Below are 55,580 nucleotides of genomic sequence, written 5' to 3'. Positions count from 1 at the left end.
GGTCGTCCTTGTCCGGTTTCCCGGTGTAGCTTTCGTAGTCCACCTGGGCCAGTTCGACGTCGTCGCCCTGCCACGGCCGGTGCTGCCACTCGACCGTGCACCGCGACGAGCTCGTGGTGCCCTGCTTCTGGTACGCGGTGACGCCGTTGCCGAGGTCCACCTTGGAGTAACCGTCCCCGACGAGCGGGGGCAGGCCCGGCAGGAACTCGACGGTGACCGTCGGGTCCGTGCCGTTGCTCTTCCAGGCGCAGGAGTGCAGGCCCGCCGGCGCGGACTTCGCCGACGGCACGGCCGAGGTCACCACGGAGGTGTCGGCCATCGCGCACGCGTCCGCGGTCAGCACGGTGCCCGGCGGCGTCGAGTACTTCTCCGGCGAGTTGTGCACCTTCTGGACGACGGCCTCCATCAGCGTCTGCCCGGGACGGCAGGGGTCGCTGGCGTAGGTCACCGACAGCGTGATCGCCAGGTCCGGGTTCAGCGCCGTCATCGCCGCGACCGTGCAGTCGGTGTCGTCGGTCTTGGACACGCGCAGCGGCAGCCCGCCGACCTGCCCGGTCGTCTTGTCGGCCCGCGGCAGCAGGGTGTTGCCGATCTCGAGCTCGAACCGGAGCTCCTTGCCGCCGGGGTCCTTCACCTTGTTGCTGCAGTTGTCGAAGGCGATCGACGACGGCGTCGGGTCCTCTTCGACCGTGCCGAAGCCGAGCCCGCCGAGCGCGTCCTTGGTCAGGAACTGGCACGGCTGGATCGTGCGCAGCACGTTCGCCGCCACGGCGGCGTCCGTGATCGGGCCGTCGGTGACCTGCCCGGTGCCGGCCGCGGCGGGCACCGTCGTCCGCGCGAAGTTGGACCGGCCGAGGTCCTGCCCGCACGCGGTCAGCGGCAGCGCGAGGGCGGTGACCAGCAGGAACAGCTTCGGGAAACGGCGGCGTCGAACGTCAAGGAGCACGCGATGCACGGTAGCGGCAACCTCGCGCCCCTGTCCGGACAACCCGGCTATTCCCCCGCGGGCTCGGGCTCGGCGGTCTCGGGTTCGGCGGGCACGACGAGCGGCCGGACCACGGCCCAGAGGACGAACAGCGCGGACACCACCAGCATGCCGAGGCCGGCCCACAGGTTGATGTTCACGTCGGCGGCCTTCGCGATCTCCTCGTCGGAGGTGAACGCGGCGCCCATGACCGTCAGGATGATGCCGTAGACGCCGATCAGCAGGGCGATGATCAGCCGGATGTCGAAGGCGCCCGCCTTGTGCGCACGCGGCTCGGACTCGGTAGCCATTCCGACCTCCTAGAAGATGGCGTTGAGGGCGATGGTCAGGATGAGCACGATGCCCGCGAGCAGGCCCGGCTTGCGGTACCAGCCCGCGTTCTCGCCGGAGGAGTCGTGCTGCCGCGTTTCCTTCGGCGTCAGCGAGTAGACGAGCCCGACGAGCTCCTCGTCCGGCTTCGGCTTGGTCGCCAGCGACACGACGACGCTCACCACGATGTCGACGACGAACGCGGTCCCGGCGGCGACGAAGCTGATGCCCTGGCCCGTCAGGCCGAGCACCCCGGCCTGCGACAGGCCCCAGACGGTGACCGCGGACGCCGTGCCGAGCACGAGCCCGCTCCAGCCGGCGTGCGGGGTCATCCGCTTCCAGAACATGCCGAGGATGAACGTGGCGAACAGCGGCGCGTTGAAGAACGAGAACAGGTCCTGCAGGTAGTTCAGGATGTTCCCGGAGTTCGACGCGATGAACGCGGTGCCGATCGCGAGGATCGTGCCGGCCGAGGTCACCACGCGGCCCAGGTTCAGGTAGTAGTGGTCCGGCTTGTCCTTCTTCACGTACGTCTGCCAGATGTCGTACGTGAAGACCGTGTTGAACGAGCTCAGGTTCGCCGCCATGCCGGCCATGAACGAAGCCAGCAGGCCGGCGATGGCGATGCCGAGCATGCCGTTCGGCAGCAGGTCGCGCATGAGCAGCAGGAGCGCGTTGTTGAACGTCACCCCGCTGGGCGCCGTGCCGCCGTCGAGGAGGATCTGCTTGTCCTTGACGTACTCGGAGACCGTGACCGCGGCGATCATGCCGGGGATGATCACGATGAACGGGACCAGCATCTTCGGGAACGCGCCGATGATCGGCGTGCGCCGCGCGGCGGACATGCTCTTCGACGCCATCGCGCGCTGGACCTCGACGAAGTTCGTCGTCCAGTAGCCGAACGAGAGCACGAACCCGAGACCGAACACGATGCCGAGGATCGACAGGATGTTGTTGCCGAAGCCGGTGAGGTTGTCACCGGGCCACGAGTGCAGCTGCGCCGTGCCGCCCGGGCTGTTGGTCACCTTGTCGACCAGGCCCTGCCAGCCGCCGACCTTGACCAGGCCGATGATGGTCAGCGGGACCAGCGCGATGACGATCACGAAGAACTGCAGGACCTCGTTGTAGATCGCCGCGGAGAGGCCGCCGAGCGCGGTGTAGGAGAGCACGATCGCGGCGGCGACGATGATCGACACCCACAGCGGCCAGCCGAGCAGCAGGTTCACGACGCTCGCCAGCAGGAACAGGTTCGCGCCCGCGATCAGGATCTGCGCGGTGGCGAAGCTGATGCCGTTGACCAGGTGGGCCGGCTTGCCGAAGCGCCGCCGCATGAACTCGGGGACGCTGCGGACCTTGGAGCCGTAGTAGAAGGGCATCATCACGATGCCGAGGAACAGCATCGCCGGGATGGCGCCGATCCAGAAGTAGTGCACGGTCGGCAGGCCGTACTGGGCGCCGTTGGCCGACATGCCCATGACCTCGACCGCGCCGAGGTTCGCCGAGATGAACGCCAGGCCGGTGACCCAGGCGGGCAGCGAACGGCCGGACAGGAAGAAGTCGAGACTGCTCGACACCTGACGCCGTGCCAGGTACCCGATGCCGAGTACGAGGACGAAGTAGAACGCCAACTCGATGTAGTCGATCGCGCTCGCGTCGAGTCGCAGGTTCGCATCGGCTAGGACGAGCACCCGACCCACCTCCGGCAGTACCTCTTCAAATTGGACAATATCCGACAGGAATCACCACCACCCTGTCGGATCGGGACAGTACTGCATGGATTCAGGGTCGGCACGCTGACGTGTCCAAAATGGCCGGAGGGCGCGCTCCCCCGGCCTTGACCAGGAGGAACGCGCCCTCGTTGCGCGCCGCGGGAGCGGCTGGGGATCACCGGTCGGTCGGGACCGCGATCTCCCCTTCTTCGTCGATCAGCCGGGCGAGCACCTCGTCGGGCAGGTACGTCCGGTGCGGGTAGCCCGGGCCCCACGAGTTGAGCAGCGGCACGGCGCCCAGTTCGTCGGCGCGCGCGTTGCCGAGCACGGCGTGCACGTCGTCGACGGACTTCGCCCAGCGGAACGCCTTGATGCCCTGCTTGGCTTCGGCGGCGTACTTCTCCCGGGCGTGCCAGTCGTCGTCGGCGTAGGAGTCGGCCCACAGCACGTGCCCGGCCTCCTTGAGCACCTCGGCGGCGGCGCGGACCGACGTGCCGTTGTCGTCGCCGGGGTTGGTCTCGGGCCACTCGTCGCGCTTCTTGGCCGAGTCCCACAGCCAGCGGGCCGCGTACTCGGTGCCGTTGAAGATCGACATGCAGCGCGACCAGCCGAACCCGACGCAGGCGCCTTCCCGGCCCTGGTCGTAGAACGCGTACCAGGCGTCGGTGTCCGGGGTGCCACCCGGCTCGAGGCACACGCAGTGCCCGCCGCGGACCCGGCCGAGCTTCGCGGCACCGGCCTTCGCGATGAAGAACTCACCGGAGGTCTCGTCCTGCTCCGGCTCGTCGAACGCCGAGTACCAGTTGACGCCGATCACGACCGGCGCGCAGGTGGGGCGGTCTTCTTCGGCCAGCGCGGTCAGCGGATACCGTTCGACGTGCTGCCAGTCGTCCGGAATGAACCGGCCGAGGCGCGGGTCGACCGGATCGGAACCGAGTGGGCGATAACGCATGACATCCTCCTTCGGACAAGCGAAAAATCGCGCGCACACCGGCCGGATGGCACACGCGCACGAGCTCGAAGGCGGACTGAAACGTTGGCACGACGAAGAAAGACGGCCGAGCGCACCACCCTCCGGCCACGCCGGACGCGCCGGCGGAACCCCTCGAATCGAGTGTCGCACGAGTTCGGCGAACCGTATCCCGAACTCACCCGAACAGCGCAGAAAGGCGAGACGGAAAGGAGCAGATCACTCCGCCGTCACCTATCACGTTAACGATTTCCTGGCGGAGTAATCAGCGCGGAATCAGATACGCCAATTCGGCATCGATTCGGTATCGGCGGCAAGAACGCCTCTTCGGGCAGCCGGGCGGCCGATTTTTCAACGGTACCGTCAGTCCGCCCGGCGCCGGAACCGCGGCACCGGCCCGCCGGGGGTCTCGACGGTCTCGGTGAACATCGCCACCGGGCGGACCCACAGCCCCATTTCGCCGTAGAGCGCGCGGTACACCACGAGTTCCTCTTCGGTCTCGCTGTGCCGGGCCACGCCGAGCACTTCGTACTCGTTGCCCTTGTGGTGCACGTACCGCCCGGGTTCGACCGTCACCTCAGAACAGCCGGAACTCGTCGGACTCGATGCCGCGCAGCTCGTCGTAGTCCAGCGTCAGGCAGCGGATCCCGCGGTCCTCGGCGAGGGTGCGGGCCTGCGGCTTGATGATCTGGGCCGCGAACACGCCCTGGACCGGCGCCAGCAGCGGGTCGCGGTTGAGCAGCTCCAGGTAGCGCGTGAGCTGCTCGACGCCGTCGATCTCGCCGCGGCGCTTGATCTCGACGGCCACCGACCGGCCGTCGGCGTCGCGGGCCATGATGTCGACCGGGCCGATCGCCGTCGGGAATTCGCGGCGGACCAGCGTGTAGCCGTCGCCGAGGGTCTTGATGTGCTCGGCCAGCAGTTCCTGCAGGTGCGCTTCGACGCCGTCCTTCTGCAGGCCCGGTTCCGCGCCCAGCGCCTGGGCGTAGTCGTGGAAGATCTCGTCGATCGAGATCACCAGTTTCTCGCCCTGCTTGTTTTCGACGATCCAGAGCTTGCCGTCCTCGATCAGCCAGCAGGGCGGGCTCATCCAGTTCAACGGCTTGTACGCACGGTCGTCGGAATGCACCGACACCGAGCCGTCGGACTTGACGAGCAACAGCCGGGTGGCCATCGGCAAATGGGCGGTCAGCCGGCCGGCGTAGTCGACCTGGCACCGCGCGATCACGAGACGCACCCGAGGAGGGTAGGACAGAGTCGGAGATACTGAGCGCGTGGACCCCATTCAGCGTGTCGCGTCCCGCGAGGTGTACCGGAACAACTGGATGACCGTGCGGGAGGACGAGATCCGCCGCGCCGACGGCTCGGCCGGCGTCTACGGCGTGATCGACAAGCCGGCGTACGCGCTCGTCATCGCCCAGGACGGCGACCGGTTCCGGCTGGTCGAGCAGTTCCGCTACCCGCTGGGCGAGCGGCGCTGGGAGTTCCCGCAGGGCACCGCGCCGGGCCGGGCCGACGTGCCGCCCGCCGAGCTCGCCGTGCGCGAGCTGCGCGAGGAGACCGGCCTGCGCGCCGGCTCGATGGTCCCGCTCGGCATGCTCGACGTCGCCGCCGGCATGAGCAGCCAGCGCGGCTGGGTGTTCCTCGCCACGGACCTCACCGAGGGCGAGCCGGAGCGCGAACACGAAGAACAGGACATGCGCAGCGCCTGGTTCGCCCGCGAAGACGTCGAGAAGATGATCCTCGCCGGGGAGATCACCGACGCGCAGTCGATCGCCGCGTGGGCCCGGCTCATGCTGTCCGAGCGGCACCGGCCCGGAGCATCCCGCGGATGATCAGGTGGTGGAACGGCTTGATCAGCGCGAAGTAGGCCGGGCCGACCCGGTTGTGGAAGTGCACGATCGTGCCGAGCCGGAACCCGCGGGGCGCCGCTTCGACCGTCATGTACCCGGTCAGGTGACTGTCGTCCGCGCCGACGACGAGGTAGCGCGCCGGGTCGCCCGACTTCACGGTGAAGAACGCCACCTGGTCGCCGGGTTCGAAGCCGACGTCCTCCGGCCGGAGCCGCTCGCGGCGCGGGATGCCGGCGGTGTCCAGCCGCAGCGCCTTGGCGACCAGGTACCGGACGCCGAAGAGGGCCTTCACCCACACAGGTGACCAGCCGAACACGCCGGCCACGAACTCGCGCAGGCTGTTCTCGCTTTCGACCTCCTTGAACTCGACGTAGTCGGCGCCGTCCAGGAACGGCTTCAGTTCGGTCATTTCCTTCTCCCCAGAACGAGTTCCAACGCACTCTTGAGCGCCCGGCCGGTCAGCGGCGGCACGACCTGCCCGGCGCCGACGACGACCAGGTACAGCGCCTGCGCGAGGTCGGCGTCGCCGCAGATCTCGGTCAGGTAGGCCACGCGGGTCCGGTCGACGCGTTCCTGGACCGCCCGCACTTCGGCGTCCTGCAGCGCCCACGCCCGGACGGCGATCTCCAGCTCCGGCCCGGGTCCCGGCGCGAGCACGAGCTTCAGCAGCGTGCCCAGCCGGTCTTCCTCCGCCGCCTCGGTCCGCTCCACGAACCGCGTGGTGCGCTCGGTCTCGAAGTGCTCCAGCAGGGCCGTGCGGAACCCGCTCATGCCCTTGAAGTGGTGGTAGAACGAGCCCTTCGACAGGCCGAGCCGCTCGGCCAGCCGCTCGATGGTCACCGACGGCGCGCCCTGCTCCGCCAGCAGCACCAACCCCGCGTCCAGCCAATCACGCTTGCTCGCCATGACCATACCGTACCGTATGGTACGGCTCGCGGCCACGACGAAAACCGGCCGGAACTCCGACCGGCTCAGTCGGGCCAGGAGGGCTTGCGCTTCTCCAGGAACGCGGCCATGCCTTCGCGGGCGCCGGGCAGCTGGGACGCCGAGGCCATCACCTCCAGCGCGATCGCGTACGCGTCGGCCTCGGGCCGGTCGAGCTGGGCGTACAGCGTCACCTTGCCCATCGCCTTGCTGGCCCGGCTGCCGCGCGTCGCCCGCGCCAGCAGGTCCGCGACGGCGTCGTCCAGCTCGTCGTCGGGGACGACCCGGTTGACCAGGCCCCAGTCGAGCGCCGTCGGCGCGTCGACGACGTCACCGGTCAGCGCCAGCTCCATCAGCCGCTTGCGGCCGATCGAGCGCGCCACCGGCACCGCCGGGGTGTGGCAGAACCAGCCGCCCTTGCCGCCCGGCAGGGCGAAGCCCGCCGACTCGGCCGCCACCGCGAGGTCGCACGACGCCACCAGCTGGCAGCCCGCCGCCGTCGCCAGGCCGTGCACCCGCGCGACGACGACCTGCGGCACCGACTGCATCGTGCGCATGAGGTCGGTGCACAGGGTCAGCAGCTCGCGCACGCCCATCAGGTCGCGCGCGGAGACGTCGCCGAAGTCGTGCCCGGCGGAGAACACCGGCCCGGCGCCGGCCAGCACGATGCCGGTCGCGTCGGACGTCCCCGCCTCGTGGAACGCGGCGAGCAGCTCCGCGAGGTGGTCCGCGGACAGCGAGTTGCGCCGCGCCGCGCGGTTCATGGTGATCGTGACGGTGTCGCCGTCCCGCTTGACCAGGATGTGCTCGTACTCGGTCATGCCCCGACGGTAGCCCCTCGGAATGTGCGCCGGTAGCTGTCCGGGCCGACGCCGACCTCGGCCCGCATCCGCCGCCGCAGGTTCGCCGCCGTCCCCAGCCCGGACCGCTGCGCGACCCGCTCGACCGGCAGCTCGGTCGTCTCCAGCAGCCGCTGCGCGTACCGGACGCGCTGCACGCGCAGCCAGCGTCCCGGCGTCACGCCGGCGGCCGCGGCGAACTCCCGGTGGAACGTCCGCTCGCTCATCCGGGCGTGCCCGGCGAGGTCCTCGACGCCGATTTCCTCCCCCAGCCGGGCGAGCGCCCAGTCCATCGTGGACGCCAGACCGGGCTGCGAGCCGGTCCCCGGCAACGGGCTGTCGACGTACTGCCGCTGGCCGCCCTCACGCGCCGGGGGCATCACCAGGCGGCGGGCGAGGGTGGCGGCGACGTCCGCGCCGTGGTCGCGCCGGACCAGGTGCAGGCAGAGGTCGAGGCCGCCGACGACGCCCGCCGACGTCAGCACGCCGCCGTCGTCGGTGTAGAGCACATCGCGCTGGAGGCCGGCCCGCGGCGCGACGCGGGCCAGGGCGTCGAAGTCACGCCAGTGCGTGGTCGCCGGACGGCCGTCGAGCAGGCCGGCGGCGGCCAGCGTGAACGCGCCGGAGCACAACGCGGCCACGGTCGTCCCGGCCCGGTGCGCCCGGCGCAGCGCCGCGACGGCGGCCGCCGGCACCGCCGCGAGCGGATCGTCGCGGCCGGGTGCCAGCACGAGGTCGCACCCCTCGAGCCCGGCGCGCCCGTGCGTCGCCGGGACGTCGCCGAACGGCGACACGGCGGTGCGCACCCGGCCCTGGCTGCACAGCCGGACCGTGAAGGGCCCGATCCCGCTGTCGGTCCGGTCCTGGCCCCAGACCTCGCCGATCACCGCGAGGTCGAACATCCGGGTGCCGGGCAGCAGCAGAACGCCGATCGTGCGCATGGCAGAAAAGTACCGCATCGCGCGTCTTCTGCCACTCCCGGCGGCGGCGTGGGACGGTGAGACTCGACGGCATGACCGAAACGGCACTCATCCTGATCGACGTCCAGCGCGGGTTCGACGAAGCGGGCTTCTGGGGTCCGCGCAACAACCCGGGCGCCGAAGCGAACCTGACGGCTCTGCTCGACGCGTGGCAGGCGCGGCGCTGGCCGGTGGTGCTCGTGCACCACGACTCCGTGAAGCCGGGCTCGCCGCTGCGGCCCGGCCAGCCGGGCAACGACTTCAAGCCCGAGCTCGACGGCGCCCGGCCCGACCTCGTGTTCGGCAAGCAGGTCAACTCGGCGTTCCTCGGCGACGTCGACCTCGACGCGTGGCTGCGCAAGCGCGGCATCACGAGCTTCGTGCTCGGCGGGATCCAGACGAACTTCTGCTGCGAAACCACCGCGCGGATGGGCGGGAACCTCGGCTACGACGTGACTTTCGCGCTCGACGCGACGTTCACCTTCGACCTCGAAGGCCCGGACGGCGCCGTGCTCACCGCCGACGAGCTGAGCCGCGCGACCGCGACCAACCTGCACGGCGGCGGGTTCGCGACCGTCAAGCCCACGAAGGAAATCCTGGCGGACCTCTAGCGGCGCTCGATCACCGCGCGGAGGAACTCCTTCGTCCGTTCGTGTTCCGGTGCGGTGAACAGCTTCTCCGGCGGCGCCTCCTCCAGGACGCGGCCGTGGTCGAACATCATCACCCGGTCCGAGACGTCCCGCGCGAACTGCATCTCGTGCGTCACGCACAGGATGGTGATGTCCGTGCGCGCCGCGATGTCCCGCAGCACCCGCAGGACGTCCGCGACGAGCTCGGGGTCCAGCGCGGACGTCACCTCGTCGAGCAGCAGCACGTCGGGCCGCATGGCGAGCGCCCGCGCGATCGCGACCCGCTGCTGCTGCCCGCCGGACAGGCGGGTGGGGTGCGCGTCGGCCTTGTCCTCGAGCCCGACCAGGCCGAGCAGCTCGCGGGCGCGCTGCTCGGCTTCGGCGGGCGGGACGCCGAGCGACCGGACCGGCGCCTCGGTGATGTTGCGCAGCACGTTCATGTTCGGGAACAGGTTGAACTGCTGGAACACCATGCCGATCCGCCGTCGCATCGCTCGCAGGTGCTTCTCGCCGGCCGGGACCAGGCGCTCGCCCCGGCGCTCGTGGCTGAGGTACTCGCCGCCGACCTCGATGGTGCCGCCGTCGACCTTCTCCAGGGTCATCAGCAGCCGCAGGATCGTCGTCTTGCCGGAGCCGCTCGGGCCGATCAGCGAGACGAACTCCCCCGGCGCCACGGTGAAGCCGAGCTCGTCGAGCACGACGTGGCCGCCGAACTTCTTGACCACGCCCGAAAACCGGATCATCGCGGTGTCAGACTCGTTCGGCACGGCGTTCCAATCGTCGGACCAGCAGCGACGCGGGCAGGCTCACCAGCAGGAACAGCACCCCGGCGAGGGTGTAGGGCTCGACGACGCGGAAGGTCTCCGCGCCGACCTCCTTGGCGCGGTTGAGCACGTCGAGCACCCCGATCGCCAGCAGCAGCGGGGTTTCCTTGAACATCGAAATCGTGTAGTTGCCGAGGGCGGGCAGCACCCGCGGGACCGCCTGGGGCAGCACGACCGCCGTCCACACCCGCGACCGCGGCAGGTTCAGCGCCACCGCGGCCTCCCACTGTCCTTTCGGGACGGCTTCGATGCCGGCCCGGTACACCTCGGCGGTGTAGGTCGCGTAGTGCACGCCGAGCGCCACGACCCCGGTGACGAACGCCGACATCTTGAACCCGGTGACCGGCGGCACCAGCCAGTAGAGCACGAAGACCTGGATCAGCAGCGGAGTGCTTCGGACGAACTCGATGAACAGCCACACCGCCTGCGAAAGCACCGGGATCCCGGACCGGCGCAGCAGCGCCAGCACCAGTCCCAGGACGTACGCGACGGCGGAGCCGAGCAGCGTGAGCTCGACGGTGACCAGCAACCCCTCCAGCAGCAGCGGGACCGCGTCGGCGGCGGCCTGCCAGTCCCAGTTCACCCGGCACCTCCCGCCTGCGTGAGGACCCGGGCGGGCCGCGCCGACGGCGTCCGGCCGAGCCGCCGCGCCGCCCACCGCTCCAGCGCCCGCATGCCCGTCGTGATCACCACGGCGAGCAGCAGGTACAGCACCAGCTCGGTGCCGTAGATCCAGCCGATGTCGGCGCCGAAGACCGGCCGCAGCAGCTCACCGCGTTCGGCGATCTCGCCCGCGGAGATGAACGACAGCAGCGCGGTGCTCTTCAGCAGCTGGATGAACAGGTTGTTGAACGGCGGCAGCAGCTCGACGAACGCCTGCGGCAGGATCACCCGCGTCATCCGCTGCGCCGGCGACAGGTTCAGCGCGACAGCACCTTCGTGCTGCTCCTTCGGCACCGACCGCACGGCGCCGCGGACGACCTCCGCGCCGTACGCCCCGTGGTTGAGGCCCAGCACCAGGATGCCGGCGAACATCGGGACCAGCTGGAACCCGACGAGCAGCGGCAGCACGAAGAACAGCCAGAACAGCTGGACGACCTCCGACGTCCCGCGGAAGACCTCGACGTACACCCGGGCGACCGCGCGGACCGGCCACCGCGGCGAGAGCAGCGCGAGGCCGGCGACCAGCGAAAGCACCACGGTCACGGCGATCCCGCCGAGCGCGGCCTCCGCCGTCGCGACCAGGCCGTCCAGGATGGAGGAAACGATGTGCGACACGTTCGACACGACGCACGTCCCGTTACGCGGCGCAGAGTTTCTCGGTCGTCACGTCCGGCTTCGGCAGGTTCGCCTGCGTGAAGCCGAAGGGCGTGACGATCTTCGTCCATTCCCCGCTGTCGTGCAGTTTCTTGAGTTCGGCGTTGAAGGCGTCCAGCAACGGCTTGTCCCCGCTGCGGAAGACGAACCCGCCCGCCGAAATCACCGGCTTGCCGTCCTTGACCGGGTCGAACCCGGGCGTCACCTCGGCGGCCGCACCGGGGTTCTTCTTCAGCACGTCCTTCAGCGAGATGTCGGTGAGCGCCGCGCAGTAGACGCGGCCGTCGGCGACGGCGCGGAGCATGTTGTCCTGCGAGTCCAGCGTCTCGATCTGGTCCTCGGGCACGCCGGCGTCGGTCGCGTAGCCCTTTTCCACCGCCGCGGACAGGACCGCGACCTTGACCTTCTTCGCCGCGATGTCCTCGAACTTCAGCACCTGCTGCGGATTGCCCTTCGGCACCAGCAACGCCGTGAGCGCGGAGTAGTCCGGGATCGAAAAAGCGGCCTGGCCACAGCGTTTCGCCGTGATGTTCATGCCCGCCGCCACGACGTCGTACTGCTTCGCGTTGAGCGCCGGGATCAGCTGGTCGAAGGCGACGGCGCTGGCTTCGACGTTGTCGATCCCCAGGTTCTTGAAGACCGCGCGCGCCACTTCCGGCGCTTCGCCGGTGACTTTCCCGCTCTGGTCGGTGAAGCCGTACGGGGATTCGTTCGCGATCCCGATCTTGATCTTCTTGCTGTCCTTGGCCGCCTGCAGGGCGTCACCGGAAGACGTCGACGTACACGCGGAAAGCAGCACCGGCCCGCCCAGCACGGCCGCGCCCAGCAGGGCGGAACGCCGGAAAAGCTGCCGCCGCGACCACTCGTCGTGCTTCATCACAGCACCTCGTTTCGATCACCATCCGTGGATCGAACGTAGGTGGGTCACCGGAAACGGGCACGCCGAGAGGATTGTTCACCGACGGCCGTTACCGGAACTTGACCGGGGCGAACGGTCCGTGTCCGGGCGCGTTCAGTCCGTGGCAAGCCCGTGGCGTTCGCGGATCAGGTCGACGATCCCGGCCATGATCCCGGTGAGTTCGTAGTCCTTCGGCGTGAACACGCGCGCGATGCCGCGCTCGGTCAGCAGCGCCGCGTCGTCCGGCGGGATGATGCCGCCGACGATCACCGGCACGTCACCCGCACCCGCGGCGCGCAGGCCGTCGACGACGTGCGGGACGACCTCCAGGTGCGAGCCGGAGAGCACCGAAAGCCCCACGACGTGCACGCCTTCCTGCACCGCGGCCGCGACGATCTGCTCGGGCGTCAGCCGGATGCCCTGGTAGACGACCTCGAAGCCGACGTCGCGCGCCCGGACGGCGACCTGTTCGGCTCCGTTGGAGTGCCCGTCCAGGCCCGGCTTGCCGACCAGGATCCGCAGCCGCTCACCCAGCTCGGCTTCGGTGGCGCGGACGCGCTCCCGGACGCGTTCGATCTCCGGGTCGCCCCCGCCGCCCGCCGCGGCCGCGGAAACACCGGTGGGCGCCCGGTACTCGCCGAACACCTCGCGCAGCGCGCCGGACCACTCGCCGGTGGTCACGCCCGCCCGCGCACAGTCCACAGTGGCCTCGAAGAGGTTTTCCGAGGTCCGCGCGAGTTCCTTCAACGCCGTCAGCGACCGCTCGACGGCGTCGTTGTCGCGCTGGGTGCGCCACTCCTCGATCGCGGTGACGGCCGCCTTTTCGACGGCGGGATCGATCGTTTCGATCGCCTTCGCGCCCTCGGCCTGCAGCGGTGACGGCTCGGTCGTCGCGAACTTGTTGACGCCGACCAGGACCCGCTCGCCGTTCTCCATCCCCCGGCGGTACTCGGCCAGGGAGGCGACCAGCTGCGACTTCATGTAGCCGCTCTCGACCGCGGCGACCGCGCCGCCGAGGTCCTGCACGCGGGCGATCTCCTCGCGCGCGCCGGCCATGATCTCGTCGACCTTGGCCTGGATGACGTGCGAGCCGTCGAAGATGTCCTCGTACTCCAGCAGATCCGTCTCGAACGCGAGCACCTGCTGCATCCGCAGCGCCCACTGCTGGTCCCACGGCCGGGGCAGGCCGAGTGCCTCGTTCCAGGCGGGCAGCTGGATCGCGCGGGCGCGGGCGCCGCGGGACAGCGACACCGCGAGCATCTCCAGCACGATCCGCTGGACGTTGTTCTCCGGCTGGGCCTCGGTGAGGCCGAGCGAGTTGACCTGGACGCCGTAGCGCAGCCGGCGCGCCTTCGGATCCGTTACGCCGTAACGCTCCCGCGTGAGCTCGTCCCAGAGCGCGGTGAACGCGCGCATCTTGGACATCTCCTCGACGAACCGGACGCCGGCGTTGACGAAGAACGAGATCCGCGCGACAACCTTGGCCATGTCGGCCTCGTCCACCTGCCCGGAGTCCCGGACGGCGTCGAGCACGGCGATCGCGGTGCACAGCGCGTACGCGACCTCCTGCGTCGGCGTCGCGCCGGCCTCTTGCAGGTGGTAGCTGCAGATGTTGATCGGGTTCCACTTCGGCACGTGGTGCACGGTCCACGCGATCATGTCGGTGATCAGCCGCAGGCTCGGCCCCGGCGGGAAGATGTAGGTCCCGCGGGACAGGTACTCCTTGATGATGTCGTTCTGCGTGGTGCCGGTGAGCTTCGCGAGCACCTCGTCGACGTCCCGGCCCTCGGCTTCGGCCTGCTCGCGCGCCACGGAGACGTACAGCGCGAGCAGCCACATGGCCGGCGCGTTGATCGTCATCGACGTGTTGGCTTCGGCGAGCGGGATGCCGTCGAAGAGCCGCCGCATGTCACCGATGTGCGACACCGGCACGCCGACCTTGCCGACCTCGCCGCGGGAGAGCTGGTGGTCCGGGTCGTAGCCGGTCTGGGTGGGCAGGTCGAAGGCGACCGAAAGGCCGGTCTGCCCCTTCGCGAGGTTCCGCCGGTAGAGCTCGTTCGACGCGGCCGCGGAGGAGTGTCCCGCGTAGGTCCGCATCACCCACGGTCGGTCTCGCTCGCGGTCCGTTGGGTACGGCACAGGGCACCTCCGGCGATGGATGTTTCGTCGAGTGTACCGACCGGTAACTTGAGGTGGCAGTGCAATCGGACACGTCCGGGTGACTCAGTCCGCGGCCTGGGCCTGCGCGATCAGCTCGCGGAGCTGTTCAGCCTCCGGCACGGCGAACAGCGCGATCGGGCGCGGTTGGTTCTGCTTCGGCAAGCCGAAGCCGAGGATGTCCACCGTCTCGAACAGTGGGTGGAAGGTGAGCGTGCCGACGCCGTCGCCGCGGAGCGAGGTGACCGCCGGGGTGGTCGAGTCCATCCACTTGCGGGTGCGGCCCGAGATGCGGTCGGCGACCACGACCCGCTGATCGGTCACCGCGTACACCGCGCGATGCGTCGTCCACAGCCGGGCGAGCACCGGTACCCAGACGATCACGAACCAGAGGAGCACGGGAAGCACGTGCACTCCGGCGAGGGAAATGATCACCGCCAGCAGGATCGAGCCGACAACGAGGCGGCACCACTCCCAGCCGACCGGGGCGACCCGTCGCGGGCGCCCCGACCACAGCAGCCGCTCACCCGGCTGCAAGACGATGATCGGCTCTTCCACCGCGACCTCCCCAGCGCTCTTGCCGGGCTGACGCTCCGGAAGACCGTGCCGGTTGCCTCTCAGGCGGCCGAGGGGTCCGCTTGGCGGGCCTTGGCCTCGTCGATGGCCTTGGTGAGCAGGTCGCGGACGCGCTTGGGCTCGCCGACGCCCATCAGCGTCACCGACCCCGTCTCACCGAACGTGATCGTGCCCGTGCCCGACCGGCCGGGCTTGAGGATCGGCGCGGACAGGCCGGCCAGTTCGCTGGAGCGCTCCTTCTGCCGGAACAGGCCGGAGCGCGCGATGATCCGGCTGTCGGTCACGGCGTACGTCGTGCGCCCCAGCGCGAGGTACCGGACGGCTTCGCGGCCGGCAGCGCCGTAGAGCCCGATCACCAGCACGACGACGGCTCCGGCCATGGCGCCGCCACTGGGCTGTTTCGCGAGCAGGAACCAGAGGGCGGCGACGGCGAGGACGAGCCCGGCAGGGGCGATCACCCCGTCCGCGGCGACGTAGAGCGGGCGATGGACCGGTTCTCCCGCCCAGAGCACGCGTTCACCGGGTAGAAGCTCGATTTCCCCTGCTGACATGGCCGAACACTACTCTGCCGGAGTGGCTCCCGCCGAGTTCCGCACCCTCCGTACCCGACCGATCACCGGCCCGGACGGTGTGACGGAAATCCGCGAGACCGGACCGATCCCCCTCGGTTAGCGTGGGCAGCCGTGACGTGGAGTGTGTACGGGAGTTACCTGGTCATCGTCGTCCTGATCGTGCTCGCGCCGGGCCCGGACACGATGGTGATGCTGAAGAACGCGCTGTCCGGCGGGTTCCGGGGCGGACTGCTCGCGTCGCTCGGCATCTTCACCGGCAACGCCGTGCAGGGCAGCGCCGCGGCGCTCGGCCTCGGCGTCCTCATCGCGCGGTCGCAGCCGGTGTTCCTCGCGCTCAAGTGGGTCGGCGCGGCCTACCTCGTCTTCCTCGGTTTCCAGGCGCTGCGCGGGGCGTTCCGCGGGAACTACGACGTCGTCGAGCAGCCGCAGCGCCGTCCGCGCGGGGGCTTCCGGCGGTTCCGCGAAGGGTTCCTCTCCAACATCACCAACCCGAAGGTGCTGGTGCTGTACCTGTCGGTGCTGCCGCAGTTCCTGACGGCCGAGTCGGGCATCGGGGACTCGCTGGTGCTGGCGTACACCGTCGCGGTGCTCGGCGGCCTGTGGCTGCTGGTGCTGCTGGTGTTCGTGCACCGCGTGCGGGCGTGGCTGGGGCGCCGCCGGGTCCGCCGCACCCTCGACGGCGTCACCGGCACCGCGCTGCTCGGGTTCGGCGCCGCCCTCGCCCTGGAGTCCTGATGACGTGGAGCACCTACCTGGCGTTCGCCGGGATGATGGCGTTCCTGGCCATGATGCCGGGGCCGGACACCATGGTCGTGCTCAAGAACGCGCTGACGGGCGGCGCGCGCGGCGGCGGCTGGGCGTGCACCGGCATCAGCGTCGCGAACTTCCTCCAGGGCACGGCGGCCGCGCTCGGGCTCGGCGCCGTGCTCACGCGGTCGCAGCCGGTGTTCGAGACGGTGAAGTGGCTCGGCGCGGCTTATCTGGTGTTCCTCGGCGTGCAGGCGCTGCGCGGGGCGTGGCGCGGGAACTACGAGGCGCTGGACGACGTACGCCGTCTTCGCGCCTCCCGCGGCCGCCGGTTCCGCGAAGGGTTCCTGTCCAACATCACCAACCCCAAGGTGATCGTGCTGTACCTGTCGGTGCTGCCGCAGTTCCTCACCCCGGCGTCGACCCTCGGCGACTCGCTGCTGCTGGCCTACACGGTCGCGGCGCTGGGGTTGGTGTGGCAGGTGCTGCTGCTGGTGTTCGTGCACCGGGTCAGGGGCTGGCTGCAGCGGCGGAAGGTGCGCCGGGTGCTGGACGGGGTCACGGGCACCGCGCTGGTGGGATTCGGCGCGGCGCTCGCGCTCGAGGCCTAGCCTGGGGATCATGACCTGGGGAACATAGGGCGCGTACGTGCTTTTCGTCGTGCTCGTGCTGATCGTGCCGGGGCCGGACACCGCCCTCGTGCTCAAGAACTCGCTCGCCGGTGGGCGACGCGGCGGGGTGCTGACCGCGCTGGGCGTCGGGCGGCGCTGGCGGGAAGGCTTCCTCGGCAACCTCACCAACCCGAAGGTCCTCGTCTTCTACCTGTCGATGCTGCCGCAGTTCCTGACCCCCGGCTCCACGGTCGCCGAGTCGCTGCTGCTCGCCGGCACCGTCGGGGTGCTCGCCACGCTGTGGCAGCTCGTCATCGTCGCCGGGGTGCGCCGGATCCGCGCCTGGCTGCAGCGGCGCCGGGTCCGCCGCACCCTCGACGGCGTCACCGGCGCCGCCCTGCTCGGCTTCGGGGCCGCGCTGGCGGCCGACGCCTAGAGAGTCCGGTCCAGCCAGTCGTAGATCCGGCCGGCCGCGAGCCGCTGGGCGCCGACGTGGCAGTGGGCGTCGGCGCCCTCCTCCGCCGTGAACGTCATCAGCGTCTTCGGCGCGGTCAGGTGCGCGTACAACCGGCGCGGCTCGGTTTCCCGCGTACCGCCGAAGAACAGGTCGTCCGCTGCTTCGCAGACCAGCGCCGGGCACGCGATCTTCTCCGCGACGCCGCCTTCGAGCGTGTACTCCAGGTACTTCGCGACGAACTCACGGTCGGTCGCCGCGCCCATGACGTACCGGCCGTGGTCGCACGCCCAGCGCAGCGTCGGGCTCGCCTGACGTCCCGCGAGGAGCAGCGCGTCGAACTCCTCGTCGTGCTCGGCCCGGGCGCGGCGGACGATTTCCGCGCGGTCCCACGGCAGGAAACCGGTCACGGCGGCGCCCGCGTCGTAGACGCCGTCGACGGCGACCACCGCCGCCAGGCGAGGCTCGAACGCCGCCGCGCGCGGGGCGAGCACGCCGCCGAGGCTGACGCCGAGCAGCGCGATCCGCGACGCGTCGACGTCGCCGAGCCCGAGCGCGAAGTCCACCACCGGCGTGACGACGTGCTCCCAGTCCGGCCGGAACACGAGCTTCTCGCGCCGGATCGCGCTCGGCTGGCCGGGGCCGTCGAACGTCAGCACGTGGTAGCCGCGCTCGGCGCCCGCCGCCGCGCCCAGGAAGTGCAGTTCCTCGGCGGTGCCGTCGAACCCGCTGTGCATGATCAGCACCGGTTTCGGGCCCGTGCCCGGCGCGCGGTAGAGGTAGCCGCGCAAAACCGTGCCCTCGTAAGGGATTTCGACCGGTTCCGCGACGGCCGCCCGGCGGAAGCACTCGACGCCGCGGTCGTACGCCGCCGCGATCCGCGGGTCCGCCGGGTCGCCGTGCAGGAAGAACTCCGCCGAGAAGTAGTACGTCGACGCGCGCAGCAGCAGATCCCGCGCGGTCACCGGCCCGGCGCCGGCCGCTTCGGCGTACAGCCGGTCGGCCAGCGCGCGGTAGGCGTCGTGCCAGCTGTCGTAGTCCCCCGGCGTCACGCTCGACGCCGCCGCGAGCACTTCGCCGAAGTCCGAGCCGCCGTAGGCCGCGTGGCCGAACAGGCGCACCGTCTCGAACCAGAACTGCGGGTCGTCTTCGAACAGGAGCTGCTTCATCGGATCTCTTCCTCCACAAAGGTTTCGAACGCGCGGGCGGGCCGGCCGGTGACCTGTTCGACCGCCGGGGTGACGCGGTCTTCGGCGCCGCGCCGGATGTCCTCGTCGAGCGCCGCCAGCACCGCGGAAAACTCGGCGGGTATCCCGGACGCGGTCACGCGGGCGGCGAATTCGGCGGTGCGCACCGCGCGGTGCCGCACCGGACGTCCCGTGTGCGCGGCGATGATCGAAGCGGCTTCGGCGTAGCTCAGGGCCGACGGGCCGGTCAGGACGTGTTCGGTGTTGTGGGGTTCGGCGTCGGTCAGCGCCCGGACGGCGACGGCCGCGATGTCGCCGGCGTCGACGAACGCGATCCGGGCGTCACCGGTGGCCGTGACGATCTCGCCGTCCCGCACACCCTGGGCGACCAGGTGCTCGCCGGTGAAGTTCTGCATGAACCAGGACGGGCGGAGCACGGTCCACTCGGGCACCGCGCGCACCAGCCGTTGCAGCTCGCCCAGCCCGGGCGTCTCCGCGGTGACGGCCGACGAGCTGAGCAGCACGACCCGGCGGACGCCCGCGGCCAGGGCGTCGTCCAGGAACGGCCCGACCAGGCCCGCCGGGGCGGCCTCGCCGATCGGCGGCAGCAGGTACACCGCGGAGACGTCGCGCAGGGCGTCGGCGTGGGTGCCGCGGTCGGTCCAGTCGAACCGGACCTGACCGGGTTCGCCGGGTTTGCGGGTCGCGGCCCGTGCCGTGACACCGCGGTCGCGCAGGCCCGCGACGACCCGGCGGCCGGTGGTGCCGGTGCCGCCGAGGACCAGGACGTCACCCACCGAAGGCCGCCGTCAGCTCGTCGACGCCGCCGAGGACCTCGGCCGCGGCCAGCGGGCTCCAGTAGTCGCGGTAGTGGCGGATTTCGCCGTCCTCGACGGTGATCACGGCGATGTACGACAGCGCGTACGGCTTCTGCGAAGCCACGACAACCCCGGCGACCGTGAGCTCGACGACAACCACCGCCGGGTCGGTCGTCTCGTGCACGGTCTTCGCGGCGATCTCGCGGATGTCGAGCAGGTTCGGGTAATCGCGCAGGTACTCGGCGATCGCGGCGCGCCCTTCGACGCGCTTGGGGTAGCCCGGGCCGGCGAAGGGGAACTCGAGGACGCCGTCCTCGGCCCACAGCCCCGCGAACCCGGCCATGTCGTGCTTCAGCAGCAGATCGAGCGCGTGGTCGACGAAGTCGCGCATCGCAGCCTCCTTGAACGTTTGGACGATACGGTACCGTCCCGACGTCAGGGTAGACGGGACGGTACCGTTCCGTCCACCCGTTAGACTGCACCGCATGGCACGCACCCCGACCGGCGCCGCGGTCCTCCAGCCCGAGGTCACGCAGGCGATCACCGACGCCGTCCTGCACGAGCTCGCCGACCAGGGCTACGGGCGGCTGTCGATGGAGGCGGTGGCGAAGCGCGCCGGCGTCGGCAAGAGCGCCCTGTACCGGCGGTGGCGGTCGAAGCACGAGATGATCACCGCGGTCGTCGCGGAGTTCAGCGTGCAGCGCGCGGACGTCGAGGACACCGGTTCACTGCGCGGCGACCTGCGCGCGACGATCCAGGCGGTGCTGGACTGGCTCACGCACCCGCTGTTCTCACGGATCCTGCCGGATCTGGTCGCGGAGGGCGCGCGGAACCCGGAGCTGGCCGAAAGCGCGCGCACGAGCATCGGCGGACCCCGGCGTGACCGCGCGGAGGCCATGCTGCGCCGCGCGATCACGCGCGGCGAACTGCCGGCAGACCTCGACCTGGAGATGGCGATGGACGTCCTGGCCGCGCCGATCTACTGGCGGCTGGTGGTCCGGCAGGCCCCGGCGGGCCCGGACTACCTGGACCGGCTGGTGGAGTACGCCCTGCGCGCACTGGGCGCGCAGGGCAGCTGACTCACGTACGCGCGGGCTCGCCGGCCACGCGCTTGATGTTCGCGCCCAGGCGGTTCAGGTTCTCCACGAAGTGCGGGTAGCCGCGGTCGATGTGGAAGACGTCCCAGACCTCGGTGACGCCGTCCGCGCACAGGCCCGCCAGCACCAGCCCGGCACCCGCGCGGATGTCCGAGGCCCAGACCGGCGCGCTCGACAGCCGCTCGACGCCGCGGACCACCGCGTGGTGGCCGTCCGTGCGCGCGTCGCCGGACAGGCGGACCATCTCCTCGATGAACCGGAACCGCGCCTCGTAGACGTTCTCCGTGATCATCGACGTGCCTTCGGACACGGCGGACAGCGCCACCGCGAACGGCTGCAGGTCGGTCGCGAAACCGGGGTACGGCAGCGTCACCCAGTCGACCGCCTTCGGGCGGTCCGGCTGGACCACGCGGAAACCCTTGTCGCCGAACGTCTCGACGTCCGCGCCGGCCAGCTGCAGCTTGTTGAGCACCAGGTCGAGGTGGTGCGGGTTGACCCCGCGGACGGTGATGTCACCACGGGTCATCGAGGCGGCGAACGCCCAGGTCGCGCCGACGATCCGGTCGCCGATCACGCTGTGGGTGGTCGGGTGCAGCTGCTCCACGCCGTGCACGGTCAGCGTCGACGTCCCGGCGCCCTCGATCTTCGCGCCCATCTCGGTGAGCATCGTGCAGATGTCGACGATCTCGGGCTCGCGCGCACAGTTGTCGATCACCGTGGTGCCCTCGGCCAGGACGGCCGCCATCAGGATGTTCTCGGTCGCGCCGACGCTCGGGAAGTCCAGCCAGATCTGCGCGCCGACCAGCGTCTCGGCCTTCGCGACGACGCAGCCGTGCTCGATCGTGCTCGTCGCGCCCAGCTTGCGCAGGCCGTTCTGGTGCATGTCCAGCGGGCGCGAGCCGATCGCGTCGCCGCCCGGCAGCGCCACGACGGCCTGCTTCAGCCGGCCGACCAGCGGCCCCAGCACGCAGACGGACGCGCGCAGCTTGCCCATCGCGGCCGAGTCGGCGCGGTGCGACAGCTCGGCCGGCGTCGTGATGGTGGCGGTGTCGCCCTCGATGACGACCTCGCAGCCGACGCTCCGCAGCACGTCGCCCATCAGCGGGACGTCGAGGATCTGCGGGCAGTTCGTGATGGTCGTGGTGCCCTCCGCGAGGAGGGCGGCGGCCATCAGCTTCAGCACGCTGTTCTTGGCGCCGACCACGTCGACCTCGCCGACCAGCCGGGCTCCGCCATGCACGTCGAAGTGCTCGCTCATGGCCGCCAATCATGCCCTCTCGCCCGGATTCGGCCCGGGCGGGGGCCGCTATGGTGGGTTCATGGTCGTTCGCATCAACCGCGTCTACACGAAGGTCGGCGACAACGGCACGACCGCCCTCGGCGACGGGTCCCGCGTGCCCAAGACGTCCCCGCGGCTGGGCGCGTACGCGGACACGGACGAGACGAACTCGGTGCTCGGGCTGGCGATCGCGGTCGGCGCGCTGCCGGCCGAAGTCACGGACGTCCTGCGCGCGGTGCAGAACGATCTCTTCGACGTCGGCGCGGACCTGTGCCTGCCGATTTCCGACGACCCGCCGTACCCGCCCCTGCGGATCACCGAGAAGTACGTCGAGCGGCTCGAGGGCTGGTGCGACGAGTTCAACGAGCGCCTGCCGAAGCTGACGTCGTTCATCCTGCCGGGCGGGACGCCGGGCGCGGCGTTCCTGCACCAGGCCCGGACGGTGTCCCGCCGGGCCGAGCGGTCCGCGTGGGCGCTGTACGAGGCCGAGCCGGAGACGACGAACCCGGTGGCGCTCAAGTACCTGAACCGGCTGTCGGACCTGCTGTTCATCTTGGCGAGGCTGGCGAACCCCGAAGGTGACGTGCTGTGGCAGCCGGGCGGGCAGCCCTAGATCCCCCAGCTCTGCCGGAGCGACCCCAGCGCCTGGTGGAAGCCGGGGAACGTCTTCTTCACGCACTCCGGGTCGTCCAGCGTCACGTTCTCGACCAGCAGGCCGGTAATGCTGAACGCCATCGCGATCCGGTGGTCGCGGCGGCACTTGACCAGCGCACCGGAGGGGACGCCCGGCTGGATTTCGATCCAGTCGCGGCCCGTCTCGACCGAGATGCCCATCGCGCGCAGGTTCTCCTCGCACGCGTCGAGGCGGTCGCACTCCTTGATGCGCGTGTTGTAGACGTCCTCGATGCGCACCGGCCCGGAGGCGAACGGCGCGATCGCCGCCAGCGTCGGGACCGTGTCCGAGATGTCGCGCATGTTGACCGTGACCCCGCGCAGGCCGTCGGACGGGCCCGCGACCGTCACCGAGTCCGGTGTCAGCTCCACGTGCGCGCCCATCTGCTCCAGCACCGACGCGAACCGGACGTCGCCCTGCAGGGCGTCCGAACCCAGGCCCGGGATGGTCACCGTGCGGCCGGTGACCGCCGCCGCGGCCAGGAAGTAGCTGGCCGTCGACGCGTCCGGCTCCACCGGGTACTCACACGCCTGGTACGGCTGCGGCGGGACGACGAACGTCTGGCCCTCGCGGCGGACGTCGACGCCGAAGCGCCGCATCATCTCCAGCGTGATCTCGACGTACGGCACCGACACGAGATCGGTCACCGTGATCCGCAGCCCTTCCGCGGTCAGCGGCCCGACCAGCAGCAACGCCGTCAGGAACTGGGACGACAGGCCCGCGTCCAGGGTCAGCTCGCCGCCCTTGATGCCGTTCGCGCGGACCGTCAGCGGGTGGTGGCCGGGCTCGCCCTCGAAGGTGAGGTCGACGCCCAGCTCCTGCAGAGCGTCGGTCAGCGGGCCGAGCGGGCGCCGGCGCATCTGGTCGGACGCGTCGAAGTGGAACGTGCCGGTGCCGGCCGCGGCGAGCGCGGGCAGGAACCGGGCGGTCGTGGCGCCGTCGCGGCAGAAGACGTCCGCCGACGCCACCCCCGGGCCCGCCGGACGGCCCTCGATGGTCCAGGCGCCCGGCTGCCGGTCGACCCGGTAGCCCAGCTTGACGAGCCCCTCGGCGAAGCCCTCGGTGTCGTCCGAGTGCAGCGGACGGCCGAGGGTCGTGGTGCCGTGCGCGGCGGCGGCCAGGAACAGGCCTCGGGCGGTGACGGACTTGGAGCCGGGGATCTCGACGAGGGTCACACGGCGAGTTTAGTGCGGCGCGATCTCGGCCATCGGGCCCCAGTCGGAGGCGTCCTGGACGTTGATGATCCGCGGGTTGTCGGAGATGTACGCACCCAGCGTCGCGACCGCCGTCTTGAAGTGCTCGGAGCTCACGTGCGCGACGGCGGCGTCCTGCCCTTCGAAGCCCTCGACCAGCACGTACGTGTTCTTGTCGTCCACGCTGCGGGACCACTCGAAGAACTTGTTGCCCGCCTCGGCGCGGGTGCTGCGGGTGAAGTCCCCGACGATGTCCAGCCACGACTCGGCGTATTCCGGCTTGACCGGCCACTTGACCACGATGAGGATCATGGCCCCCACCGTAAGCCTTGGGGACGCCTTCGGCTGTCTCTGTTTGAGACAGCAGGGTGAGACAGCGTCAGGAGGCGCGCGGGAGGCGTCGCCCGGGCGGGGCGGATTCGAGCCAGGAGAGGAACCCGGTCAGCGCGCCCGGCCCCATGGCGATCTCGATCGCCTCCTGGGTCTCCGACTCGCAGCGCAGCACCGTCGAGCCTTCGGGGACCGCGTAGGCCTCGCTGCCGGAGGGGTCGCGCCGGTCGGCGATCTGCATGCTCTCCCGCTGGAAGACGCGGTCCGGGCCGGTCCGCAGGCTCCACACGCGGTACCAGACGAACTCGTCGCCCTCGTAGCGGCCCAGCCCCAGGTGCCAGCCCGCCCGCGCGTCGTCCGGACGCCACCGCAGCGCGACGCTCACGCCGCCACCGCGGCGCATCCGGATCCACCGCTGGCCGTACCAGGCGGCCAGCACCGCGAGCACGATCAGGAGCCCTGCTACGACCACGGTGATCTTCACGGCCCGGCTCCTGCCCGTCTCGCGCTCAGGCCGACTGGCCCGCTGCGCGGAGCTGGGCCGAGGCCCTCGCCCGCTCGGTCTCGTCGTCCCCGGTCAGGGCCGCCTTCGCCGCTTCTACGTCGATCTCGTCGGAAAGCTCGGCGCTCTCCGCGAGGATGCTCACCCCGGTGCCCGTCACGGAGAGGAACCCGCCGTGCACGGCCGCGCAGACCGTCTCACCGTCGGTGGTCGTCACCTTGACCACGCCACCCTCGACGAGCTGCCCGAGCACGGGTTCGTGGCCGGCCATGATGCCGATCTCACCCTCGGTCGTCTGGGCTACCACGAAGGTGGCGGTACCCGACCAGAGACGGCGCTCGACGGCCACCAGCTCCACGGACATCTCAGCCACGTAGCACTCCTTCGCTCGGGGTGTTACCACCGAGTGTAATAGGTCGGTCCTGGGTTACGAGAACGGCGGGGGCCCGAGTCCACATAGGACACTGCCCCCGCCGTCGTCAGGACCTCACTTCTTGGTGATTTCCTTGTACTTCTTCTCGAGGTCCTCGAGGCCACCGATACCCAGGAACGCCTGCTCCGGGTAGTGGTCGAAGTCACCCTTGGTGATGCGGTCGAACGACTCGATGGTCTCCGACAGCGGCACCGTCGAGCCCGGGATCTGCGTGAACGCCTCGGCGACCAGCATGTTCTGCGACAGGAACCGCTCGATGCGGCGCGCGCGCTGAACGGTCAGCTTGTCCTCTTCCGACAGCTCGTCCATACCGAGGATCGCGATGATGTCCTGCAGTTCCTTGTACTTCTGCAGGATCCGGATGACCTCGGAAGCCACGCGGTAGTGGTCCTCACCGACGATGGCCGGGTCGAGGATCGTCGACGTCGACGCCAGCGGGTCCACCGCCGGGAAGATGCCCTTCTGGAACACCGACCGGGAGAGCTCGGTGGTGGCGTCCAGGTGGGCGAACGTCGCGGCCGGGGCCGGGTCGGTGTAGTCGTCCGCGGGGACGTAGATCGCCTGCATCGAGGTGATCGAGCGACCCCGGGTCGAGGTGATCCGCTCCTGCAGCTGCCCCATCTCGTCGGCCAGCGTCGGCTGGTAACCCACGGCGGACGGCATGCGGCCCAGCAGGGTCGACACCTCCGAGCCGGCCTGGGTGAACCGGAAGATGTTGTCGATGAACAGCAGCACGTCCTGGTTCTGGACGTCGCGGAAGTACTCCGCCATGGTCAGCGCCGACAGGGCGACGCGCATACGCGTGCCCGGCGGCTCGTCCATCTGGCCGAACACGAGGGCGGTGTCGTTGATGACGCCGTCCTCGGACATCTCCAGGAAGAGGTCGTTGCCCTCACGGGTGCGCTCGCCGACCCCGGCGAACACCGACGTACCACCGAAGTTCCGGGCGACGCGGGTGATCATCTCCTTGATGAGCACCGTCTTGCCGACGCCGGCCCCGCCGAACAGGCCGATCTTGCCGCCCTCGACGTACGGGGTCAGCAGGTCGACGACCTTGAGGCCGGTCTCCAGCATCTTCGTCTTGCCCTCGAGCTGGTCGAAGGAAGGCGGGTTGCGGTGGATGCCCCAGCGCTCGAGGTCCTCGCCGTAGCCGGGCTCGTCGAGGCACTCGCCGAGGGCGTTGTAGACGTGGCCCTTGACCTTGTCGCCGACCGGGACGGTGATCGGGCCGCCGGTGTCGGTGACCTCGGCGCCCCGGACCAGGCCGTCCTGCGGCTGGAGCGAGATCGTGCGGACGAGGTTGTCGCCCAGGTGGCTGGCGACCTCGAGGGTCACCGTCTTGCGCAGCTGCTCGAACTCGATCTCGACCTTGAGGGCGTTGAACTGGTCGGGCACGGAACCGCGCGGGAACTCGACGTCGACGACCGGACCGGTCACCGACACGATGCGCCCCTTGGCGCGCGGGGCTTCAGTACTGGTCATCAATCATCACTTCCTGCTGCGGTGAGCGCGTTCGCGCCACCGACGATTTCGGAGATCTCCTGGGTGATCTGCGCCTGGCGGGCCTGGTTCATCTCCCGCGTCAGGTTGCCCACCAGCTCGTTCGCGTTGTCCGACGCCGCCTTCATCGCGGTCCGGCGGGCGGCCAGCTCGGACGCCGCGGATTCGAGGAAGGCCGCGTAGAGGCGCGTGTTGATGTACTTCGGCAGGAGCGAGTCCAGCAGCGTGTCGGCACTCGGCTCGAACTCGTAGCTGGGGAGCAGCTCGCCGGGCTCCGGCTTCCGCTCCTCGTCCTCTTCCGCGTACTCGACCTCGAGCGGCGCGACGCGCTTGGCGACCGGCCGCTGCGTCAGCATCGACACGAACTCGGTGTAGACGATGTGGATCTCGTCGACACCCGTGATGCCGTCGGCGTTGCCGTCCGCGTCGTCGGCACCGAGCATGAACGACTCGACCAGGGCCTCGCCGGCGGCGACCGCGTTGGCGTAGCCCGGCTGGTCGGAGAAGCCCGTCCAGCTGTCGACGACCGGGCGGTCGCGGAACCGGTAGTAGTTCAGGCCCTTGTTGCCGGTGACGTAGACCTCCGGCTCCTTGCCCTCTTCGCGAAGCAGGGCGAGCAGCTCTTCGGTCGCGCGCAGCACGTTGGAGTTGTAGCCACCGCACTGGCCCTTGTCACTGGTCACGACCAGGACAGCGGCCCGCTTCGGGTTCGGGCGCTCGACCAGCATGGGGTGGTCGAGGTTGGCCGCCGCACCGGCCAGCGCCGAGAGCACCTTGGTGATCTCGTCCGCGTACGGCCGGGAGGCGGCGACCTTCGCCCGCGCCTTGGTGATGCGCGCGGTGGCGATGAGCTCCATCGCCTTGGTGATCTTGCCGATCGACTTGGTCGCCTTGATGCGCGACCGGAGTTCCCGGAGTTGTGCGGCCATGAGCTATCAGCTCACTTCTTCGGGGCGGGCTTGTTGACCTTGACGGTCTCGTGCCCGACCTTGTCGGCGTCCATCGCGTCGGCGTCCGCCTCGACCAGGGACTTGCCCTCGGAGGTGGTGAACTCCTTCTTGAACTCGTTCACCGCTTCCACGACGGCTTCGCGGGTCTCCTGCGGGAACTTGCCCGACTCGCGGATGCCCTTGATGAGGTCGGCGTGCTTGCGGCGGGCCGAGTCGATGAACTCGTGGTTGAACCGGCGGACGTCCTCGGTCGGGACCGAGTCGTAGTGCCCGTTCGTGCCCAGGTACACCGTGAGGACCTGCTCCTCGACCGGGATCGGCGAGTACTGCGGCTGCTTGAGCACCTCGTACAGCCGGGCACCGCGCTCGAGCTGCGCCTTGGAGGCGTCGTCGAGGTCGGAGGCGAAGGCCGCGAAGGCCTCCAGCTCGCGGTACTGCGACAGGTCGATCCGGAGCGAGCCCGCGACGTCCTTCATCGCCTTGACCTGCGCGGCACCACCCACGCGGGACACCGAGATACCCACGTCGATGGCCGGGCGCTGGCCGGCGTTGAACAGGTCCGACTGGAAGAAGCACTGGCCGTCGGTGATCGAGATGACGTTCGTCGGGATGTAGGCCGACACGTCGTTGGCCTTGGTCTCGATGATCGGCAGACCGGTCAGCGAGCCCGCACCCAGCTCGTCCGAGAGCTTCGCGCACCGCTCGAGGAGACGGGAGTGCAAGTAGAAGACGTCGCCGGGGAACGCCTCGCGGCCCGGCGGGCGACGCAGCAGCAGGGAGATCGCGCGGTACGCGTCGGCCTGCTTGGTCAGGTCGTCGAACACGATGAGGACGTGCTTGCCCTCGTACATCCAGTGCTGGCCGATGGCCGAGCCGGTGTACGGCGCGATCCACTTGAAGCCGGCCGAGTCGGACGCGGGGGCCGCGACGATGGTGGTGTACTCGAGCGCGCCGGCGTCCTCGAGGGACTTCTTCACGGCGGCGATCGTCGAGCCCTTCTGGCCGACGGCGACGTAGATGCAGCGAACCTGCTTCTTCGGGTCGCCGGTCTCCCAGTTGGCCTTCTGGTTGATGATCGTGTCCACCGCGACGGCGGTCTTGCCCGTCTTGCGGTCACCGATGATCAGCTGGCGCTGGCCGCGGCCGATCGGGGTCATCGCGTCGATGGCGGTGATGCCGGTCTGCAGCGGCTCCGACACCGGCTGGCGCTCGACGACCGAAGCGGCCTTCAGCTCCAGCGCGCGGCGGTCGGTGGTCTCGATCTCGCCGAGGCCGTCGATCGCCTGGCCCAGCGGGTTGACGACGCGGCCGAGGTAGCCGTCGCCGACCGGCACCGACAGCACCTGGCCGGTGCGCTTGACCTGCTGGCCCTCTTCGATGCTTTCGAAGTCACCGAGGATCGCGGCACCGATGGAGCGCGCGTCCAGGTTCAGCGCGACGCCCAGGACGCCGCCGGGGAACTCGAGCAGCTCGTTGGCCATGGCCGAGGGCAGGCCCTCGACGTGGGCGATGCCGTCACCGGCGTCCACCACGATGCCAACTTCTTCCCGGCTCACGTCCGGGGCGTAACTCGAGACGTAGTTCTCGATCGCGCTACGGATCTCATCCGAGGAGATCGTCAGCTCGGCCATGTCTTTCCCGCTCTCGCTTCGTTCTTGCCAGTATGCAAAGTCTTGTGTGACCTGGGGCTATGCCCGGGCCAGCCGCCTGCGCAGCGCCGCCAGCTGACCCGCCGCGCTCCCGTCGATGACCTCGTCGCCGACGCGGACGACGAGCCCGCCGCCGAGCTGCGGGTCGACCTCGACGTGCAGCGCGATCGGCCGCCCGTAGATGGCGTCGAGCTTCGCGCCCAGCTGGGCGGTCTGCTCGTCGGACAGGGCGTTCGCGCTGGTCACGTAGGCGACCGAGCGCTGACGCCGCTCCGCGGCCAGCTTGACCAGCTTGTCGAGCCCGACGCCGACGCCGCGGCCCTTGGCCCGGCGGACGACCTGCTCGACGAGGGTCTCGGTGACCACGTCCACCTTGTCGGCGAACAGCCCGCGCACGAGCGTGCGCTTGGCGTCGGCGGGACCGGACAGGTCCGACAGCGCGGTCTCGAGCTCCGGGTGGTTGGCCACGACCCGCGCGACCTGGAAGAGCTGGGACTCGACGGTGTCGACGTTCCCGGTCTTCTCGGCCGAGGTGAGCAGGGCCGAGCGACCGAGCGACTCGAGCCCGTCGGTCAGCTCACGGGGGCTGGACCAGCGGCTGCCCGCCACGGCGTCGAGCACCTTCAGGGCCGGTTCGGACAGCTTGCCGTCGAACAGCCGGCGCACCAGCCCGGTGCGGGCCTCCGGCGTCGTCGACGCGTCGCTCACCGCCCGGCGCAGGCCGATCTCCCGGTCCAGCAGGTCGACAACCGAGAGCAGCTCGTCGCCGACCGTGGCCGCGTCGGCTCCCGCGTCGGCCAGAACCTCACCGAGGCGTTCCTCGGCGAGGCCGAGCGCTTCACGGCTCGCAGCATGCAGCGTCATCCTGGTCTACTTCCCCGCTCCACCAGCGGCACCGGCGGTCTCCAGCTCCGCGAGGAACCGGTCGACGGTGCCACGACGGCGCGCCTCGTCTTCGAGCGACTCACCGACGATGCGGCTGGCCAGCTCCACGGCGTTGCGGCCCATGTCGGCCCGCAGCTCGGCGATGATCTGCGCCTTCTGGGCCTGCAGCTGCGCCTGCCCCTGGGCGACGATGCGCTGGGACTCGGCCTCCGCCTCGGCCCGCAGCTCCGCCTTGATCTGCTCGGCTTCGAGCCGGGCGTCGTCGCGGATCTTCGCGGCTTCGGACCGGGCCTCGGCCAGCTGCGCCTTGTACTTGGCCAGCGCCTCCTCGGCCTCGGCCTGGGCCTTTTCCGCCTTCTCGATGCCGCCTTCGATCATCTTGGAGCGCTCTTCGTACGCCGCTTCGAAACGCGGGACGACGTACTTCTTGAGGACCAGCAGCAGGATGAGGAAGGCGACGAGCCCGAGGATGACCTCGGGAATGTGCGGGATGATCGGGTTGGGCGCCTCTTCGGCGGCCAACACCAGGTCCGTCTTCAGCACAACGTCTCCTTAAGCGATGAGCTAACCGAACTCAGGCGGCGGAGGCGATGAAGTAGATGACGATGCCGATCAGGGCGAGCACCTCGGTCAGAACGAAGGTGGAGAAGCCGATGCCCTGCAGCTTGCCCTGCGCCTCCGGCTGACGCGCGGTGCCGTTGATGACGGCCGCGAAGATCAGACCCACACCGATGCCCGGGCCGATCGCGCCCAGGCCGTAGCCGATGGCGGCGAGGCCGGGGTTGATGTTGCTGGCGGCTTCGGCGGCCTGGGCCAGAACGATGTTGCTCACGTGCGTTTCCCTTCACTTCGGTCCACGCGCTCGCGTGGATCGGGGGCTTGTGTTCTCAGTGCTCCGACGCCAGTGCGGCGCCGATGTACCCGGCCGACAGCAGGGCGAAGATGAAGGCCTGCAGCACCTGGATGAAGGCCTCGAGGAAGGTCATCAGAATGGCGAAGATGAACGCCACCGGCGAAACCAGCTTCAGCCCGAAGCCGTCGGTCTCCGTCAGCAGGAAGCTGCCGCCGAGCGTGAACACCATGATGATGAGGTGCCCGGCGAACATCGCGGAGAAGACTCGGATGGCGAGCGTGGCCGGCGCGATGAAGAACTTCTGCGCGAACTCGATGGTCGAGTAGAGCGGCAGCACGAACCCGGGGATGCCCGGCGGCGCCAGTTCCTTCTTCAGGTAGCCCCCGAAGCCGTGGCGCTTGAACCCGACGTAGTGGTACACCGGATAAACGACCAGGACGGACAGCGCGAGCGGGAACCCGATCCGCGCCATCGTCGGGAACTGGAAGAACGGGATGATCCCGAACAGGTTGTTCACCAGTACGAAGATGAACAGACCGAGGATCAGCGGGATGAACGGCTTGAAGTCCTTCGAGCCGATCTGTTCCCGCGCGATGTTGTTGCGGCCGAAGTTGTAGATCGATTCGGCGACGAACTGCCCCTTGCCGGGGACGACCTTCAGCTTCCGGGACGCCAGCATGAAGTAGGCGACGATGATGACCAGCGAGATCACCACGAGCAGCATCGGCTTGGTGAAGCTGCCCCAGTACCCGGAGCCGAAGAGAGGCGGGAGGTTGAAGTCCGCCACACCGGGGGGCGTAAAGGTGCCACCCTCGGTCAGTACCAGCGCGCCCACTGGGCTCCTTCCGGTTCTCCCGGCCGGCGTTCACTCCGCCGGGGGAATCGTCACGATCTGGACTTAACGTACCCGATACGTATCGGGACGCCGGAGGCGGCTGCCCCACTGTGCGATGAACACGGCTTCACGTTCTGCACACGGGGTTGTCTCGCGTGAACACTGCCCTGCGGTCTACTTCGGACCAGCGGCGGAAAGGCGGAACTACACGGTCGCCACACTGCTGATCGCGGTTCGTCTTAGGGAGCGTGCGGTCGAGGCCGCCACCCTTACGCGGACCATACCAGCAGGTCAATCAGTGCCGTACAGGCGTACTCCATACCAACCGATCAGCCCAGGACTTAGGTCCCGGGTGGTCCCGGGACCCAGGTCCGGACGCGGCCGGGACCCGGTCCGGCAACGGCGCAGGCGGCAGGCCCGGCGGGGTCCCGCCGAGGTCCCGGTTGCCGCGCGTGAGCACGGGCACGTGGTCCCCGTCACACCCGGGTGGCCGCAGGCCGCTTCACCGTCCGTAGCGGACGTCCCCGGCAAAACGGACCGGCGTCAGGACGGGATGATCGTCGGGATCTTGGTCTTGCGGAAGGCGGCGAACTCGGCCGCGGCGGCGAGCAGGATGGCGACGATCATCGTGATCCCGAGCGACATCGGGTGCAGCGCGGTGACGCCCTTCAGCAACGTCAGCGCGCCGAACAGCAGCACGACCTTCACGACGTAGCCGCCGAGCGCGATCACCATGACGAACATCGGGTCCTGGCCCGCGCTGAACCGCATGAGGCCCAGGGTCGACAGCGACGCCAGCATCGCCAGCGCCCCGCCGACCAGCGAGCCCAGGAACCCGGGCATGCCGTTCAGGATGCTGAACAGCGCGATGCACACCACCACCGCCGGCGGCGTCACCAGCAGCGAAGCCTTCGTCATCGCGCGGGCGGCCTGCAGCACCACCTTGGCGTGCGGGTTCTCCTGCGCTTCGGTTTCGGTCTCGCTCACGGCTGGCTCCCTGCTCGGTTCAGCCACCGAGTGTAGAGAACCCGGCCGGTCAGGTTCCGGGCTGGTTGCGCGAGCGCAGCCGCGGGACGATCGAGACGACCACCGCGAACACCAGCCCGACGCCGATGATCCACAGCGCCGCGGCGTCGTCGAACAGCGTCACCGACACCGCGCCGAACGCGAGGATCCCGGCCCACAAGTAGATGAGCAGCACCGCGCGGCGCTGGGAGTGGCCGATCTCGAGCAACCGGTGGTGCAGGTGCATCTTGTCGGCCGCGAACGGGCTCTCGCCGCGGCGCGTGCGCCGGACGACCGCCATGATCAGGTCCAGCATCGGCACGAACAGCACCGCCGCCACGACCACCAGCGGCGAGAGCAGCGCGATCGCGTCCTTGCCGCTGAACTGCGGGTAGGGCACGCGCCCGGACGCCGACGTCGTCGCACCGGCCAGCATCAGGCCGATCATCATCGACCCGGAGTCGCCCATGAAGATCTTGGCGGGCTGGAAGTTGTACGGGAGGAACCCCAGACACGCGCCGGCGAGCGTGGCCGCGATCAGCGCGGGCGGGTAGGTGCCGACGTCGCCGCCGGAGCTGTCGAGCAGGCCGAGGGAGAACGCGCACGTCGCGGCCGCCGCGATGAAGCCGAGACCGCCGGCCAGCCCGTCGAGGCCGTCGACGAAGTTCATCGCGTTGACCATCACCACGACCATCACCACGGTGAGCAGCGCGCCCTGGTTCTTGTCGAGCACCAGCACCGAGCCGAACGAGCCGCCGGTGCCGCCCCACGGGACCCAGAACGACACCCACTGCACGCCGAAGATGACCAGGATCCCGGCGCACATCACCTGGCCGGCCAGCTTCGTCCAGGCGTCCAGCTCGAACCGGTCGTCGAGCGCGCCGATCAGCGAGATGACCCCGGCGGCCAGCAGCACGCCGACCGAGTCGAACGAGGCGTCGAAGCCGTGCGACAGCGCGGGCAGCTGGTGGGCGAGGCCCATCGCGCCCGCGACGCCGAGGAAGATGCCGATCCCGCCCATCCGCGGGATCGGGGCGACGTGGACGTCGCGGGCTCGCGGGTTGGCGATCGCGCCGACGCGGATGGCGATCCGGCGCACGACGCCGGTGAGCAGGTAGGTCACGGCCGTCGCGGTCAGCGCGACGAGGATGTATTCCCGGATGGGGAGGAGACCGGAAGTGGGCGGCACGGGTACGTCACGCTCGCGGGGTCGGGGTCACCCGCGACACGCTATCGTGCCGCGCGATCGCGCTTGATCCGGCTTCAGGCCAGCGATTCCGCGGGCACACCGAGCACCTCCGCGACGGCTCCCTTGCTCACGGCGCCTTCGCGCAGCACCACCGGCTCGGTGCCGGTGAGGTCCACGATGGTCGACGCGACGGGCTCGCCGCTCGACCCGCCGTCGAGGTACACCGCGACCGAGTCGCCGAGCTGTTCCTGCGCCTCCTGCGCGGTGCTCGCCGGCGGACGGCCGGAGACGTTCGCGCTCGAGACGGCCATCGGGCCGACGTCGCGCAGCAGCTCCAGCGCCACCGGGTGCAGCGGCATCCGCAGCATCACGGTGCCGCGGGCGTCGCCGAGGTTCCACTGCAGACTCGGCGCGTGCGGGAGCACGATGGACAGGTCGCCCGGCCAGAACGCTTCGATGAGCGCGCGCGCCTGCGGCGGCACACCGAGCACCAAACCGTCCACAGTGGACCAGGAGCCGACGAGGACGCCGACCGGCATGTCCGGGCCGCGGTTCTTCGCGCGCAGGAGCGCCTGGACGGCGCCCGCGTCGAACGCGTCGGCACCGATGCCGTAGACCGTGTCGGTCGGCAGGACGACCAGCCTGCTCGACCGCACCGCACCGGCCGCCGCGGCCAGCCCGTCGGCCCGGGACTCCCGCTTGCTGCAGTCGTAGACCACGCTCATGGCGCCCAAGCGTAGCCCCGCCCCGGACCGGGGTCCGTCACACCCGGGAGGTCACGGCTCGCCCGCGAACTCCGGCCCGGGTCGAGCTCGCCCTGGCGAACACCGGCGTCCCCCGTGGACCGCCCTGCCTCGGGCCGATGAAGCCGCCGAGACCGATCGGGGACGCGCCGGCCGGGCTGGCGGCGGCGCCGGTCGTCGAATACGGGCCCACCTGGCCTCCGGGCTCACCGCGCGGCTGCTCGTGCCGAGCCGTCCGGTGCAGGTGCGCGCCCAGGTGCTCGTCGAAAGTCGGATCACGACCGGGCGGGCCGTCCGCCGTGACCGGCCGGGTCACCGCGCGGTGACCCGGCCGGACGCGCGTCAGAAGCCGAACGCCGTGCAGCTCGCCGTCGCGGTCTTCGACGGGTCGCTCACCGAGGTCGCCGTCAGCTTCACCCTCGCCGCCAGGTCGCCGCCCGCACCCCGCTTCGCGAACGCCGGCACCTTCACGTGCTGGCCGAACTTCGCGGTGGCCAGCTCGTTCGGCAGCCGGACCTCCCAGCCGCGGGCGTCCGTCGACGCGCTCAGCCGGTAGGTATCGGTGTCGTACGGCGCCTGCGCACCCTTCGCCGAGCCCGTGTTGAGCAGGCCGAAGTCGCAGGTGGCGAGGCCGCCGCGGGCGAACGCGGGCGCGGCCGGGGTGACCGCGGCGCCGCGCGCCTGGCTGCCCGAGCCGTCCAGCGAAGCGACCGTGACCGTGTACGACAGGACGCCCTGGCGGTCCCGGGCCAGGTCGGTGATCAGGAACCGCAGCCGGTTCGCCTCGTCGGTGTACTCGGCCGGGCTCGCCGCGCCGGTGCCCGCCTTGAACAGGGCGTCGTTGAGCTGCCGGTAGTCACCGATGGTGATCTTGACCGGCGTCCCGTCCGGCTTCGTGTAGTCGGTGATGCCGATGTCCTCCGGGTGGGCGTCGATCACCCAGTCGAAGGGGGCGTCGTCCTTGTTCTTCGTCTTGGTGATCATGACGCCCGAGTCCGGGGCGAAGGAGTCCGCGCCCATCCGGTCGACGACCTCGACGGTGTAGTTGTCGTAGCCGCCCCCGTCGCAGAACGGGTCCTTGGCGCGGTCGCACTTCGGCGCCTTGTCCCCGCCGGTGAGCTTGATGTTCAGGCCGGTGAACGCGCCGGGCCGCGCCTCGGCCTCCCGCGCGGTCAGGCGGGCCGACACCGGGCCGGTCTTCGCCAGCTCGTTGCGGTCGAGCTGCAGCACGTCCGCCGGGTCGACGATGCCGAGCTTCAGCTTGTTGCGCAGCTGGTGCTGGGCGCCCATCGAGCTGCCCTGCGTCGCCGGGATCTGCCAGCGCGTGTGCGGGCCGCCGGGCCCGTTGAACGTGCCGCGCGAGAGCATGTCCCACGGCCCGCTGTAGCTGCGGGACGGCGGGACCCCGAACGGGTTGTTGTAGTTGTCGCCGATGCCCAGGATGTGGCTGAACTCGTGGGCGTAGGTCGACTGGCCGGAGCTTTCGGCCTGCACCGAGCTGCCGTTCTGGGCGTTCGGCCAGATGCTGGCGGCGGACTTCCACGACGTCCACGGCACGTACCGGGTGGCGGCGTAGTTGGGCAGGTCGTGGTTCGGCGGGCCGAACGCGTCGGGGACGTTCTCCTTGGTGCCGAACTTCATCTCGCCGAACTCCTGCCAGGTCGAGCTCTCGTCCTGGCCGGCGGAGAGGTAGAAGACGAAGTCGAACTGGTTCGCGGTGTCCCCGACGTCGGCGCGCCAGGCGTTCCCGGCGTCCTCGCGGATGTCGCGGTCGCAGTTCGCGCCGGGCGGGCACGCGCTCGGCTGGAACTCCATGCCGTACTCGTAGGACTGCCCGGGCATCCGGTACGGCCCGAAGGCGGTCAGCTGCACGCCGAACCGGCCGCCGGAGTCCTCCATCCAGTACTCGTTGATGGTGTGGCCGTTGTTGAGCGCCTCGGGCTTGTTGAGGAAGTCCTGGTAGTACTGCGCGACGCCGGAGCGCGGGATGTCCGCGGCGGTGGGGGCGGGGTTGCCGAAGACGGTCGAGCGCGCGGGCTGCGTGACGACGAAGTCCTGGTCCGGGTAGTCGGCGAGGACGACGGCGCCCTTGAAGGTGCGCTGGGTGGGCTTGAGGCTGGGATCGGCCCAGTTGGTGCCGGGCACCTTGCGGTAGTCGGACCAGGTCATGTGGTCCTGGTTCTCCCACTGGGCGGTGTCGATGGGGGCCGGCCAGCCACGGGTGAGCGGCTCGGCCGCGGCAGTGCCCGTACCGAGCCCGGTCAGCACGGTGACCGCGGCGAGCAGGGCGAGCGCTTTCGGGGTTCTGGGGCGCATCTGCGGCTCCTTCACTGGGAACCCACGGGGATGGTGGTTCCCGGTGATCGACCGTATTGAGCCGCAGTGCCTGAGTTCTGTCGCGACGGGAGGTTTACCCGCTTGCCCCACGACGAAAGTCTGACCTGTTGTCAGTCTCGGTTGGGACGGGGTCGCGGCAGCCTTCACGGGCGGGCGGTGATCCGGCAGCCTCACGGGCGGGGCAGCGAGGCAGCCGCGCCCCGCCAGCCCCTTGCGGGCGGGCCGCGACCCAGCCCAGCCGCAGCGTCTCGCGTCAGCCCAGTCGGCGTGCCGCGCCCCAGCCCAGCCGCGACCGCCTGGCGTCACCCCAGTCGGCGTGCGGTCACGAAGCGGGCCCGCCCCGTCAGGTCCGCATGATCCTCCACCCCGGTCAGCACCCGCCGCGCCCGCACCAACGCCGGCACCGCCGACCCGTGGGTGTCGTCGTGCTCGATCGCCAGCCCGCCTCCCGGGCGCAGCAGCCGGGCCCCCGCCGCGATCGCGTGGCGGATCACCGCCAGGCCGCTCTCCTCGGCGAACACCGCGCGCGGCGGGTCGTGCTCGGCGACCTCCGGGGGTACCGGGGTGCCCTCCGGGACGTACGGCGGGTTGCACAGCACCAGGTCGACCAGGCCGTCGAGCTCGGCGAACATCGTCGGGTCGCTGATGTCGCCCGAGTACAGCCGGATCGGGGTGTGGCCCGCGTCCGCGTGCACGTCGGCGTTGTGGCGGGCCCAGGCCAGCGCCTGCGGGTCGACGTCCACCGCGTAGACCACCGCGTCCGGCCGGGCGTGCGCGACCGCCAGCGCGAGGGCTCCGGAGCCCGTGCACAGGTCCACCACGACCGGGAACTCGCGGCCCTGCAAGAACTTGACGCCCCACTCGAGCAGCAGCTCGGTCTCCGGCCGCGGGACGAAGACGCCGGCGCCGACCGCGACCGTGATGTCGCCGAGCGCGGCCCAGCCCGTCAGGTACTGGAGCGGGATCCGCTTCGCGCGCTGCTGGACGAGCTGCCCGATGGCCTCGACGACCGGCGGATCGACCAGCGGCACCATCGGCAGCCGCCCGCGCTCGACCCCGAGCACGTGCGCCGCGATCACCTCGGCGTCGAACCGCGGTGAGGCGACACCCGCGCGCTCGAGGATCCGGGTGGCCTCGATGATGGCCAGGCGCAGCGGCTGCCGATTCACTCGTCGTCCTTCACCTCGTCAAGCCTGGCACACCAGGCGGAACTCCCCCGTGAGGACACGCGCCGGTCCTACGCCGTCCAGCGTATCGAGGCCCCCGCGCGGCCGGTGCACGACTCACGCGCATGACAAACGGCCGCGAAACAGCGATCACCGCCAGAATGGAACCGGACGCGGCGGCCGGACCGGGGTGGCGAGGCCGCGGCCGATTCCTAAGATGACGGTGACACCGACCCGCGGGAGCGCCAGTGGAGACCGAGCCGACCGAGCGCCACCGGGTCGCGTTCATCTTCCCGATCTACAACGAGGAAGCGAACGTCGACCTGCTGCACCGCACGGTCGACGAGGTCACCGCGCCGCTGGCCGAGCGGTACGAGTTCAGCTTCGTCTACGTCGACGACGGCAGCCGGGACGCCTCCCTGGCCCGCCTCACCGAGCTGGGTGCCCGCGACGCCCGCGTCACGGTTGTCGAGCTCTCCCGCAACTTCGGGCACCAGATGGCCGTCACCGCGGGCCTCGACCTGGTCGACGCCGACGCCGTGATCATCATGGACAGCGACCTGCAGGACCCGCCGCGGGTCGCGCTCGAGCTGCTCGAGAAGTGGGAAGAGGGCTACGACGTCGTCTACGCGCAGCGCCGGTCGCGCCAGGACCCGCCGTTCAAGCGGCTCACGGCGAGCGCGTTCTACTGGTTCCTCCAGAAGATGGCGGCGGTCGACATCCCGAAGAACACCGGCGACTTCCGGCTGGTCGACCGCAAGGTCGTCGACGAGCTGCGCAAGTACCGCGAACGCGACCGGTTCCTGCGCGGCCTCGTCAGCTACGTCGGGTTCAAGCAGACAGCCGTGCTGTTCGACCGCGACAAGCGCCACGCCGGCGTCACCGGCTACCCGCTGACGAAGATGCTGCGCTTCGCCGCCGACGGCATCCTCGGGTTCTCGACCACGCCGCTGCGGATGATCACGCGGATGGGGTACCTGATCTCGCTGCTGAGCTTCCTCGGCGTGCTCTACGTCGTCGGCGTGAAGCTGTTCGCGCCCGAGACGGCGGTGCCCGGCTGGGCGTTCATCACCATCGCGATGTTCTTCCTCGGCGGCATCCAGATCATCATGCTGGGCGTGCTCGGCAGCTACATCGGCCGGACGTACTCGCAGGTGCAGAACCGGCCGCTGTACACGGTGGCGTCGGTGCGCACAGGCGTTCCCGAGTCCGCCGAGAACCGCCGGAGCGCCGCCCGATGAGGCTCGTCACGGCCACGCAGGTCCGCTTCGGGATCGTCGGCATCGGCAACACCCTCGTCGATGCCCTCGGCTACGCGCTGCTGGTGACGCTCGGCGTGCCGACGTTCGCCGCCAACTTCGCCTCGACGACGGCCGGCATGCTGCTGTCGTTCACGCTGAACCGGAACTTCACGTTCCGGGCGAAGGACGGCGACCTCCGCCGCCAGGCCCTGCTGTTCTTCGGGGTCACCGCGTTCGGGCTCTGGGTGGTGCAGTTCGCCGTCATCCAGCTCGTGGGCCACCTGTTCCCCGGCGTCAACCTGCTGGTGCCGAAGGGCGCCGCGATCGTCGTCGGGCTGTTCTGGAACTACCTGCTCTACCACTACGTCGTGTTCCGGCACCGGCCCGTGTCGCCGGTACCGGGCGCGGCCCCGGCCGACCAGGCGTAGCCCTCAGCCGGACTGGGAGGCCAGGCGCTCTTCGCGGTCCGCGGTCGCCAGCGCGTCCAGCACTCCGTCGAGGTCGCCGTCCAGGACCTGGTCCAGGTTGTACGCCTTGTAGTTCACCCGGTGGTCGGAGATCCGGTTCTCCGGGAAGTTGTACGTCCGGATCCGCTCCGAGCGGTCCACCGTGCGGACCTGCGAACGGCGGGCGTCGGACGCCTTGGCCGCCGCCTCCTCCTCCGCGATCGCCTGGAGCCGGGCCTGCAGCACCTGCAGGGCCCGCGCGCGGTTCTGGATCTGGGACTTCTCGTTCTGGCAGGACACGACGATGCCGGTCGGCAGGTGCGTGATCCGCACCGCCGAGTCGGTCGTGTTGACGCTCTGGCCGCCCGGGCCCGACGAGCGGAAGACGTCGATGCGCAGGTCGTTCGGGTCGATCTCGACCTCGACCTCCTCCGGCTCCGGGTAGATGAGCACCCCGGACGCGGACGTGTGGATCCGGCCCTGGGACTCGGTCGCCGGCACGCGCTGGACGCGGTGCACGCCGCCCTCGAACTTCAGGCGGGACCAGACGCCGTCGACGTCGGCCGTCTTGCTCTTGATGGACAGCGTGACGTCCTTGAAACCGCCCAGGTCGGACTCCACCGAGTCGAGGACCTCGGCCTTCCAGCCGTGGCGCTCGGCGTAGCGCAGGTACATCCGCAGCAGGTCGCCGGCGAACAGGGCCGATTCCTCGCCGCCTTCGCCGGACTTGATCTCCATGACGACGTCGGAGCCGTCGTACGGGTCGCGCGGCAGCAGCAGCTCGGTGAGCTTCGACTCGAGGTCGGGGATCCGCGCGCTCAGCTCCTCGGCCTCCGCGGCGAACTCCGCGTCCTCCGCGGCCATCTCCCTGGCCGCCGAGAGGTCGTCGCGGACCGTGTCGAGCTCGTGGACGGCCCGCACCACCGGCGTCAGCTCGGCGTAGCGGCGGCCGAGCTTGCGGGCGCGCGCCTGGTCGGCGTGCACCGCCGGATCCGCCAGCTGGGTCTCCAGCTCCGCGTGTTCGGCGAGCAGCCCCTTGAGCGAGCTCGAATCCACCTCTGCCACCTCTCAGCCCGGGGAAAGCACGACAAAAAACGGCGCCCACCCGCGCGAGCGGATGGGCGCCGTGGAAAAAGCTACTTGGCGTCGGCGTCCTTCTTCTGACGCTTGCCGTAGCGAGCCTCGAAGCGCGCGACCCGGCCACCGGTGTCCATGATCTTCTGCTTGCCCGTGTAGAACGGGTGGCAGTTCGAGCAGATCTCGACGTGGATGTTGCCGCTGGTCTTGGTGCTGTGCGTGGTGAAGCTGTTCCCGCAGTCGCAGTTCACGTTCGTGACCACGTACTCGGGGTGAATACCGCTCTTCATGGTGTCCTCTCTCGTTGGCTCCGGGTCCCCAGTCGTTCTCGCGGGGTGAACCGGTGCCGGACTTCAGCGGGTAATTCTGCCAGACGGGCTGACGATCACTGGAACGCACCCCGCTGACCAGGTATTCCGGACGTGCCGGAGGCCTCCCCGCGGCCAGGCGGGAAGGCCTCCGAGAGCACGCTCAGTCGTCTTCGCCGCCGCCGAGGGCCGTCTTCGAGACCTGCATCAGGAACTCGACGTTGGTCTTCGTCTTCCGCAGCCGCGAGATCAGCAGGTCGATGGCCTGCTGCGAGTCGAGCGCGTGCAGCACCCGGCTGAGCTTCACGGTGACCGCGAGCTCGTCCGGCGAGAGCAGCAGCTCGTCCTTGCGGGTACCCGACGGGTTGACGTCGACCGCCGGGAACACGCGGCGCTCGGCGATCTTGCGGTCGAGCTTGAGCTCCGCGTTACCGGTGCCCTTGAACTCCTCGAAGATGACCGTGTCCATCGTCGAACCGGTCTCCACCATCGCCGTGGCGAAGATGGTCAGCGAGCCGCCGTTCTCGATGTTGCGCGCCGCGCCGAGGAACCGCTTCGGCGGGTAGAGCGCGGTCGAGTCGACACCACCGGACAGGATCCGGCCGGACGCCGGGGCCGCCAGGTTGTAGGCGCGGCCGAGGCGGGTGATCGAGTCGAGCAGCACGACGACGTCGTGGCCCATCTCGACCAGGCGCTTGGCCCGCTCGATCGACAGCTCGGCGACCGAGGTGTGGTCGGACGGCGGGCGGTCGAAGGTCGAGGCGATGACCTCACCCTTCACCGACCGCTGCATGTCGGTGACCTCCTCCGGACGCTCGTCGACCAGGACGACCATCAGGTGGCACTCGGGGTTGTTCGTGGAGATCGCGTTCGCGATGTCCTGCATGATCGTCGTCTTACCGGCCTTCGGCGGCGACACGATCAGGGCGCGCTGCCCCTTGCCGACCGGCATGATCAGGTCGATCACGCGGGTCGTGAGCTTGTGCGACTCGGTCTCGAGGCGCAGCCGCTCGTTCGGGTACAGCGGGGTCAGCTTGGTGAAGTCGGGGCGGCGCTTGGCCTCGTCCGGCTCCAGGCCGTTGATCGAATCGACGCGCACCAGCGGGTTGAACTTCTGCCGCTGCTGCTCGCCCTCGCGCGGCTGGCGCACGACACCGGTGATGGCGTCACCGCGGCGCAGGCCGTACTTGCGGACCAGCGAAAGCGAGACGTACACGTCGTTCGGGCCGGCGAGGTAGCCGGAGGTCCGCACGAACGCGTAGTTGTCCAGCACGTCCAGGATGCCCGCGACGGGCAGCAGGACGTCGTCCTCGCGGATCTCGGTGTCCGGCGAGCCGGGTTCGCCCCGGCCACCGCCGCTGCCCCGGCGACGGCGGTCGCGGAAGCGACGGCCGCGACGGCCGCCTTCCTCGTCGTCGTCCTGCTGGGCCCGGTTGTCCTGGCCACCGCGGTTGTCCTGGCCGCCGCGGTTGCCGTCCTGCTGGTTGCGCTGGCGGTTGCCGTCCTGGCGGTTGTCACCCCGGTTGTCGCCGCGGTTGCCACCGCCCTGGCGCTGCTGGTCGCGGTTGCGCTCGCCCTGCTGGCGGTCGCCGCCCTGCCCCTGCTGGCGGTCACCACCCTGGCCCTGCTGACGCTCGCCGCCCTGCTGACGCTCGCCACCCTGCTGACGCTCGCCACCCTGGCCGTCGGGAGCCCCGGCGGCGCGGTTCGAGCCGCGGCGACGCCGGCTGCGGCCGCCCTCCTCGGGCTGGCCGTCCTGGCCCTGCGGGCCGTCCTGCTTGTCCTGCTGCGGGCGCTCGGCCTGCGGCGGGGTGTCCACCGACGGCGCGGCGGACGGGGCCTCGGCCTTCGGCTCCGGCTTGGTCTCCACCGGGGCGGCGGGCGCCTCGGCCTTGGGGGCCGCCGCCTTGGGCGGCTCGCCGACGCCTTCCAGCGGCAACGTCTCGGCCGCCGCACGCGGCTTGCGGGTCTTGCCCTGGCGCTCACGGATCGCGGCGATCAAGTCGCCCTTGCGCATGCCCGTCGTCTCGCCGACGCCGAGCTCCCCAGCCAGCGAACGCAGTTCGGCGACGGTCTTGCCGGTCAGCCCGCCGACCGTCCGCTTGGGAGCGGGGGCGGTGCCGTTCGACCCGGCCGTGTCGCTACCCACGTCGCTCAAAAGATCGGTGTTGCTCACACATGTCCTTCCTGACCGATCCACGCCTCCAGGCGGATCAGCGGACTGCCGCTCGCTTCTGATCGCGAACCGGCGTATCTGCCCCCCGATGCGGGAGATGAGCTCTTCGGCCGTGCGAAACACAGCTGGAGCGCCTCCACCACAGGGGTTTGCGTCCTCCATTCGGAGGACACGGAATTCGGCACCGCCGAGACCGGAAACCCGCCTGCGTCCTTCCGCGTTACCCCGCGTGCCAGGCGGTGCGGATTCGGCGGATCGACGAAGGATGCGATCCGGGGGTTCCCCCGGGACCGGCATCGGGTGCGGAAACGCACGGTGATCGAACGCCCCCGAGGGTAGACCGCGCAGGTGCCGGGTGCAACAACCACCCCCCGCGTGGCGGCCTCGGCCGCGGGCACGTGACCCAGCCTTTACTGAGCCGCAACCTGCACACCCGTGAGATCCACGGGCAGCTCGAAGACGTCGAACCCGTCAACGTCCACGCCCGCCGGAAGTATTCCCGCAGTCGTCAGCGCGAGCACCGTCGGACCGGCCCCGGAGACCGCGGCGGGCACGCCCCGTGCACGCAGCGTGCTCACCAGCGCGGTGCTCGCCGGGTACGCGGGCGCGCGGTAGTGCTGGTGCAGGCGGTCTTCGGTGGCCGCGAGCAGCAGCTCCGGCTTCGCCGTCAGCGCGTGCACGGCGAGCGCGGCGCGCCCGGCGTTGTGCGCGGCGTCGGCGTGCGGCACGGTGGCCGGCAGCAGGCCGCGCGTGGTCGCGGTGGCCGAGCGCACCGACGGCACGGCGACGACCGGCCGGATCGACGCGTGCGGCGTCAGGCGTTCGGCGTGGAACTCCCCGCCGTCGCACCAGGCCAGGACGAGCCCGCCGAGCAGGCTCGCCGCGGCGTTGTCGGCGTGGCCTTCGAAGCCCGCGGCCAGCTGCAGCGCGTCGAACGCGTCCAGTTCGCGGCCCGCCAGCGCGTACCCGGCGGCGACACCGGACACCACCGCGGCCGCCGACGAACCGAGCCCGCGCGCGTGCGGGATCGCGTTGGAGCAGCGCAGGTGCAGGCCGGGCGGCTCGACGCCGAGGTGCGCGCAGGTCCGCCGGATCGCGCGCACCACCAGGTGGGTCTCGTCGGTGGGGACGTCGGCGACCCCGCCCGCACCCGCGTCGATCACCTCGACCTTGAGCCCCGCGTCGGTGACCAGCACTTCCACGACGTCGTACAGGCCCAGGGCCATGCCGAACGCGTCGAAGCCCGGCCCGAGGTTCGCCGTCGACGCCGGGACGGTGACGCGGAAGCCGCTCACCGCAGGTCCAGCGCCGCCGCGACCGCCGAGGGGTCCACGGCGAGGGGTTCGACCTCGACGTTGCCCGCCAGGGCCGTCTGCGGGTCCTTCAGGCCGTGGCCGGTGACGGTGCAGACGACCTTGGCCCCCCGGGGGAGCCTGCCGTCGGCGGCCGTCGCGAGCAGGCCCGCCACGCTGGTGGCCGAAGCCGGCTCGACGAACACGCCCTCCCGCCCGGCCAGCAGCCGGTACGCCTCGAGGATCTTCTCGTCGGTGACGGCCTCGAAGAGCCCGTCGGACTCGTCCTTCGCCTTCACGGCGGCGGTCCAGGAGGCCGGGCTGCCGATCCGGATCGCGGTGGCGACGGTGTCCGGGTCGCGCACCGGCTCGCCCAGCACCAGCGGCGCCGCGCCGGCCGCCTGGAAGCCGAACATCCGCGGGGTGTTCTTCACCACACCGTCGGCCGCGTACTCCGAATACCCCGCCCAGTAGGCGGTGATGTTCCCCGCGTTGCCGACCGGCAGGCAGTGGATGTCCGGCGCCTCGCCGAGGACGTCGCAGATCTCGAAGGCCGCGGTCTTCTGGCCGGCGATGCGCACCGGGTTGACCGAGTTGACCAGCGTGACCGGGTAGTCGGCCGCGGTCTTGCGGGCCAGTTCGAGGCAGTCGTCGAAGTTGCCGTCGACCTGCAGGATCCGCGCGCCGTGCAGCACGGCCTGGGCGAGCTTGCCCATGGCGATCTTGCCCTGCGGCACCAGCACGGCGCAGGTGAGGCCGGCGCGGGCGGCGTAGGCCGCGGCCGAGGCGGACGTGTTGCCGGTCGACGCGCAGATCACCGCCTTGAGCCCGCTGGCCAGCGCGTGCGTGATGGCCACGGTCATCCCGCGGTCCTTGAACGAGCCGGTCGGGTTGGCGCCCTCGACCTTGAGGTACACCTCGCAGCCGGTCAGCTCGGACAGGTGCCGCGCGGGCAGCAGCGGCGTGTTGCCTTCGCCGAGCGTGACGACCCGCGCCCCGTCCGGGACCGGGACGCGGTCCCGGTACGCCTCGATGATTCCCGGCCAGGCCTGGGTGCTCACTGGTCTTCGCCTTCCACCCGCATCACGCTGACAACTTCGTGGACGACGTCGAGCTTCGCGATCTCGTCCACAGTGGACTGCAAGGCCGCGTCGGGGGCCTGGTGCGTCACCACGACCAGGCTCGCGCGGTCGCCGACGTCGCTCTGCCGCACGGCCGCGATGCTGACGCCGTGGTCGGCGAACGCCTGCGCCACCTGGGCGAGCACGCCGGCGCGGTCGGCGACGGAAAGGCTTACGTGGTACCGGGTCGGGGTCTGGCCCATCGGCCGCACCGGCAGCGCCGCGTGCGCGGACTCGCGCGGGCCGCGACCGCCGGCCACCCGGTTGCGGGCCACCGCGACGAGGTCGCCGAGCACCGCGCTGGCGGTCGGCGCGCCGCCCGCGCCCTGGCCGTAGAACATCAGCTCGCCGGCGGCGTCGGCTTCGACGTAGACGGCGTTGAACGCGCCGCCGACACCGGCCAGCTGGTGGCTGCGCGGGATCATCACCGGGTGCACGCGGGCGGAAACCGACTCGACGCCGTCGTCGTCGGTGACCCGCTCACAGATGGCCAGCAGCTTCACCGTGCGGCCGAGCATGCGGGCCGCGGCGAGGTCGGCGGCGGTGACGTCGGCGATGCCCTCGCGGTGCACGTCCGACGCCGTCACCCGGGTGTGGAAGGCGAGCGACGCGAGGATCGCGGCCTTCGACGCGGCGTCGTAGCCGTCGACGTCGGCGGTCGGGTCGGCCTCGGCGTACCCCAGCCGGCTGGCCTCGTCGAGCGTCTCGGCGTAGCCGGCGCCGGTCGAGTCCATCGCGGACAGGATGAAGTTCGTGGTGCCGTTGACGATGCCCATCACGCGCGTGATCCGGTCGCCGGCCAGTGACTCCCGCAGCGGGCGCAGCAGCGGGATGGCCCCGGCGACCGCGGCTTCGAAGTACAGGTCGGCGCCCGCGGCATCAGCCGCCTCGAACAGGTCGGCGGAGTGCTCGGCGAGCAGTGCCTTGTTCGCGGTGACGACGGACTTCCCGGCCTTCAGCGCGGCGACCAGCCAGCCGCGCACCGGCTCGATCCCGCCGACCAGCTCGACCACGACGTCGACGTCGTCGGACGTGACGAGCTCCTCGGCGTCGGCGGTGAGCAGCTCCGGCGGCAGTTCGGGGTGCTTGTCCGGGCGGCGGACGGCGATGCCGGCCAGCTCGACCGGGGCGCCCGCCCGCGCGGCCAGCTCGCCGGCTTGCTCGGTGAGCAGCCGGGCGACCTCGCCGCCGACGGTCCCGCAGCCGAGCAGGGCGACCCTGATCGGCCCTCGTTCAGTGGCAGAGCCCTCTGGGGCACTCACGGTTACTCAGACCTCCAGGCGCAGCATGTCGTCGGTCGTCTCCCGCCGCAGCAGCAGCCGGGCGCTGCCGTTGCGCACGGCGGCCACGGCCGGGCGCGGCTGCCGGTTGTACGTGCTCGCCATCGAGTAGCAGTAGGCGCCGGTCGCCGCGACGGCCAGCAGGTCGCCGGGAGCCAGCGTGTCGGGCAGCCAGCAGTCTCGTACGACGATGTCGCCGGACTCACAGTGTTTTCCCACGACCCGGGACAGCACGGCCTGCACCGGCTGCTCGTTGTCGCCCGCGGAGCGGGAAACCACCCGGACGTCGTACACCGCGTCGTAGAGCGCGGTCCGGATGTTGTCGCTCATCCCGCCGTCGACGCTCACGTACCGCCGCACCGCGTCGTCGCCCAGCGAGACGTCCTTGATGGTGCCGACCTCGTACAGCGTGATCGTGCCGGGACCGGCGATCGCGCGGCCCGGCTCGCCGGCGATGCGCGGCACCGGCAGGCCCGCGTACGCGCACTCCTTGCGGACGATCTCGCGGATCTGCGTGATCATCTGCGCGGGCGGCGGCGGGTTGTCCTTCTCGGTGTAGGCGATGCCGAAGCCGCCGCCGAGGTCGACCAGGCTCAGCTGGTCGAGCAGCTCGGGGCCGTGCTCTTTGGCCAGGTCCGCGAGCAGCCCGACGACGCGGCGGGCGGCGACCTCGAAGCCGTCGGCGTCGAAGATCTGCGAGCCGATGTGGCTGTGCAGGCCGACGAGCTTGAGCGAAGGCGCGTTGAGCACCCGGCGCACCGCCTCGGCGGCGTCGCCGGAAGCCAGCGAGAACCCGAACTTCTGGTCCTCGTGGGCGGTCGCGATGAACTCGTGGGTGTGCGCCTCGACGCCGACGGTCACCCGGATCAGCACCGCCTGCACGACGTCGTGGCGCGCGGCGATGTCGGCCAGCCGGGCGATCTCGTAGTACGAGTCGAGCACCACCGTGCCGACGCCGGCGACGATCGCGGCTTCGATCTCCGCGGGCGACTTGTTGTTGCCGTGGAAGGTGATCCGCTCGGCCGGGAAGTTCGCGCGCTGCGCCACGGCGAGCTCGCCGCCGCTGCAGACGTCCAGGCTCAGCCCCTGCTCGGCCACCCAGCGGGCGATCTCGATGGACAGGAACGCCTTGGACGCGTAGTGCACGAGCGTCGGGTTGTCGAACGCCTCGGCGTAGTCGGCGCACCGGGACTTGAAGTCGGCCTCGTCGACGACGAACAGCGGCGTGCCGTGCTGCTCGGCCAGCTCGCGGACGTCGACGCCGGCGATCCGGACGACGCCGTCGGCGCCGCGGAAGGTGTTGCGCGGCCACACCTTCGCGGGCAGCTTGTCGAGCTCCTCGACCCCGGACGGCTGGAGCCCGGAGGTGTCGGCGTGGGTGTAGACGTCGGCGTGCCTGGGGCCCGCGGGGTGAGCCATGGGTTACATCCGTTCCGGAGCGGAGACACCGAGGAGGGCGAGGCCGTTCGCCAGGACCTGGCGGGCGGCCTCGCACAGCGCGAGCCGGGCGTACGTCAGAGGGGTCGCCTCTTCGTCGCCCATGGGCAGCACGCGGCCCACGGTGTAGAACTTGTGGTAGGCGCCCGCGAGTTCTTCGAGGTAGCGCGCGATCCGGTGCGGCTCCCGCATTTCGGCGGCGCGGCGCACGGTTTCCGGGAACTCGCCGATGGTGCGGATCAGGTCGCCCTCGGCGGGCAGCGTGAGGAGTCCGAAGTCGACGTCCGATGAGGACTCAGTGGACTTCAAGCCGAGATCGGCGGCGTTGCGCTGCAGGGACGCCAGCCGCGCGTGGGCGTACTGGACGTAGTAGACCGGGTTGTCGTTGGAGTGCTTGCGCAGCAGGTCCAGGTCGACGTCCAAAGTGGAGTCCACGGAGTAGCGGATCAGCTCGTAGCGGGCCGGGTCGACGCCGACCGCTTCGACGAGGTCCTCCATGGTGATCACGGTGCCCGCGCGCTTGGACATCCGCACCGGCTTGCCGTCGCTGACCAGGTTGACCATCTGGCCGATGAGCACCTCGACCGTCGCCGGGTCGTCGCCGAACGCCGCCGCGGCGGCCTTGAGCCGGGCGATGTAACCGTGGTGGTCCGCGCCCAGCATGTAGATGCACAGGTCGAAGCCGCGGTTGCGCTTGTCCTTGAAGTAGGCCAGGTCACCGGCGATGTAGGCCGGGTTGCCGTCCTGCTTGATGACGACGCGGTCCTTGTCGTCGCCGTACTCGGACGACTTCAGCCACCAGGCGCCGTCGTTGAAGTACAGGTTCCCCGAGTCCTTCAGCTGCTGGACGGCGGCGCCGACCGCGCCCGACTCGTGCAGCGAGTTCTCGTGGAAGTAGACGTCGAAGTCGGTGCCGAACTCGTGGAGGCTGTGCTTGATCTCGGTGAACATCAGCTCGATGCCGATCCGGCGGAACGTCTCGTGCCGCTCCTGCTCCGGCAGGGAGAGCGCGCTCGGCTCGGCCTTGATGACCTCGGCGGCGATGTCGTTGATGTAGCCGCCCGCGTAGCCGTCCTCCGGCGCGGGCTCGCCCTTCGCGGCGGCGATCAGCGACCGGACGAACCGGTCGATCTGGGCGCCGGCGTCGTTGAAGTAGTACTCGCGGGTGACCTCGGCGCCCTGCGCGGCCAGCACCCGGCCCAGCGCGTCGCCGACCGCGGCCCAGCGGGTGCCGCCCAGGTGGATCGGACCGGTCGGGTTCGCCGAGACGAACTCGAGGTTGATCCGCGTGCCGGCCAGCGCGTCGCCGCGCCCGAAGGCCGCGCCGGCGTCGAGCACCTGGCGCACGATGTCGCCCTGCGCGGCCGCGGCGAGGCGGAAGTTGAGGAAGCCGGGGCCGGCGACCTCGGCCGAGGCGACGCCGTCGGCCGCCGCGACCGCCGCGGCCAGCGCCTCGGCGAAGTCACGCGGCTTCAGCCCGGCCTTCTTGGCCACCTGCAGGGCCAGGTTCGTCGCGTAGTCGCCGTGGTCGGGGTTGCGCGGGCGTTCGATGGTCACCTGCTCCGGCAGCACGGCGTCGTCGATGCCGCGTGCGGCGAGCACCTGCACGGCGGAGCTGCGGACCAGGTCGGCGAGAGCGGCGGGAGTCACCTGCGGAATTCTAGGTGTGCCCAGGTGGGGCGCTTGCATCGGTCTCGGCGACGTCACGGGCGGTGGGTGTGTGAGGCGTTAACGGTGATCAGACGCACGGTCTCTACACTGGCCCGGGCGGGAATCCGTCCGCAGCCACCAGAGGGAGATCGCGGGAGCCATGGCGAACCGGACAACTAAGAAAAAGGGGTCGGCCGTGAAGGCGGCCCGCGGTTCCGTCGTGAGCAAGAAGGGCACGCCGTGGGGCACGATCATCGCCGTCGTCGCCATCGTGGCGCTGGCCGCCGCCGTGATCACCTACTACATGGTGCAGTCGGCACCGAAGCGTGAGCAGGCCGACCGCGAGGCCGCGGCCGCGTCGTTCGCGCCCACCGCGGCCGACCCCGACCCCTCGAAGCGCATCCCCGGCGTGGTGACCGCGAACTACACGGGCAGCGTGCACGTGCTCCCGACCGAGCGCGTGGCCTACGACAAGACCCCGCCGTTCGGCGGCCCGCACGACGGCTACTGGGCCACCTGCACCGGCACCGTCTACCCGAACGCGGTCCGCACCGAGAACATGGTCCACGCGCTCGAGCACGGCGCCGTGTGGATCGCCTACAACCCGCAGCAGGTCACCGGCGACGCGCTGAACCTGCTGAAGGTCCGCGTCCAGGGCAAGCCGTACACGATGATGTCGCCCTACCCGGGCCTCGACAAGCCGATCTCGCTGCAGTCGTGGGGCCACCAGCTGAAGCTGGACGACGCCAACGACGCCCGGATCGACGAGTTCATCGCCGCGCTGCGCAGCAACCCGAACGGCGTCTACCCCGAGGTCGGCGCCTCCTGCGACGCGCTCGGCGCCGGCCAGTTCGACCCGGACAACCCGCCGCCGTTCGACCCGTCGAAGCCCGGCCCCGACGCCAAGCCGATGGACTACAAGGGCAGCGCCGGCGCGCAGAACGAGCAGGGAACCATGCCTTCGACCGGCGCCCCCGCTCCGTCGACCGGCGCCCCGGCTCCTTCGACCGGCGCCTCGGCTCCCTCGAGCACGCCGACCAAGTGAGTTCCGAGGAGCCCGAGACCGGCACCGAACAGCCGGCCTGGTCGCGCTGGGTGATCATCGGCGGGACGCTGCTCGCGGTCCTGCTGATCGGCGCGACCGCGGGCATGTTCCTCACCCGTGCCATCGACGACCCGGCCGCCGCCACCCCGGCGGCCGGGTCCGTCGAGGTGGGGTTCGCGCAGGACATGTCGACGCACCACCTGCAGGCCGTGACGATGGCCGGCTGGGCCCGCGACCACTCGACCGACCCCGAGATCCGGCAGCTGGCGTTCGACATCGAGCGCACCCAGCTGGAGCAGGTCGGCCGGATGAAGGGCTGGCTCATGCTGTGGGACCAGCCGGAGCAGGCGATCGGCGCGCCGATGCAGTGGATGACGGAGCCGATGTCCGGCCACAACGGCATGTCGATGGCCCCGGTGTCGGTCAACCCCTCCGGCGGCGCCCTGATGCCGGGCATGGCGACGGACGCCGAGCTGACCAAACTGCGGTCGTTGTCGGGCAAGCAGCTGGACGTCTACTTCCTCCAGCTGATGCTCCGCCACCACCAGGGCGGCACCTCGATGGCTCAGTACGCGGCGGCGCATTCGACCCTGCCGGCGCTGAAGGCCCTGGTGAACAGCATCCTGACGTCCCAAGGCGCCGAAATGGACCAGATGAAGCTGATGCTCTCGGCCCGGGGCGCCCAGCCGCTCCCCTGACTACCAGGAAAGCTCCTGGCAGCGGCGCGCGCAGTGCGGCGCCTCCACCTGCAGGGTCGCGTGCTCGATCGCGTACCGCGAAGCCAGCAGGTTCTGCGCCTCCGTCAACACGTCCGACTGCTTCGCGGGCGGCGCGAGCGTCAGGTGCGCCGACGCGACCTCCATGCCCGATGTCAGCGTCCAGACGTGCAGGTCGTGGACGTCCGCGACGCCCGGCAGCGCGGCCAGCTCGGCGTTGATCGCGCCGACGTCGACGCCCCTCGGTGCGTGCTGGAACAGGATGCGCAGCGCCCGCCGGGCCAGGGTCCACGTGCGGGGCAGCACGAACAGCCCGATCGCGACACCGATGATCGGGTCGGCGTAGCGCCAGCCGGTCAGCAGCGTCAGCGCGCCGCTGATCAGCACGCCGACCGAGCCGATGAGGTCGGCCAGCACTTCGAGGTAGGCGCCGCGGACGTTGAGGCTCTCCTTCGCGCCCGAGCGCAGCACGGCGAACGACACGAGGTTGGCCACGAGCCCCGCGGAGGCCGCCAGCAGTACGGGCAGGCCGGGTACCGCGGGCGGGTCGCCGATCCGGCCGACGGCCTCGACGAGGACGTACCCCGCGACGCCGAACAGCAGGATCGCGTTGGCCAGCGCGGCCAGCACCTCCGCGCGGTAGAGCCCGAAGGTGCGGCTGACCGTGGGGCCGGAGCGCCGGGCCAGGATGATCGCGGTCAGGGCCATGCCGACCCCGAGGACGTCGGTGAACATGTGCGCCGCGTCCGAGATGAGGGCCAGCGAGCCGGTCGTGAAGCCGACGATGAACTCGAGCACCATGAAGCCGGCGCCGATGGCCAGGGCGATGGTCAGGCTGCGCACGTACCGGCCCGACGCGCTCGCCGGCGCGACCGCGTGACCATGTCCGTGGCCGTGTCCCTGCCCCATTCCGCCTCCGTTCCCGGTTCACCGTCGAGGCCCAACATATAGTCGGATGCGCATATGTGCAACAAAGGACGGCCTAAGTTCACCCACCCGAAAGCTACTCCGCGGGTCCGGGCCGTCCAATCCACCAGGAGGGGTTTCCCGCCAGGCGGACTCGTTACGCTTCGACGCCGACCATCCGCCTCAGCAGGTCCCGCAGCCGGACCCGGTCCCCGGGGCCGAGCACCTTGGCCTGCACCGTCGTCAGCCCCTGCGCCACCGCGGCGGCCAGGAGCCGGTCTCGGCGGTGCACGAGACCATGGAGATCAACTGCTTCGGCGTCGTCGAGGCGACGAAGGCCGCGAGGCCGACGTTGCGCGCGAGCAGGGGCCGCGTGCTCACGGTGACCAGCGTGGGCGACGTGACCGGCCAGCCGTTCAACGAGGCCTACTACGCGGCGAAGTTCGCCGTCGAAGGCATGATGGAGTCCTCGCCCCGGTCGCGGCGCCCCAGGGCGTGACGGTGTGCGTCGACTTCGAACAGCTCTTCGCCGACGCGGGCCCGTACGCGGAGTCTCTGCACTCGTACATCGGCCGCACCGCGGAAGCGTTCTCGGCCGCCCAGACGCCCGACGAGGACGACCGGCTGGCTCGCCTAGCGCACCAGCCGGAAGAAGCCGCGGACCTGCTCGACGAACAGCCGCGGCTGTTCGAGAGCCGCGAAGTGCCCGCCGACGGGCAGTTCCTCGAACCAGCGCAGATCGGTGTAGCGCTGCTCGGCCTGCCGCCGCGACGGCCGCACGATCTCCTTGGGGAACACCGAAACCCCGGCCGGGACGTCCACTGTGGACAGATCGCGCTCGTTGTTCTCCCAGTACATCCGCGCCGACGACGCCGCGGTCGCGGTGAACCAGTAGACGGAGATCGCGTCGAGGATCTTCTGCCGGTCGACGGCGTCCTCGGGGTTGCCCTTGTTGTCCGTCCAGGCCCAGAACTTCTCGGCGATCCAGGCGGCCTGGCCTGCCGGCGAATCGGTCAGGCCGTAGCCGAGCGTCTGCGGCCGGGTGCCCTGCTGGGCGGAGTAGCCGCTGCCGGTCCGCCGGAACTCCTCGAGGTCGGCGAGGGCCTTGCGCTCCGACGGCGTCGGGTCGTCGTGGGCCAGCTGCACGGGCGCGAAGTTCACGTGCACACCGGCGACCCGCCCGAACCGCGCCAGTGCGTTGGTGATGGCCGCGCCCCAGTCCCCACCCTGGGCGCCGTAGCGCTCGTAGCCGAGCGACGTCATCAGCTGGTCCCACAGGGCGGCGACCCGCGGGATCTTCAGCGCGGGCTTGTCGCTCCACCCGAACCCGGGCAGCGACGGCACGACGACGTGGAAGGCGTCGGCGGGATCCCCGCCGTGCTTTTCGGGATCGGTGAGCGGCCCGATGACATCGAGGAACTCGAGCACGGACCCGGGCCACCCGTGGGTGAGCACGAGCGGAAGCGCATCAGCCCGCGGCGACCGGACGTGCAGGAAGTGCAGCCCGACACCGTCCACGGTGGCCCGGAACTGCGGAAAGGCATTGAGCCGGCCGGCGAACCCGAAGTCGTACTCCTCGCCCCAGTCCCGGCAGAGCTCACGCAGGTAGGCAAGCGGCACGCCTTGCGACCAGTCCCCGACGGTCTCGGCCTCGGGCCACCGAGTCCGCCGCAACCGCTCCCGCAGATCGGCGACATCGCCTTCATCGAGAGCAACCTGGAACGGCTCGGCCATCTCAGCTCCTTCAGGTGGGGCTCCCACGCTAGCGACGTCCCGGGGAAGCGATCAACTTTGCCGCGCTGACCAGCGGAAATGTCGGGGCACCCACCTGCGCGCGGGGGCCGCGGGAGATGCGCTAAGCTTTCGGAGTCGCCCAGCGATGGGCCCTCGTAGCTCAGGGGATAGAGCACTGCCCTCCGGAGGCAGGTGTCGCAGGTTCGAATCCTGCCGAGGGCACCCCTACGGGAGTGGGAAAACCGCCTCTCACCAGCGCTTTCGCGCTCGAAGCGGTTCTTCCCGAACTCCGGTTGGCTACGGCCAATCACGGCCAAACACGGGTGTCTCTTCCCAATGCGTTCCCACGGGAACGACCCGGCCGCCGTCCATCAGCCCCCCGAGTCGCTCCACGACTCGTGACCGAGGATCTTCTCGATCCGGGCCCGGTTGGCTTCCTCTCCCCCGTCGAGAAACGCGGTGTAAGACCACGTCCGGACACTGGCGGCGTGGCCGGCTCGTCGGCCACGGTCGCCGGCTCGGCACGGCCGCCCCGAGCTGCACGCTGACTGGCCGACGAAGGTCCTCGAAGGTGTAGGGCTCCACCTCCGAGGACCTTGGCGCTGCAACTCGCTGACCATCACTTCTCAAGCGCCGCGGTGTCGACCCAGCGAGCGAGGACGCTGAGTGCGGCAAGCTGCTCAAGGGCCTGCTCTTCGGGAAGGCTGCCTTCGGTGTGACTAAGGGGATTTCGGATGGCGGCGTAGCAGCCCTCGGCGTATGCGCGGACACCGCGGTGGACGCTGGCGAACGTCTTCGATCCATCATCGGGTATGACCCTCAGTCGTGGCTTTCCTGGCTGCGGCGGGTCAGCGCTGAAAGCCTGGGTAAACAGGTCGGTTTCGGCAATGTCGAACCGGTCGAGCTTGTTCTGTGTCTCGGCGTTGATCTTGACGCAGGCAGCGCGGACGGCTTCGCGATAGTGCCCGCTCTGCCAGAGCGATCGAGCGCCGTCCCAGGCCCAAGGGTGCAGGTGGCCTGCGTCGAGCTGGGGAGCGTTGTCCCCGAGCTTCTCCCGGACCTCCGCCTGCCGCTGCAAGACAGCCTGTGCCCGCTGAACGGCCTCGATGTGCTGAGACCACCGGTTGACCTTCGCATTGCGGTCGTCGGGAACCTCGGTCTTCCAGCGCGGAATAACCCGCTCAAGGATCTGCT

The 55,580-nt window shown here is 70.5% G+C and carries 61 protein-coding genes and 1 tRNA gene (2 of these 62 only partly in view); 13 read left to right on the top strand and 49 right to left on the bottom strand.

The features are described 5' to 3' along the window. The 6 genes from ACH54P_RS38115 to nucS all read right to left on the bottom strand — a co-directional run. Positions 1-946 carry the 5' portion of a DUF3558 domain-containing protein gene (locus tag ACH54P_RS38115; protein WP_489908135.1) on the bottom strand. Its footprint begins 59 nt before the window's first position, so the window shows 946 of its 1,005 coding nt (coding positions 1-946); it begins with the start codon at positions 944-946; its stop codon lies off the left edge, out of view. Positions 947-993: 47 nt separating this feature from the next. Next, a complete protein-coding gene (locus ACH54P_RS38110; RefSeq protein ID WP_489908134.1) occupies positions 994-1,275 on the bottom strand; it encodes a hypothetical protein in 282 nt (93 codons plus the stop codon). A 9-nt stretch (positions 1,276-1,284) separates the two neighbouring features. Next, positions 1,285-2,982, bottom strand: a complete 1,698-nt coding sequence (locus ACH54P_RS38105; RefSeq protein WP_489908133.1) for a sodium:solute symporter family protein — start codon at positions 2,980-2,982, stop codon at positions 1,285-1,287. A 196-nt stretch (positions 2,983-3,178) separates the two neighbouring features. Beyond that, positions 3,179-3,955, bottom strand: coding sequence for a hypothetical protein (locus ACH54P_RS38100; RefSeq protein ID WP_489908132.1), 777 nt, complete (start codon positions 3,953-3,955; stop codon positions 3,179-3,181). 381 nt (positions 3,956-4,336) lie between these two features. Beyond that, a complete protein-coding gene (locus ACH54P_RS38095; RefSeq protein ID WP_489908131.1) occupies positions 4,337-4,549 on the bottom strand; it encodes a DUF1653 domain-containing protein in 213 nt (70 codons plus the stop codon). A gap of 1 nt (position 4,550) precedes the next feature. Beyond that, positions 4,551-5,210: an endonuclease NucS gene (gene nucS, locus ACH54P_RS38090; RefSeq protein ID WP_489908130.1), complete on the bottom strand. Its 660-nt coding sequence runs from the start codon at positions 5,208-5,210 to the stop codon at positions 4,551-4,553. Positions 5,211-5,247: 37 nt separating this feature from the next. On the opposite strand from nucS, the gene ACH54P_RS38085 reads away from it, so the two are divergent. Continuing rightward, positions 5,248-5,808 (top strand): NUDIX domain-containing protein, encoded by a 561-nt coding sequence (locus tag ACH54P_RS38085; protein ID WP_489908129.1) that lies wholly within the window; start codon positions 5,248-5,250, stop codon positions 5,806-5,808. On the opposite strand, the gene ACH54P_RS38080 is transcribed toward ACH54P_RS38085, so the two are convergent. The 4 genes from ACH54P_RS38080 to ACH54P_RS38065 form a co-directional block, all read right to left on the bottom strand. Further along, on the bottom strand, positions 5,765-6,235 hold the full coding sequence (locus ACH54P_RS38080; protein WP_489908128.1) for a DUF2867 domain-containing protein: 471 nt from the start codon (positions 6,233-6,235) through the stop codon (positions 5,765-5,767). The genes ACH54P_RS38085 and ACH54P_RS38080 overlap by 44 nt on opposite strands. Next, the gene (locus ACH54P_RS38075) at positions 6,232-6,732 is read right to left on the bottom strand and encodes a TetR/AcrR family transcriptional regulator (RefSeq protein WP_489908127.1); all 501 of its coding nucleotides are present in this window, start codon (positions 6,730-6,732) and stop codon (positions 6,232-6,234) included. The genes ACH54P_RS38080 and ACH54P_RS38075 overlap by 4 nt, the downstream gene beginning before the upstream one ends. Before the next feature lie 65 nt (positions 6,733-6,797). Continuing rightward, positions 6,798-7,571, bottom strand: a complete 774-nt coding sequence (locus ACH54P_RS38070; RefSeq protein ID WP_489908126.1) for an enoyl-CoA hydratase-related protein — start codon at positions 7,569-7,571, stop codon at positions 6,798-6,800. Then, positions 7,568-8,530: a GlxA family transcriptional regulator gene (locus ACH54P_RS38065; protein ID WP_489908125.1), complete on the bottom strand. Its 963-nt coding sequence runs from the start codon at positions 8,528-8,530 to the stop codon at positions 7,568-7,570. Before ACH54P_RS38065 ends, ACH54P_RS38070 begins: the two co-directional genes overlap by 4 nt. 71 nt (positions 8,531-8,601) lie before the next feature. On the opposite strand from ACH54P_RS38065, the gene ACH54P_RS38060 reads away from it, so the two are divergent. Then, positions 8,602-9,159: a cysteine hydrolase family protein gene (locus tag ACH54P_RS38060; protein WP_489908124.1), complete on the top strand. Its 558-nt coding sequence runs from the start codon at positions 8,602-8,604 to the stop codon at positions 9,157-9,159. On the opposite strand, the gene ehuA is transcribed toward ACH54P_RS38060, so the two are convergent. The 7 genes from ehuA to ACH54P_RS38025 all read right to left on the bottom strand — a co-directional run bounded on the left by ehuA (position 9,156) and on the right by ACH54P_RS38025 (position 15,500). Next, positions 9,156-9,920, bottom strand: a complete 765-nt coding sequence (gene ehuA / locus ACH54P_RS38055) for an ectoine/hydroxyectoine ABC transporter ATP-binding protein EhuA (RefSeq protein WP_489916871.1) — start codon at positions 9,918-9,920, stop codon at positions 9,156-9,158. The two genes, ACH54P_RS38060 and ehuA, sit on opposite strands and share 4 nt — an antisense overlap. 7 nt (positions 9,921-9,927) lie before the next feature. After that, positions 9,928-10,584 (bottom strand): ectoine/hydroxyectoine ABC transporter permease subunit EhuD, encoded by a 657-nt coding sequence (gene ehuD / locus ACH54P_RS38050; protein ID WP_489908123.1) that lies wholly within the window; start codon positions 10,582-10,584, stop codon positions 9,928-9,930. Beyond that, on the bottom strand, positions 10,581-11,288 hold the full coding sequence (gene ehuC / locus ACH54P_RS38045; protein ID WP_489908122.1) for an ectoine/hydroxyectoine ABC transporter permease subunit EhuC: 708 nt from the start codon (positions 11,286-11,288) through the stop codon (positions 10,581-10,583). The genes ehuD and ehuC overlap by 4 nt, the downstream gene beginning before the upstream one ends. Before the next feature lie 13 nt (positions 11,289-11,301). Next, positions 11,302-12,195 (bottom strand): ectoine/hydroxyectoine ABC transporter substrate-binding protein EhuB, encoded by an 894-nt coding sequence (gene ehuB / locus ACH54P_RS38040; RefSeq protein ID WP_489908121.1) that lies wholly within the window; start codon positions 12,193-12,195, stop codon positions 11,302-11,304. 135 nt (positions 12,196-12,330) lie between these two features. After that, complete coding sequence (locus ACH54P_RS38035) at positions 12,331-14,355, bottom strand: protein meaA (protein ID WP_489908120.1); 2,025 nt, start codon at positions 14,353-14,355, stop codon at positions 12,331-12,333. Positions 14,356-14,439: 84 nt separating this feature from the next. Further along, the gene (locus tag ACH54P_RS38030) at positions 14,440-14,931 is read right to left on the bottom strand and encodes a hypothetical protein (protein ID WP_489908119.1); all 492 of its coding nucleotides are present in this window, start codon (positions 14,929-14,931) and stop codon (positions 14,440-14,442) included. Between the two features lie 59 nt (positions 14,932-14,990). Then, positions 14,991-15,500 carry a PH domain-containing protein gene (locus ACH54P_RS38025; RefSeq protein ID WP_489908118.1) on the bottom strand — a complete coding sequence of 170 codons (510 nt, stop codon included), beginning with the start codon at positions 15,498-15,500 and terminating at the stop codon, positions 14,991-14,993. Positions 15,501-15,632: 132 nt separating this feature from the next. Here ACH54P_RS38025 and ACH54P_RS38020 point away from each other — a divergent pair, with 132 nt between their 5' ends. Genes ACH54P_RS38020 through ACH54P_RS38010 form a run of 3 tightly spaced genes read left to right on the top strand, consistent with a single transcriptional unit; the run spans position 15,633 to position 17,315 of the window. Next, positions 15,633-16,256 carry a LysE family translocator gene (locus ACH54P_RS38020; protein WP_489908117.1) on the top strand — a complete coding sequence of 208 codons (624 nt, stop codon included), beginning with the start codon at positions 15,633-15,635 and terminating at the stop codon, positions 16,254-16,256. Then, positions 16,256-16,879, top strand: coding sequence for a LysE family translocator (locus ACH54P_RS38015; RefSeq protein WP_489908116.1), 624 nt, complete (start codon positions 16,256-16,258; stop codon positions 16,877-16,879). The genes ACH54P_RS38020 and ACH54P_RS38015 overlap by 1 nt, the downstream gene beginning before the upstream one ends. Positions 16,880-16,916: 37 nt before the next feature. Then, complete coding sequence (locus ACH54P_RS38010; protein ID WP_489908115.1) at positions 16,917-17,315, top strand: LysE family translocator; 399 nt, start codon at positions 16,917-16,919, stop codon at positions 17,313-17,315. Here the strand turns inward: ACH54P_RS38010 and ACH54P_RS38005 are convergent. The 3 genes from ACH54P_RS38005 to ACH54P_RS37995 are packed head-to-tail and all read right to left on the bottom strand — an operon-like array spanning position 17,312 to position 19,729. Next, positions 17,312-18,502, bottom strand: a complete 1,191-nt coding sequence (locus tag ACH54P_RS38005) for an alpha/beta hydrolase family protein (protein ID WP_489908114.1) — start codon at positions 18,500-18,502, stop codon at positions 17,312-17,314. The two genes, ACH54P_RS38010 and ACH54P_RS38005, sit on opposite strands and share 4 nt — an antisense overlap. Next, on the bottom strand, positions 18,499-19,317 hold the full coding sequence (locus ACH54P_RS38000; protein ID WP_489908113.1) for an NmrA family NAD(P)-binding protein: 819 nt from the start codon (positions 19,315-19,317) through the stop codon (positions 18,499-18,501). Before ACH54P_RS38000 ends, ACH54P_RS38005 begins: the two co-directional genes overlap by 4 nt. Further along, on the bottom strand, positions 19,310-19,729 hold the full coding sequence (locus ACH54P_RS37995; protein ID WP_489908112.1) for a nuclear transport factor 2 family protein: 420 nt from the start codon (positions 19,727-19,729) through the stop codon (positions 19,310-19,312). Before ACH54P_RS37995 ends, ACH54P_RS38000 begins: the two co-directional genes overlap by 8 nt. A gap of 94 nt (positions 19,730-19,823) precedes the next feature. On the opposite strand from ACH54P_RS37995, the gene ACH54P_RS37990 reads away from it, so the two are divergent. Beyond that, positions 19,824-20,417 (top strand): TetR/AcrR family transcriptional regulator, encoded by a 594-nt coding sequence (locus ACH54P_RS37990; RefSeq protein ID WP_489908111.1) that lies wholly within the window; start codon positions 19,824-19,826, stop codon positions 20,415-20,417. 1 nt (position 20,418) lies between these two features. On the opposite strand, the gene murA is transcribed toward ACH54P_RS37990, so the two are convergent. Next, positions 20,419-21,693: a UDP-N-acetylglucosamine 1-carboxyvinyltransferase gene (gene murA / locus ACH54P_RS37985; RefSeq protein WP_489908110.1), complete on the bottom strand. Its 1,275-nt coding sequence runs from the start codon at positions 21,691-21,693 to the stop codon at positions 20,419-20,421. A 61-nt stretch (positions 21,694-21,754) separates the two neighbouring features. Here murA and ACH54P_RS37980 point away from each other — a divergent pair, with 61 nt between their 5' ends. Continuing rightward, complete coding sequence (locus tag ACH54P_RS37980) at positions 21,755-22,327, top strand: cob(I)yrinic acid a,c-diamide adenosyltransferase (RefSeq protein ID WP_489908109.1); 573 nt, start codon at positions 21,755-21,757, stop codon at positions 22,325-22,327. Here ACH54P_RS37980 and aroA read toward each other — a convergent pair. The 16 genes from aroA to prmC form a co-directional block, all read right to left on the bottom strand. Beyond that, positions 22,324-23,562: a 3-phosphoshikimate 1-carboxyvinyltransferase gene (aroA, locus tag ACH54P_RS37975; protein WP_489908108.1), complete on the bottom strand. Its 1,239-nt coding sequence runs from the start codon at positions 23,560-23,562 to the stop codon at positions 22,324-22,326. The genes ACH54P_RS37980 and aroA overlap by 4 nt on opposite strands. Positions 23,563-23,571: 9 nt before the next feature. Further along, a complete protein-coding gene (locus tag ACH54P_RS37970; protein ID WP_489908107.1) occupies positions 23,572-23,892 on the bottom strand; it encodes a putative quinol monooxygenase in 321 nt (106 codons plus the stop codon). Between the two features lie 67 nt (positions 23,893-23,959). Beyond that, the gene (locus tag ACH54P_RS37965) at positions 23,960-24,394 is read right to left on the bottom strand and encodes a DUF2550 domain-containing protein (protein WP_489908106.1); all 435 of its coding nucleotides are present in this window, start codon (positions 24,392-24,394) and stop codon (positions 23,960-23,962) included. A 25-nt stretch (positions 24,395-24,419) separates the two neighbouring features. Continuing rightward, positions 24,420-24,785, bottom strand: coding sequence for a F0F1 ATP synthase subunit epsilon (locus ACH54P_RS37960; RefSeq protein WP_003102658.1), 366 nt, complete (start codon positions 24,783-24,785; stop codon positions 24,420-24,422). 114 nt (positions 24,786-24,899) lie between these two features. Next, positions 24,900-26,327 carry a F0F1 ATP synthase subunit beta gene (gene atpD / locus ACH54P_RS37955; RefSeq protein WP_489908105.1) on the bottom strand — a complete coding sequence of 476 codons (1,428 nt, stop codon included), beginning with the start codon at positions 26,325-26,327 and terminating at the stop codon, positions 24,900-24,902. Further along, positions 26,327-27,274: a F0F1 ATP synthase subunit gamma gene (locus tag ACH54P_RS37950; protein ID WP_489908104.1), complete on the bottom strand. Its 948-nt coding sequence runs from the start codon at positions 27,272-27,274 to the stop codon at positions 26,327-26,329. The genes atpD and ACH54P_RS37950 overlap by 1 nt, the downstream gene beginning before the upstream one ends. A gap of 11 nt (positions 27,275-27,285) precedes the next feature. Further along, positions 27,286-28,926, bottom strand: coding sequence for a F0F1 ATP synthase subunit alpha (gene atpA, locus ACH54P_RS37945; protein ID WP_489908103.1), 1,641 nt, complete (start codon positions 28,924-28,926; stop codon positions 27,286-27,288). A gap of 57 nt (positions 28,927-28,983) precedes the next feature. Beyond that, positions 28,984-29,808, bottom strand: a complete 825-nt coding sequence (locus ACH54P_RS37940) for a F0F1 ATP synthase subunit delta (RefSeq protein WP_489908102.1) — start codon at positions 29,806-29,808, stop codon at positions 28,984-28,986. A gap of 6 nt (positions 29,809-29,814) precedes the next feature. Next, positions 29,815-30,372, bottom strand: coding sequence for a F0F1 ATP synthase subunit B (locus tag ACH54P_RS37935; RefSeq protein WP_489908101.1), 558 nt, complete (start codon positions 30,370-30,372; stop codon positions 29,815-29,817). 31 nt (positions 30,373-30,403) lie between these two features. Next, entirely contained in the window at positions 30,404-30,661 is a 258-nt protein-coding gene (locus ACH54P_RS37930) for an ATP synthase subunit c family protein (protein ID WP_489908100.1), read from the bottom strand. Between the two features lie 55 nt (positions 30,662-30,716). Next, complete coding sequence (atpB, locus tag ACH54P_RS37925) at positions 30,717-31,517, bottom strand: F0F1 ATP synthase subunit A (RefSeq protein ID WP_489908099.1); 801 nt, start codon at positions 31,515-31,517, stop codon at positions 30,717-30,719. Between the two features lie 543 nt (positions 31,518-32,060). Continuing rightward, a complete protein-coding gene (locus ACH54P_RS37920; protein ID WP_489908098.1) occupies positions 32,061-32,504 on the bottom strand; it encodes a Cg1360 family ATP-synthase-associated protein in 444 nt (147 codons plus the stop codon). Positions 32,505-32,553: 49 nt separating this feature from the next. Then, positions 32,554-33,711, bottom strand: a complete 1,158-nt coding sequence (locus tag ACH54P_RS37915) for a glycosyltransferase family 4 protein (RefSeq protein ID WP_489908097.1) — start codon at positions 33,709-33,711, stop codon at positions 32,554-32,556. Between the two features lie 74 nt (positions 33,712-33,785). Beyond that, entirely contained in the window at positions 33,786-34,436 is a 651-nt protein-coding gene (locus ACH54P_RS37910) for an L-threonylcarbamoyladenylate synthase (protein WP_489908096.1), read from the bottom strand. A 360-nt stretch (positions 34,437-34,796) separates the two neighbouring features. Next, positions 34,797-36,770 carry a M6 family metalloprotease domain-containing protein gene (locus ACH54P_RS37905; protein ID WP_489908095.1) on the bottom strand — a complete coding sequence of 658 codons (1,974 nt, stop codon included), beginning with the start codon at positions 36,768-36,770 and terminating at the stop codon, positions 34,797-34,799. A gap of 323 nt (positions 36,771-37,093) precedes the next feature. Continuing rightward, on the bottom strand, positions 37,094-37,960 hold the full coding sequence (gene prmC, locus ACH54P_RS37900) for a peptide chain release factor N(5)-glutamine methyltransferase (protein ID WP_489908094.1): 867 nt from the start codon (positions 37,958-37,960) through the stop codon (positions 37,094-37,096). Between the two features lie 245 nt (positions 37,961-38,205). On the opposite strand from prmC, the gene ACH54P_RS37895 reads away from it, so the two are divergent. Together ACH54P_RS37895 and ACH54P_RS37890 are read left to right on the top strand one after the other, a co-directional pair. Then, complete coding sequence (locus ACH54P_RS37895; RefSeq protein WP_489908093.1) at positions 38,206-39,198, top strand: glycosyltransferase family 2 protein; 993 nt, start codon at positions 38,206-38,208, stop codon at positions 39,196-39,198. Further along, positions 39,195-39,626, top strand: coding sequence for a GtrA family protein (locus ACH54P_RS37890; protein ID WP_489908092.1), 432 nt, complete (start codon positions 39,195-39,197; stop codon positions 39,624-39,626). Before ACH54P_RS37895 ends, ACH54P_RS37890 begins: the two co-directional genes overlap by 4 nt. Before the next feature lie 3 nt (positions 39,627-39,629). On the opposite strand, the gene prfA is transcribed toward ACH54P_RS37890, so the two are convergent. The 8 genes from prfA to argS all read right to left on the bottom strand — a co-directional run bounded on the left by prfA (position 39,630) and on the right by argS (position 49,985). After that, on the bottom strand, positions 39,630-40,700 hold the full coding sequence (prfA, locus tag ACH54P_RS37885; protein ID WP_489908091.1) for a peptide chain release factor 1: 1,071 nt from the start codon (positions 40,698-40,700) through the stop codon (positions 39,630-39,632). Positions 40,701-40,780: 80 nt separating this feature from the next. Next, entirely contained in the window at positions 40,781-41,011 is a 231-nt protein-coding gene (rpmE, locus tag ACH54P_RS37880) for a 50S ribosomal protein L31 (RefSeq protein WP_489908090.1), read from the bottom strand. Between the two features lie 181 nt (positions 41,012-41,192). Next, a complete protein-coding gene (rho, locus tag ACH54P_RS37875; protein WP_489908089.1) occupies positions 41,193-43,205 on the bottom strand; it encodes a transcription termination factor Rho in 2,013 nt (670 codons plus the stop codon). A 410-nt stretch (positions 43,206-43,615) separates the two neighbouring features. After that, positions 43,616-44,500, bottom strand: coding sequence for a homoserine kinase (gene thrB, locus ACH54P_RS37870; RefSeq protein ID WP_489908088.1), 885 nt, complete (start codon positions 44,498-44,500; stop codon positions 43,616-43,618). Next, positions 44,497-45,558: a threonine synthase gene (gene thrC / locus ACH54P_RS37865; protein WP_489908087.1), complete on the bottom strand. Its 1,062-nt coding sequence runs from the start codon at positions 45,556-45,558 to the stop codon at positions 44,497-44,499. The genes thrB and thrC overlap by 4 nt, the downstream gene beginning before the upstream one ends. Beyond that, complete coding sequence (locus tag ACH54P_RS37860; RefSeq protein ID WP_489908086.1) at positions 45,555-46,880, bottom strand: homoserine dehydrogenase; 1,326 nt, start codon at positions 46,878-46,880, stop codon at positions 45,555-45,557. Before ACH54P_RS37860 ends, thrC begins: the two co-directional genes overlap by 4 nt. 6 nt (positions 46,881-46,886) lie before the next feature. Further along, positions 46,887-48,317: a diaminopimelate decarboxylase gene (lysA, locus tag ACH54P_RS37855; RefSeq protein WP_489908085.1), complete on the bottom strand. Its 1,431-nt coding sequence runs from the start codon at positions 48,315-48,317 to the stop codon at positions 46,887-46,889. Between the two features lie 3 nt (positions 48,318-48,320). After that, positions 48,321-49,985 carry an arginine--tRNA ligase gene (gene argS, locus ACH54P_RS37850; RefSeq protein WP_489908084.1) on the bottom strand — a complete coding sequence of 555 codons (1,665 nt, stop codon included), beginning with the start codon at positions 49,983-49,985 and terminating at the stop codon, positions 48,321-48,323. 196 nt (positions 49,986-50,181) lie between these two features. Between argS and ACH54P_RS37845 the strand changes: the two genes are divergently transcribed. Then, complete coding sequence (locus ACH54P_RS37845; RefSeq protein WP_489908083.1) at positions 50,182-51,030, top strand: thioredoxin-like domain-containing protein; 849 nt, start codon at positions 50,182-50,184, stop codon at positions 51,028-51,030. Next, the gene (locus ACH54P_RS37840) at positions 51,027-51,728 is read left to right on the top strand and encodes a DUF305 domain-containing protein (RefSeq protein ID WP_489908082.1); all 702 of its coding nucleotides are present in this window, start codon (positions 51,027-51,029) and stop codon (positions 51,726-51,728) included. The genes ACH54P_RS37845 and ACH54P_RS37840 overlap by 4 nt, the downstream gene beginning before the upstream one ends. Here the strand turns inward: ACH54P_RS37840 and ACH54P_RS37835 are convergent, their stop codons facing one another. Together ACH54P_RS37835 and ACH54P_RS37830 are read right to left on the bottom strand one after the other, a co-directional pair. Continuing rightward, positions 51,729-52,655, bottom strand: coding sequence for a cation diffusion facilitator family transporter (locus ACH54P_RS37835; protein ID WP_489908081.1), 927 nt, complete (start codon positions 52,653-52,655; stop codon positions 51,729-51,731). Between the two features lie 154 nt (positions 52,656-52,809). Beyond that, the gene (locus ACH54P_RS37830; protein WP_489908080.1) at positions 52,810-52,944 is read right to left on the bottom strand and encodes a hypothetical protein; all 135 of its coding nucleotides are present in this window, start codon (positions 52,942-52,944) and stop codon (positions 52,810-52,812) included. On the opposite strand from ACH54P_RS37830, the gene ACH54P_RS37825 reads away from it, so the two are divergent. Further along, positions 52,939-53,151, top strand: a complete 213-nt coding sequence (locus ACH54P_RS37825) for an SDR family NAD(P)-dependent oxidoreductase (RefSeq protein ID WP_489908079.1) — start codon at positions 52,939-52,941, stop codon at positions 53,149-53,151. The two genes, ACH54P_RS37830 and ACH54P_RS37825, sit on opposite strands and share 6 nt — an antisense overlap. Positions 53,152-53,285: 134 nt before the next feature. Here ACH54P_RS37825 and ACH54P_RS37820 read toward each other — a convergent pair whose 3' ends face one another. After that, a complete protein-coding gene (locus tag ACH54P_RS37820) occupies positions 53,286-54,386 on the bottom strand; it encodes an epoxide hydrolase family protein (RefSeq protein ID WP_489908078.1) in 1,101 nt (366 codons plus the stop codon). 149 nt (positions 54,387-54,535) lie between these two features. Between ACH54P_RS37820 and ACH54P_RS37815 the strand changes: the two genes are divergently transcribed. Beyond that, a tRNA-Arg gene (locus ACH54P_RS37815) sits at positions 54,536-54,608 on the top strand. 397 nt (positions 54,609-55,005) lie between these two features. Here ACH54P_RS37815 and ACH54P_RS37810 read toward each other — a convergent pair. Continuing rightward, positions 55,006-55,580: the 3' portion of a TIGR02391 family protein gene (locus tag ACH54P_RS37810; protein ID WP_489908077.1), read on the bottom strand. Its footprint extends 160 nt past the window's final position; 575 of the gene's 735 nt are visible here — the last part of the coding sequence; the start codon falls outside the window, past its right edge; its stop codon occupies positions 55,006-55,008.

Source organism: Amycolatopsis sp. N2S4-7 (assembly GCF_058119595.1).
Note: the sequence above shows the minus strand (reverse complement) of the source record. Positions and strands in the feature narration are given on the sequence as shown.

Excerpts from the sequence above, each read along its gene's own strand:
- ACH54P_RS37995 (WP_489908112.1), bottom strand. The coding sequence starts at position 19,729 with ATGCGCGACTTCGTCGACCACGCGCTCGATCTGCTGCTGAAGCACGAC.
- ACH54P_RS37990 (WP_489908111.1), top strand. The coding sequence starts at position 19,824 with ATGGCACGCACCCCGACCGGCGCCGCGGTCCTCCAGCCCGAGGTCACG.
- ACH54P_RS38070 (WP_489908126.1), bottom strand. The coding sequence starts at position 7,571 with ATGACCGAGTACGAGCACATCCTGGTCAAGCGGGACGGCGACACCGTC.
- ACH54P_RS37890 (WP_489908092.1), top strand. The coding sequence starts at position 39,195 with ATGAGGCTCGTCACGGCCACGCAGGTCCGCTTCGGGATCGTCGGCATC.
- ACH54P_RS38100 (WP_489908132.1), bottom strand. The coding sequence starts at position 3,955 with ATGCGTTATCGCCCACTCGGTTCCGATCCGGTCGACCCGCGCCTCGGC.
- ACH54P_RS38025 (WP_489908118.1), bottom strand. The coding sequence starts at position 15,500 with ATGTCAGCAGGGGAAATCGAGCTTCTACCCGGTGAACGCGTGCTCTGG.
- ACH54P_RS38065 (WP_489908125.1), bottom strand. The coding sequence starts at position 8,530 with ATGCGCACGATCGGCGTTCTGCTGCTGCCCGGCACCCGGATGTTCGAC.
- ACH54P_RS37820 (WP_489908078.1), bottom strand. The coding sequence starts at position 54,386 with ATGGCCGAGCCGTTCCAGGTTGCTCTCGATGAAGGCGATGTCGCCGAT.
- ehuA (WP_489916871.1), bottom strand. The coding sequence starts at position 9,920 with ATGATCCGGTTTTCGGGCGTGGTCAAGAAGTTCGGCGGCCACGTCGTG.
- ACH54P_RS37950 (WP_489908104.1), bottom strand. The coding sequence starts at position 27,274 with ATGGCCGCACAACTCCGGGAACTCCGGTCGCGCATCAAGGCGACCAAG.
- ACH54P_RS37980 (WP_489908109.1), top strand. The coding sequence starts at position 21,755 with ATGGTCGTTCGCATCAACCGCGTCTACACGAAGGTCGGCGACAACGGC.
- rpmE (WP_489908090.1), bottom strand. The coding sequence starts at position 41,011 with ATGAAGAGCGGTATTCACCCCGAGTACGTGGTCACGAACGTGAACTGC.
- ACH54P_RS37835 (WP_489908081.1), bottom strand. The coding sequence starts at position 52,655 with ATGGGGCAGGGACACGGCCACGGACATGGTCACGCGGTCGCGCCGGCG.
- ACH54P_RS38110 (WP_489908134.1), bottom strand. The coding sequence starts at position 1,275 with ATGGCTACCGAGTCCGAGCCGCGTGCGCACAAGGCGGGCGCCTTCGAC.
- lysA (WP_489908085.1), bottom strand. The coding sequence starts at position 48,317 with ATGGCTCACCCCGCGGGCCCCAGGCACGCCGACGTCTACACCCACGCC.
- ACH54P_RS38005 (WP_489908114.1), bottom strand. The coding sequence starts at position 18,502 with ATGAAGCAGCTCCTGTTCGAAGACGACCCGCAGTTCTGGTTCGAGACG.
- murA (WP_489908110.1), bottom strand. The coding sequence starts at position 21,693 with ATGAGCGAGCACTTCGACGTGCATGGCGGAGCCCGGCTGGTCGGCGAG.
- ehuB (WP_489908121.1), bottom strand. The coding sequence starts at position 12,195 with ATGAAGCACGACGAGTGGTCGCGGCGGCAGCTTTTCCGGCGTTCCGCC.
- ACH54P_RS37970 (WP_489908107.1), bottom strand. The coding sequence starts at position 23,892 with ATGATCCTCATCGTGGTCAAGTGGCCGGTCAAGCCGGAATACGCCGAG.
- ACH54P_RS38015 (WP_489908116.1), top strand. The coding sequence starts at position 16,256 with ATGACGTGGAGCACCTACCTGGCGTTCGCCGGGATGATGGCGTTCCTG.
- ACH54P_RS38060 (WP_489908124.1), top strand. The coding sequence starts at position 8,602 with ATGACCGAAACGGCACTCATCCTGATCGACGTCCAGCGCGGGTTCGAC.
- ACH54P_RS37940 (WP_489908102.1), bottom strand. The coding sequence starts at position 29,808 with ATGACGCTGCATGCTGCGAGCCGTGAAGCGCTCGGCCTCGCCGAGGAA.
- ACH54P_RS38080 (WP_489908128.1), bottom strand. The coding sequence starts at position 6,235 with ATGACCGAACTGAAGCCGTTCCTGGACGGCGCCGACTACGTCGAGTTC.
- atpA (WP_489908103.1), bottom strand. The coding sequence starts at position 28,926 with ATGGCCGAGCTGACGATCTCCTCGGATGAGATCCGTAGCGCGATCGAG.
- ACH54P_RS37905 (WP_489908095.1), bottom strand. The coding sequence starts at position 36,770 with ATGCGCCCCAGAACCCCGAAAGCGCTCGCCCTGCTCGCCGCGGTCACC.
- ACH54P_RS37910 (WP_489908096.1), bottom strand. The coding sequence starts at position 34,436 with ATGAGCGTGGTCTACGACTGCAGCAAGCGGGAGTCCCGGGCCGACGGG.
- ACH54P_RS38075 (WP_489908127.1), bottom strand. The coding sequence starts at position 6,732 with ATGGCGAGCAAGCGTGATTGGCTGGACGCGGGGTTGGTGCTGCTGGCG.
- atpD (WP_489908105.1), bottom strand. The coding sequence starts at position 26,327 with ATGACCAGTACTGAAGCCCCGCGCGCCAAGGGGCGCATCGTGTCGGTG.